The organism is Salirhabdus salicampi (assembly GCF_024259515.1).
GTDB classification, from domain to species: domain Bacteria; phylum Bacillota; class Bacilli; order Bacillales; family Alkalibacillaceae; genus Salirhabdus_A; species Salirhabdus_A salicampi.
In genome coordinates this window covers 977,268-1,034,770 of record NZ_JANBWE010000001.1, presented here as the reverse complement: position 1 = coordinate 1,034,770, position 57,503 = coordinate 977,268, and the positions used below count along the sequence as shown (strand labels likewise).

The 57,503-nt window shown below is 36.2% G+C and carries 66 protein-coding genes, 1 tRNA gene, 3 pseudogenes and 1 riboswitch (2 of these 71 cut by a window edge); of the genes and pseudogenes, 20 read left to right on the top strand and 50 right to left on the bottom strand.

The window, feature by feature from the left end:
- Positions 1-17, bottom strand: the 5' end (the start) of a protein-coding gene (locus NLW78_RS05520; protein WP_254495975.1) for a hypothetical protein. Its footprint begins 775 nt before the window's first position; 17 of the gene's 792 nt are visible here — the first part of the coding sequence; its start codon is at positions 15-17; the stop codon falls past the left edge of the window.
- 152 nt (positions 18-169) lie between these two features.
- On the opposite strand from NLW78_RS05520, the gene NLW78_RS15545 reads away from it, so the two are divergent.
- Positions 170-850, top strand: coding sequence for a lytic transglycosylase domain-containing protein (locus tag NLW78_RS15545; protein ID WP_302328424.1), 681 nt, complete (start codon positions 170-172; stop codon positions 848-850).
- Between the two features lie 3 nt (positions 851-853).
- On the opposite strand, the gene NLW78_RS05510 is transcribed toward NLW78_RS15545, so the two are convergent.
- From NLW78_RS05510 to NLW78_RS05470, 9 genes are all read right to left on the bottom strand, one after another.
- On the bottom strand, positions 854-1,393 hold the full coding sequence (locus NLW78_RS05510) for a hypothetical protein (RefSeq protein WP_254495974.1): 540 nt from the start codon (positions 1,391-1,393) through the stop codon (positions 854-856).
- Entirely contained in the window at positions 1,384-2,013 is a 630-nt protein-coding gene (locus NLW78_RS05505; RefSeq protein WP_254495973.1) for a lysophospholipid acyltransferase family protein, read from the bottom strand. The genes NLW78_RS05510 and NLW78_RS05505 overlap by 10 nt, the downstream gene beginning before the upstream one ends.
- A gap of 12 nt (positions 2,014-2,025) precedes the next feature.
- On the bottom strand, positions 2,026-2,961 hold the full coding sequence (locus NLW78_RS05500; RefSeq protein ID WP_254495972.1) for a phosphatidate cytidylyltransferase: 936 nt from the start codon (positions 2,959-2,961) through the stop codon (positions 2,026-2,028).
- Complete coding sequence (locus NLW78_RS05495; protein ID WP_254495971.1) at positions 2,958-3,569, bottom strand: CDP-alcohol phosphatidyltransferase family protein; 612 nt, start codon at positions 3,567-3,569, stop codon at positions 2,958-2,960. The genes NLW78_RS05500 and NLW78_RS05495 overlap by 4 nt, the downstream gene beginning before the upstream one ends.
- 124 nt (positions 3,570-3,693) lie before the next feature.
- Positions 3,694-5,046, bottom strand: a complete 1,353-nt coding sequence (locus NLW78_RS05490; RefSeq protein ID WP_254495970.1) for a LysM peptidoglycan-binding domain-containing protein — start codon at positions 5,044-5,046, stop codon at positions 3,694-3,696.
- A 297-nt stretch (positions 5,047-5,343) separates the two neighbouring features.
- The gene (locus tag NLW78_RS05485) at positions 5,344-5,574 is read right to left on the bottom strand and encodes a TolB family protein (RefSeq protein ID WP_254495969.1); all 231 of its coding nucleotides are present in this window, start codon (positions 5,572-5,574) and stop codon (positions 5,344-5,346) included.
- Positions 5,571-5,954 carry a TolB family protein gene (locus NLW78_RS05480; protein WP_254495968.1) on the bottom strand — a complete coding sequence of 128 codons (384 nt, stop codon included), beginning with the start codon at positions 5,952-5,954 and terminating at the stop codon, positions 5,571-5,573. The genes NLW78_RS05485 and NLW78_RS05480 overlap by 4 nt, the downstream gene beginning before the upstream one ends.
- Positions 5,951-6,652 (bottom strand): LysM peptidoglycan-binding domain-containing protein, encoded by a 702-nt coding sequence (locus NLW78_RS05475; RefSeq protein ID WP_254495967.1) that lies wholly within the window; start codon positions 6,650-6,652, stop codon positions 5,951-5,953. The genes NLW78_RS05480 and NLW78_RS05475 overlap by 4 nt, the downstream gene beginning before the upstream one ends.
- 80 nt (positions 6,653-6,732) lie before the next feature.
- Complete coding sequence (locus NLW78_RS05470) at positions 6,733-7,101, bottom strand: hypothetical protein (RefSeq protein WP_254495966.1); 369 nt, start codon at positions 7,099-7,101, stop codon at positions 6,733-6,735.
- Between the two features lie 329 nt (positions 7,102-7,430).
- Between NLW78_RS05470 and thpD the strand changes: the two genes are divergently transcribed.
- Positions 7,431-8,360 (top strand): ectoine hydroxylase, encoded by a 930-nt coding sequence (thpD, locus tag NLW78_RS05465; protein WP_254496102.1) that lies wholly within the window; start codon positions 7,431-7,433, stop codon positions 8,358-8,360.
- A 35-nt stretch (positions 8,361-8,395) separates the two neighbouring features.
- On the opposite strand, the gene NLW78_RS05460 is transcribed toward thpD, so the two are convergent.
- The 4 genes from NLW78_RS05460 to NLW78_RS05445 form a co-directional block, all read right to left on the bottom strand.
- Entirely contained in the window at positions 8,396-8,935 is a 540-nt protein-coding gene (locus tag NLW78_RS05460; RefSeq protein ID WP_254495965.1) for a hypothetical protein, read from the bottom strand.
- An 87-nt stretch (positions 8,936-9,022) separates the two neighbouring features.
- Entirely contained in the window at positions 9,023-10,024 is a 1,002-nt protein-coding gene (locus NLW78_RS05455; protein ID WP_254495964.1) for an LLM class flavin-dependent oxidoreductase, read from the bottom strand.
- Positions 10,025-10,119: 95 nt separating this feature from the next.
- Complete coding sequence (locus NLW78_RS05450) at positions 10,120-10,524, bottom strand: HI0074 family nucleotidyltransferase substrate-binding subunit (protein WP_254495963.1); 405 nt, start codon at positions 10,522-10,524, stop codon at positions 10,120-10,122.
- 39 nt (positions 10,525-10,563) lie between these two features.
- Positions 10,564-11,130: a flavin reductase family protein gene (locus NLW78_RS05445; protein ID WP_254495962.1), complete on the bottom strand. Its 567-nt coding sequence runs from the start codon at positions 11,128-11,130 to the stop codon at positions 10,564-10,566.
- Positions 11,131-11,329: 199 nt separating this feature from the next.
- Between NLW78_RS05445 and NLW78_RS05440 the strand changes: the two genes are divergently transcribed.
- Complete coding sequence (locus NLW78_RS05440) at positions 11,330-12,178, top strand: SDR family oxidoreductase (RefSeq protein WP_254495961.1); 849 nt, start codon at positions 11,330-11,332, stop codon at positions 12,176-12,178.
- A gap of 82 nt (positions 12,179-12,260) precedes the next feature.
- Positions 12,261-13,235, top strand: a complete 975-nt coding sequence (locus NLW78_RS05435; RefSeq protein WP_254495960.1) for a YbgA family protein — start codon at positions 12,261-12,263, stop codon at positions 13,233-13,235.
- A gap of 42 nt (positions 13,236-13,277) precedes the next feature.
- Here NLW78_RS05435 and NLW78_RS05430 read toward each other — a convergent pair whose 3' ends face one another.
- The 7 genes from NLW78_RS05430 to NLW78_RS05395 form a co-directional block, all read right to left on the bottom strand.
- Entirely contained in the window at positions 13,278-13,517 is a 240-nt protein-coding gene (locus NLW78_RS05430; RefSeq protein ID WP_254495959.1) for a hypothetical protein, read from the bottom strand.
- A 27-nt stretch (positions 13,518-13,544) separates the two neighbouring features.
- Positions 13,545-13,979, bottom strand: a complete 435-nt coding sequence (locus tag NLW78_RS05425; RefSeq protein ID WP_254495958.1) for a glycine/sarcosine/betaine reductase selenoprotein B family protein — start codon at positions 13,977-13,979, stop codon at positions 13,545-13,547.
- Positions 13,980-14,011: 32 nt separating this feature from the next.
- Positions 14,012-14,512, bottom strand: coding sequence for a redoxin domain-containing protein (locus tag NLW78_RS05420; protein ID WP_302328423.1), 501 nt, complete (start codon positions 14,510-14,512; stop codon positions 14,012-14,014).
- 123 nt (positions 14,513-14,635) lie between these two features.
- Positions 14,636-15,763 (bottom strand): YeeE/YedE family protein, encoded by a 1,128-nt coding sequence (locus NLW78_RS05410; RefSeq protein WP_254495957.1) that lies wholly within the window; start codon positions 15,761-15,763, stop codon positions 14,636-14,638.
- Positions 15,764-15,783: 20 nt separating this feature from the next.
- On the bottom strand, positions 15,784-16,044 hold the full coding sequence (locus NLW78_RS05405) for a sulfurtransferase TusA family protein (RefSeq protein ID WP_254495956.1): 261 nt from the start codon (positions 16,042-16,044) through the stop codon (positions 15,784-15,786).
- A 12-nt stretch (positions 16,045-16,056) separates the two neighbouring features.
- Positions 16,057-16,416, bottom strand: coding sequence for a rhodanese-like domain-containing protein (locus tag NLW78_RS05400; protein WP_254495955.1), 360 nt, complete (start codon positions 16,414-16,416; stop codon positions 16,057-16,059).
- Positions 16,417-16,424: 8 nt separating this feature from the next.
- Positions 16,425-17,351, bottom strand: coding sequence for a sulfurtransferase (locus NLW78_RS05395; protein ID WP_254495954.1), 927 nt, complete (start codon positions 17,349-17,351; stop codon positions 16,425-16,427).
- Between the two features lie 109 nt (positions 17,352-17,460).
- Here NLW78_RS05395 and NLW78_RS05390 point away from each other — a divergent pair, with 109 nt between their 5' ends.
- Complete coding sequence (locus NLW78_RS05390) at positions 17,461-18,477, top strand: YVTN family beta-propeller repeat protein (protein WP_254495953.1); 1,017 nt, start codon at positions 17,461-17,463, stop codon at positions 18,475-18,477.
- 310 nt (positions 18,478-18,787) lie between these two features.
- On the opposite strand, the gene NLW78_RS05385 is transcribed toward NLW78_RS05390, so the two are convergent.
- Complete coding sequence (locus tag NLW78_RS05385) at positions 18,788-18,985, bottom strand: hypothetical protein (protein ID WP_254495952.1); 198 nt, start codon at positions 18,983-18,985, stop codon at positions 18,788-18,790.
- A gap of 79 nt (positions 18,986-19,064) precedes the next feature.
- Here NLW78_RS05385 and NLW78_RS05380 point away from each other — a divergent pair, with 79 nt between their 5' ends.
- Positions 19,065-19,913, top strand: a complete 849-nt coding sequence (locus NLW78_RS05380; RefSeq protein ID WP_254495951.1) for a dimethylarginine dimethylaminohydrolase family protein — start codon at positions 19,065-19,067, stop codon at positions 19,911-19,913.
- Here NLW78_RS05380 and NLW78_RS05375 read toward each other — a convergent pair whose 3' ends face one another.
- The 6 genes and pseudogenes from NLW78_RS05375 to NLW78_RS15705 all read right to left on the bottom strand — a co-directional run.
- On the bottom strand, positions 19,914-20,150 hold the full coding sequence (locus NLW78_RS05375) for a hypothetical protein (RefSeq protein WP_254495950.1): 237 nt from the start codon (positions 20,148-20,150) through the stop codon (positions 19,914-19,916). It lies immediately after the preceding gene.
- Between the two features lie 15 nt (positions 20,151-20,165).
- Positions 20,166-20,675: a glycine/sarcosine/betaine reductase selenoprotein B family protein gene (locus NLW78_RS05370; RefSeq protein ID WP_302328422.1), complete on the bottom strand. Its 510-nt coding sequence runs from the start codon at positions 20,673-20,675 to the stop codon at positions 20,166-20,168.
- Between the two features lie 41 nt (positions 20,676-20,716).
- Positions 20,717-21,481 (bottom strand): NRDE family protein, encoded by a 765-nt coding sequence (locus tag NLW78_RS05365; protein WP_254495948.1) that lies wholly within the window; start codon positions 21,479-21,481, stop codon positions 20,717-20,719.
- Positions 21,482-21,640: 159 nt separating this feature from the next.
- On the bottom strand, positions 21,641-21,907 hold the full coding sequence (locus NLW78_RS05360) for a hypothetical protein (RefSeq protein WP_254496100.1): 267 nt from the start codon (positions 21,905-21,907) through the stop codon (positions 21,641-21,643).
- A 177-nt stretch (positions 21,908-22,084) separates the two neighbouring features.
- Positions 22,085-22,405: pseudogene (locus NLW78_RS05355) on the bottom strand (TlpA disulfide reductase family protein); the annotation flags it as partial.
- Between the two features lie 616 nt (positions 22,406-23,021).
- Positions 23,022-23,468, bottom strand: a pseudogene (locus NLW78_RS15705) (DUF5667 domain-containing protein); the annotation flags it as partial.
- Positions 23,469-23,977: 509 nt separating this feature from the next.
- On the opposite strand from NLW78_RS15705, the gene guaC reads away from it, so the two are divergent.
- Entirely contained in the window at positions 23,978-24,961 is a 984-nt protein-coding gene (gene guaC / locus NLW78_RS05345) for a GMP reductase (protein ID WP_254495946.1), read from the top strand.
- A gap of 104 nt (positions 24,962-25,065) precedes the next feature.
- Here the strand turns inward: guaC and NLW78_RS05340 are convergent, their stop codons facing one another.
- Genes NLW78_RS05340 through tenI form a run of 5 tightly spaced genes read right to left on the bottom strand, consistent with a single transcriptional unit; the run spans position 25,066 to position 28,817 of the window.
- A complete protein-coding gene (locus NLW78_RS05340; RefSeq protein ID WP_254495945.1) occupies positions 25,066-26,085 on the bottom strand; it encodes a thiazole biosynthesis adenylyltransferase ThiF in 1,020 nt (339 codons plus the stop codon).
- A complete protein-coding gene (locus tag NLW78_RS05335; RefSeq protein WP_254495944.1) occupies positions 26,082-26,849 on the bottom strand; it encodes a thiazole synthase in 768 nt (255 codons plus the stop codon). Before NLW78_RS05335 ends, NLW78_RS05340 begins: the two co-directional genes overlap by 4 nt.
- Positions 26,850-26,851: 2 nt before the next feature.
- Positions 26,852-27,058 carry a sulfur carrier protein ThiS gene (gene thiS, locus NLW78_RS05330; RefSeq protein WP_254495943.1) on the bottom strand — a complete coding sequence of 69 codons (207 nt, stop codon included), beginning with the start codon at positions 27,056-27,058 and terminating at the stop codon, positions 26,852-26,854.
- Between the two features lie 15 nt (positions 27,059-27,073).
- Positions 27,074-28,198, bottom strand: a complete 1,125-nt coding sequence (gene thiO / locus NLW78_RS05325; RefSeq protein WP_254495942.1) for a glycine oxidase ThiO — start codon at positions 28,196-28,198, stop codon at positions 27,074-27,076.
- Positions 28,188-28,817, bottom strand: coding sequence for a thiazole tautomerase TenI (tenI, locus tag NLW78_RS05320; protein WP_254495941.1), 630 nt, complete (start codon positions 28,815-28,817; stop codon positions 28,188-28,190). Before tenI ends, thiO begins: the two co-directional genes overlap by 11 nt.
- Before the next feature lie 70 nt (positions 28,818-28,887).
- Positions 28,888-28,991: riboswitch (TPP riboswitch) on the bottom strand.
- A gap of 247 nt (positions 28,992-29,238) precedes the next feature.
- Here tenI and NLW78_RS05315 point away from each other — a divergent pair.
- On the top strand, positions 29,239-29,901 hold the full coding sequence (locus tag NLW78_RS05315; protein ID WP_254495940.1) for a YczE/YyaS/YitT family protein: 663 nt from the start codon (positions 29,239-29,241) through the stop codon (positions 29,899-29,901).
- A gap of 39 nt (positions 29,902-29,940) precedes the next feature.
- Here NLW78_RS05315 and NLW78_RS05310 read toward each other — a convergent pair whose 3' ends face one another.
- From NLW78_RS05310 to NLW78_RS05280, 7 genes and pseudogenes are all read right to left on the bottom strand, one after another.
- Complete coding sequence (locus tag NLW78_RS05310; RefSeq protein ID WP_254495939.1) at positions 29,941-31,062, bottom strand: NAD(P)/FAD-dependent oxidoreductase; 1,122 nt, start codon at positions 31,060-31,062, stop codon at positions 29,941-29,943.
- Between the two features lie 117 nt (positions 31,063-31,179).
- Positions 31,180-32,355, bottom strand: a complete 1,176-nt coding sequence (locus NLW78_RS05305; RefSeq protein ID WP_437181949.1) for a M14 family zinc carboxypeptidase — start codon at positions 32,353-32,355, stop codon at positions 31,180-31,182.
- Positions 32,356-32,559: 204 nt separating this feature from the next.
- The gene (locus NLW78_RS05300; protein WP_254495938.1) at positions 32,560-33,480 is read right to left on the bottom strand and encodes an alpha/beta hydrolase; all 921 of its coding nucleotides are present in this window, start codon (positions 33,478-33,480) and stop codon (positions 32,560-32,562) included.
- A gap of 478 nt (positions 33,481-33,958) precedes the next feature.
- Positions 33,959-34,248, bottom strand: a pseudogene (gene hlpB / locus NLW78_RS05295) (HNH nuclease-like protein HlpB).
- Positions 34,249-34,425: 177 nt separating this feature from the next.
- Positions 34,426-35,772, bottom strand: a complete 1,347-nt coding sequence (locus NLW78_RS05290; protein ID WP_302328419.1) for a S8 family peptidase — start codon at positions 35,770-35,772, stop codon at positions 34,426-34,428.
- A 498-nt stretch (positions 35,773-36,270) separates the two neighbouring features.
- The gene (locus NLW78_RS05285) at positions 36,271-37,377 is read right to left on the bottom strand and encodes an HD-GYP domain-containing protein (protein WP_254495937.1); all 1,107 of its coding nucleotides are present in this window, start codon (positions 37,375-37,377) and stop codon (positions 36,271-36,273) included.
- A 132-nt stretch (positions 37,378-37,509) separates the two neighbouring features.
- Positions 37,510-38,490, bottom strand: a complete 981-nt coding sequence (locus NLW78_RS05280) for a ring-cleaving dioxygenase (RefSeq protein ID WP_254495936.1) — start codon at positions 38,488-38,490, stop codon at positions 37,510-37,512.
- A 199-nt stretch (positions 38,491-38,689) separates the two neighbouring features.
- On the opposite strand from NLW78_RS05280, the gene NLW78_RS05275 reads away from it, so the two are divergent.
- From NLW78_RS05275 to NLW78_RS05265, 3 genes are all read left to right on the top strand, one after another.
- Positions 38,690-39,058, top strand: a complete 369-nt coding sequence (locus NLW78_RS05275) for a YidH family protein (RefSeq protein ID WP_254495935.1) — start codon at positions 38,690-38,692, stop codon at positions 39,056-39,058.
- A 55-nt stretch (positions 39,059-39,113) separates the two neighbouring features.
- Positions 39,114-40,424 carry a DUF2254 domain-containing protein gene (locus tag NLW78_RS05270; protein WP_254495934.1) on the top strand — a complete coding sequence of 437 codons (1,311 nt, stop codon included), beginning with the start codon at positions 39,114-39,116 and terminating at the stop codon, positions 40,422-40,424.
- Between the two features lie 70 nt (positions 40,425-40,494).
- Complete coding sequence (locus tag NLW78_RS05265) at positions 40,495-40,890, top strand: ribonuclease HI family protein (RefSeq protein WP_254495933.1); 396 nt, start codon at positions 40,495-40,497, stop codon at positions 40,888-40,890.
- A gap of 35 nt (positions 40,891-40,925) precedes the next feature.
- On the opposite strand, the gene NLW78_RS05260 is transcribed toward NLW78_RS05265, so the two are convergent.
- The 5 genes from NLW78_RS05260 to NLW78_RS05240 form a co-directional block, all read right to left on the bottom strand.
- Positions 40,926-41,798: a gamma-glutamylcyclotransferase family protein gene (locus tag NLW78_RS05260; protein ID WP_254495932.1), complete on the bottom strand. Its 873-nt coding sequence runs from the start codon at positions 41,796-41,798 to the stop codon at positions 40,926-40,928.
- Between the two features lie 35 nt (positions 41,799-41,833).
- Complete coding sequence (locus NLW78_RS05255) at positions 41,834-43,039, bottom strand: MFS transporter (protein ID WP_254495931.1); 1,206 nt, start codon at positions 43,037-43,039, stop codon at positions 41,834-41,836.
- Positions 43,040-43,210: 171 nt separating this feature from the next.
- Positions 43,211-43,834: a class D sortase, LPxTATN-specific gene (gene srtD, locus NLW78_RS05250; protein WP_254495930.1), complete on the bottom strand. Its 624-nt coding sequence runs from the start codon at positions 43,832-43,834 to the stop codon at positions 43,211-43,213.
- Positions 43,835-43,847: 13 nt separating this feature from the next.
- On the bottom strand, positions 43,848-44,492 hold the full coding sequence (locus NLW78_RS05245) for a hypothetical protein (protein WP_254495929.1): 645 nt from the start codon (positions 44,490-44,492) through the stop codon (positions 43,848-43,850).
- 132 nt (positions 44,493-44,624) lie between these two features.
- Entirely contained in the window at positions 44,625-45,749 is a 1,125-nt protein-coding gene (locus NLW78_RS05240; RefSeq protein ID WP_254495928.1) for an NAD(P)/FAD-dependent oxidoreductase, read from the bottom strand.
- Between the two features lie 134 nt (positions 45,750-45,883).
- Here NLW78_RS05240 and NLW78_RS05235 point away from each other — a divergent pair, with 134 nt between their 5' ends.
- From NLW78_RS05235 to NLW78_RS05225, 3 genes are all read left to right on the top strand, one after another.
- Positions 45,884-46,975, top strand: coding sequence for a TDT family transporter (locus NLW78_RS05235; RefSeq protein WP_254495927.1), 1,092 nt, complete (start codon positions 45,884-45,886; stop codon positions 46,973-46,975).
- A gap of 205 nt (positions 46,976-47,180) precedes the next feature.
- On the top strand, positions 47,181-47,918 hold the full coding sequence (locus NLW78_RS05230; RefSeq protein WP_254495926.1) for a YetF domain-containing protein: 738 nt from the start codon (positions 47,181-47,183) through the stop codon (positions 47,916-47,918).
- Positions 47,919-48,032: 114 nt separating this feature from the next.
- Positions 48,033-48,129: transfer RNA gene (locus NLW78_RS05225), tRNA-Sec, on the top strand.
- A 343-nt stretch (positions 48,130-48,472) separates the two neighbouring features.
- Here the strand turns inward: NLW78_RS05225 and NLW78_RS05220 are convergent.
- From NLW78_RS05220 to NLW78_RS05210, 3 genes are all read right to left on the bottom strand, one after another.
- Positions 48,473-48,931 (bottom strand): ASCH domain-containing protein, encoded by a 459-nt coding sequence (locus NLW78_RS05220; protein WP_254495925.1) that lies wholly within the window; start codon positions 48,929-48,931, stop codon positions 48,473-48,475.
- A gap of 263 nt (positions 48,932-49,194) precedes the next feature.
- Positions 49,195-49,605 carry a 2'-5' RNA ligase family protein gene (locus NLW78_RS05215; RefSeq protein WP_254495924.1) on the bottom strand — a complete coding sequence of 137 codons (411 nt, stop codon included), beginning with the start codon at positions 49,603-49,605 and terminating at the stop codon, positions 49,195-49,197.
- A gap of 503 nt (positions 49,606-50,108) precedes the next feature.
- Positions 50,109-50,864, bottom strand: a complete 756-nt coding sequence (locus NLW78_RS05210; RefSeq protein ID WP_254495923.1) for a thermonuclease family protein — start codon at positions 50,862-50,864, stop codon at positions 50,109-50,111.
- 257 nt (positions 50,865-51,121) lie between these two features.
- Here NLW78_RS05210 and NLW78_RS05205 point away from each other — a divergent pair, with 257 nt between their 5' ends.
- From NLW78_RS05205 to phnC, 5 genes are all read left to right on the top strand, one after another.
- Complete coding sequence (locus NLW78_RS05205) at positions 51,122-52,114, top strand: glycosyltransferase family 4 protein (RefSeq protein ID WP_254495922.1); 993 nt, start codon at positions 51,122-51,124, stop codon at positions 52,112-52,114.
- 54 nt (positions 52,115-52,168) lie between these two features.
- A complete protein-coding gene (gene selD / locus NLW78_RS05200) occupies positions 52,169-53,218 on the top strand; it encodes a selenide, water dikinase SelD (RefSeq protein WP_254495921.1) in 1,050 nt (349 codons plus the stop codon).
- A 66-nt stretch (positions 53,219-53,284) separates the two neighbouring features.
- Complete coding sequence (gene phnD / locus NLW78_RS05195; RefSeq protein WP_254495920.1) at positions 53,285-54,157, top strand: phosphate/phosphite/phosphonate ABC transporter substrate-binding protein; 873 nt, start codon at positions 53,285-53,287, stop codon at positions 54,155-54,157.
- A 12-nt stretch (positions 54,158-54,169) separates the two neighbouring features.
- Positions 54,170-54,925 carry a phosphonate ABC transporter, permease protein PhnE gene (gene phnE, locus NLW78_RS05190; protein WP_302328418.1) on the top strand — a complete coding sequence of 252 codons (756 nt, stop codon included), beginning with the start codon at positions 54,170-54,172 and terminating at the stop codon, positions 54,923-54,925.
- A gap of 18 nt (positions 54,926-54,943) precedes the next feature.
- Positions 54,944-55,681, top strand: coding sequence for a phosphonate ABC transporter ATP-binding protein (gene phnC / locus NLW78_RS05185; RefSeq protein WP_254495918.1), 738 nt, complete (start codon positions 54,944-54,946; stop codon positions 55,679-55,681).
- A 48-nt stretch (positions 55,682-55,729) separates the two neighbouring features.
- Here the strand turns inward: phnC and NLW78_RS05180 are convergent, their stop codons facing one another.
- A complete protein-coding gene (locus tag NLW78_RS05180; protein WP_302328417.1) occupies positions 55,730-55,933 on the bottom strand; it encodes a thioredoxin family protein in 204 nt (67 codons plus the stop codon).
- Between the two features lie 379 nt (positions 55,934-56,312).
- Here NLW78_RS05180 and NLW78_RS05175 point away from each other — a divergent pair, with 379 nt between their 5' ends.
- On the top strand, positions 56,313-56,606 hold the full coding sequence (locus NLW78_RS05175) for a hypothetical protein (RefSeq protein WP_254495917.1): 294 nt from the start codon (positions 56,313-56,315) through the stop codon (positions 56,604-56,606).
- 86 nt (positions 56,607-56,692) lie between these two features.
- On the opposite strand, the gene NLW78_RS05170 is transcribed toward NLW78_RS05175, so the two are convergent.
- Positions 56,693-57,503, bottom strand: partial view of a GNAT family N-acetyltransferase gene (locus NLW78_RS05170; RefSeq protein WP_254495916.1) — the 3' portion only. Its footprint extends 446 nt past the window's final position; the window shows 811 of its 1,257 coding nt (coding positions 447-1,257); the start codon falls outside the window, past its right edge; the stop codon is at positions 56,693-56,695.

Here is a 57,503-nt window from a genome sequence, read left to right as displayed (position 1 = left end):
TGTAACCACGCATACAAAGATAAAAACCTCCAATTTCAAAAGAAATAGTGTACTACATGAATAGTACACTGTAACAGTGGAGAAATCAACTTTACCAATCTTTTCCAATGACTTTATCTACCGTTTTGATATTATATTTATAGATTAATAAAAAGGAGCAGAGTATAAAATGAGAGCAGAGCTTCTCAATCAACTATTCCATATAAACAATTATCGGCCATCGTTAAATCGAAAACATTCGCCAAATGATTCAAAATTTAACTCAATGCTTACAACCATTCTGTTACAAAGTAACAACCATCATTATTCATCATCAATTTATCAATCGCTATACAATGCGATGAACAGCTTCGACAAACCTCTTTCCACTGATAGCTATACTTTGACTAAAAAGTATGTACCAATATCCAAAAAACTGCAGTCTTACAATGCCCCTCAAGAAGGGACAAGTGGATTAACAAAAGAACTAAAAGGTTATATTCAACAAGCCTCGCAAAAGTATGGAGTTGATCCAACCTTAATTACCGCCGTTATGAAACATGAATCTAATTTCAAATCAACAGTCGTTAGTCACGCAGGTGCAATCGGACTAATGCAATTGATGCCAAAAACAGCTAAAGGGTTAGGAGTAAACAATCCTTATAATCCGAAGGAGAATATTGATGGTGGCGTGAAGTATCTTCGTCAAATGCTTGACCGTTATAATGGGAATGTAAAATTAGCGTTGGCTGCCTACAATGCTGGACCGGGTAATGTAGATAAGTATAGTGGTATCCCTCCCTTTCAAGAGACACAAAACTATGTCAGGAAGATTGAAAACACTTTGAATCATTGGAATAAAACAATATAATGACTAAAATCCAAACTTTGCAAAATAAATGGCGTAAATTATAATCCAGGTTAGTGACCATACACTAACCTTTATTTTGTATGGAACCGATTTAAATATGAAGTTAGCGAAAAACGACGCGATAAATGCAGTGATCATAAACCGGCCAATTCTTGCAGGAATACTCACTAGAAAAAATAAATAATAAGGGACCCCTGCATGATATGCCTGTGCTGCAAATAACTTGTAAGGGATTCCTTTCGTCGGACCCAGCAACATATCCAATAAACCGTTATCTTCCGTATCCCTTTGAACATTATGTATCATTTGAACATCTACTGCTGGTACGGTTTCTAATACCTCTAATAATCGACCAGAATGTTCTACTCCGGTTATATACATGATACTACCTCCAATAACAGCACCGATTGTGACGAGGATAGATAGTTTTAGAGACTTAGTAAAACTTTTCAATGCAATGAGAGTGATGAGTACATCAGGGATAATAAAAAATAGCGTTGCTTCTGAAAAGCCCCAAAGAAACCCTGTAATCATCACTCCCATTCAACAATTCTCCCCTCATCTCTTAAAGCTTGAATGTCATCATGTAACCTTTTTAAAAATTGATCTTTGTTACCATTCCAAAAAACTGCCTCTCCAATAAATATATCTAAAAAAAACGGAACTAGTATTGGATCGCCTTTCGGTAATGATTTCCCTAAGCCGTACATGAAAATTGGATAAATTGGTACTGTAGGGTGTTTCGCGCTTAAATGGGCAATACCACTTTTGAATTTTTCAAACCGCTCTGCTTCTCCTCTGGATCCCTCAGGAAAAAAGATAAGAATCTCATTGTTTTGAATCGATTCGTTTAATTCTTTGAATGGGTCCTGTGTTTTTGTTCCTCTTCTTGCAATTGGGATAATACGGATAATTGTTCGTGAAAACCAAGAGATCCATTTATTTTTTAAGAAGTAATCAGCTGCTGCAACTGGTCGAATCATTTTTACATCTCGTAACGGATATAAACTCATTAACACTAGTGTATCTAAGTGACTATTATGATTAGCGACTAATATAGCGGGACCATTTTTAGGCAATCTTTCCTTATGACGAACATTCATGCCTAAAATAATCAGTAGAATTGGGCGTATAATGAATAAGAAAAATAGTTTTTGTAACATCGTTATTCCCCTTTAAAAATAAAAATAGCGAATAAAGTGGAAAAAGACAGGAACAGTAAAAGTTAAACTGTCAATCCGATCTAAAATGCCACCGTGCCCGGGGATCGTATGACCGGTATCTTTTACACGAAGATCCCGTTTAAAAGCTGAAATTGTTAAATCCCCAACAAATCCTCCAATTCCTATGATAATCCCGGCTATGATTGACATAGCTATGTTCATCGGAGTTAACCAAGGTGCTAATAATACGGATAAAATCGTTGTAGTAGCAACTCCTCCGACAAAGCCTTCTACTGTTTTATTTGGGCTGACGCTCGGAATAATTTTACGTTTACCTAACACTTTCCCCCACACATATTGGAACACATCATTTAATTGGGTCAACAATACGATAAATAGTACAAGCCCAATGTTACTAGAAGGTAAACTCGGATTATTCGGCATTACAATAAAATACGCTAAATGACTAAAACCAAATACGGTTATCATAAGTCCCCAATGCAAAGTTCCTGCCGCTTTTAAGAACCCCTTCGTTTCCCCAATGAGTATCATTAAAATATGAATGAATAAAAACACATATACAGGAATAAAAATAATGAACATTCCGTACCATTCGGTACCAATCCAATAGTAATGAACTGGTATTGCTAAATAGGCGAAAAATAGCACTCTACGATCTGCACGTCTTGTTGGAATAAGAGAGAGATATTCTTTTAACGCTAAAAAGCTTAAAAAGGCAAGTGTAATAATGGCTAATGTTTTATTGAGTACGATAAAAATGAAGAAACCTAAAAAAATATACCACCATGATTGAATGCGTAATATTAACTCGTGATAGTCTTTAGAAGGTATCTTCTTTCTTAACAAATAAACAATTATATGACCAGTAATTAATAATGAAAATATAAAAATGAGCACTAGTAAAATTCCACCAGGGATAATTGTCATAGGTTTGTAACCTCCGCAACTGCATGTTTCACACGTATATATGTATTAAGTAGAATAAGAGATGCTACAATTAACAATACATAATTCACAAAAGGGAATATCGGAACTTGCAATCCTAGTAAAAGAGATATGACGGAAAATATAAATGCCCGATCACTTTTCCCCATAGGCCCGTCGTATCGTCTTGATGCGCCGATTGATTTTCCTAAAACTCCAGCCATTTCGCTAATGATAGAAGCGAGAACAACGAGCACGATGACAAAAGGTTGGAAACCCGTTACTACTATAAAAGCTAAGTAAATGGCACTATCAGAAATAACATCCCCAAGTTCGTTTAGCATATTTCCTAATGGTGATTTCATGTTATGTTCTTTTGCTAACATACCATCTATCGCATTCAATGCCATCCGAATGAACAAAAATATTGGGATATAAAAATAAATCCAAATATGTTCGTTGAATAAGTAGAGCAATAACCCCGTTATGATTGACATTATCATTGTAAATAACGTAACTTGATTAGCGGTCATTCCGTTCGTGGCAAGTTTATTCGTTAGAGGGCGTAGTATTTTTTGAAAGGATGGTTTTAATTGGTATATCGAAATCATATTCCTTACTCTCCTTTTAAGGCAATATATTCTGATTCGATATTCGGTCTTTAATATCCTTTAAATGGAAAAAATGTATAAATACAAAAAATCCGCTGAACAAATCGTTCAGCGGATTTTGCATCTAAAAAGCGAACGTATGGTTTCCGATAACAGTAGATACCGTTCGGCTCTTCAACCATTGACTGTTTGTTTTATCAGGATTGTAAAAATATAACGACCCATTTGTTGGATCTTCACCGTTCGCTGCCCTCATAGCAGCCTCCATATTTTGGCCATTAGGATTCGCTGTATTGATAGAACCCGTTTTGGCAGGTGTAAATTGATAAACACCGTTACTTTGTTCAAATAGTACTTCTTTGACGGTGTTTGGAAATAACGGGCTTTCAACTCGATTCATAATAACAGCCCCAACTGCTATTTGCCCCTCTAACGATTCGCCTCTAGCTTCACTATAAATCATTTTCGCCAACCACTCTATATCCTCTTGACTTAAATCTGTTGTTTGTTCGGTTGCCGGAGCAGGTGAGGTAGTAGGTGTTGAGCTTGTCCCAGATGGAATGGTTAGCGTTTGGCCGACCCGCAAAAAATTTGAACTCATATTGTTCACCTTTTTAATCGCGTCCACAGTTGTATTATGCTTTTGTGCTAGACTAAATAATGTATCTCCTTGTACGACTTGATGAGTCGTTGTCGTTTGGGTTGGAGCAGATGTTGTTGCAGAAGGAATCGTTAATGTTTGACCTACTGATAATAAGTTTGAATTCATATTGTTAGCCTCTTTAATCGCGTCCACAGTTGTATTATGTTTTTGAGCTAGACTAAATAATGTATCTCCTTGTACGACTTGATGAGTCGTTGTCGTTTCGGTTGGGGCAGATGTTGTTCCTGATGGAATGGTTAGCGTTTGGCCCACTCGCAAAAAGTCTGAGTTCATATTGTTCGCTTTTTTAATCGCGTCCACAGTTGTATTATGCTTTTGTGCCAGACTAAACAACGTATCTCCCTGTGTAACTTGGTGAGTCGTTGTCGTTTCGGTTGGAGCAGGTGTTGTTCCTGATGGAATGGCTAACGTTTCTCCCGCACGTAGAAAGTCTGAGTTCATATTGTTCGTCTTTTTAATCGCATCAACGGTTGTATCATATTTATTAGCTAAACTATATAGCGTATCACCAGTTGAGACAGTATGTTGTTGAGTCGTTTTCACTTCTGCAGCAGAAGCAGTATTAGGAGCAATTGCACCAAATCCCAGTGATGAAACTAACATCGCTCCAGCCATAATTTTCACTGTGGAAACTTTAATTGAAGGTAACATGTTTCTAATATAACCAATCGCTTGGTTTTCAAGCTTTTGTTTACCTTCTTCTGATTGTGAACCGAGCTCATCTGCAAATTCTGTCATGTTATCATCTAAGTATAAAATAACTTCCACACCATTTTCCGTTTCATTCAATTTATAATGCGTAAATGGATACATGTAAGCCACCTTCCCTTTTTTGTTAACATCCCCAAACTTTTGATTTTTACAATAAAAAAATCCCATCTCTTCAAATTAAGATGGAAAGAAAAAGGGAAAGATGGATATCGTGTAACAGTCTATTCTAGATGTGTGTGACCACATGTGCTTTACAATTTAAAGATGTTCGAGGTGCAGTTTAAATGTGTCTGGGTCTTTTAAGCTTGAGGAGTGGGCGACCATTGTAATGATGTAATACGACCTCCTCTTATTAATTGTTTAGGTGCCGGGTGATCTACATCTATATACCATACTTCACTACCATAGGTAGGGTTGACCTTTACAACCGGATATATAAACAATTTTTTTGCTATCAGTTGACCATGAAACAGGTGTTGCAAAACAATCAGAAATAGACAACGTACGGTCATGCTCTCCGTTTCTTTTTGAAATTCGAATGAGGGAAAAGTACCCACGATCTGGAAATGCTGTCGCACTGTAAGCAATATTTAATGAATCGGGGGACCATTCTGGGTAATAATTTTTCACAAGAGGCCCTCCGGGTATTTCGAATAACTGATTTGTCCAGAGATCAATTGTTTGGATCCTGGCGTTGTATATAAGACATACCGACCATCAGGAGAGAGTCGCACGTGATTTAGTGGTCCTTGTTGATTATTCGTAATTTGTTGTTTTCCTGAACCGTTTATATTGATACGAAATAATTGACTTAATCCCCTTTCATCTGGAGCTTCATACAGTAGTTGTGTACCATTTGGAAACCATTGAACATTTCGAGGCACCCTTTGATGAATTGTTAATACTTTATGTGTTGCCGTATTATATATCACAATTTGATTTTGTTTCGTATAAGCTACATGTTGATTATCAGGAGACCAGTCTAACGTATGCACTTCACCCTTAGTCACTTAGCTACATTTCGTGTTACGTAATCCAAGATATACGATATATAATGTTTCCCAACAAAGGCAATTTTTTGACTGTCGGGAGACCAATAAGGTACTGAGAATGAATCTCCTAATCCTTTTGTAAGTTGTTTATGTCGTCCATTTCGCGGTTTATAACTCCAAATGTCATAATGCCCAGTTCGGTTCGTTGTATATGCAATCACTCCCTCATCATCACCTGGGGGTACATGTGGGATAGTAAGCCTCATGCCAGGAAAAATTGTGTTTGACGGAATTTGATTTATTTGTTGTATCAGTTCAGGTCTTATTTGACCAGTTGTTATAACATTGAATCTTTTTGCTATTTCATACAAAGTGTCGCCTCGTTGAACGACGTAATACGAAACACCAGGTGGTATATATAACAGTTGCTCAGGATAAATTGTAAATGGGTATTGGAGATTGTTTACTTCAATAATGGTTGAGGTGGGGATTCCATAGAAATGCGCGATTCGGAAAATAGAATCACCAGGTTTGACTCGGTATAATGTAACACCAGGGGGAATGGCGAGTTGTTGACCAACGTAGATCGTATACGGTGGAATTAAATTGTTAGAAGCAATAATGGTTTCAATAGGAAGTTCCCATTTTTTGGCGATTTGATAGATAGTGTCTCCTTGTCTAACCGTATAAAAGAGCTGTGATGGAAAATCTAACATAAAAAATCTCCTCCTTTTGCCTATAATATTCAAGATACAAAAGGAGGTTCAGCGGTGAGTGCATTATAGTACTCCAATAATTACGGTGTAAATAATTCCTTCATTTCGTCCGGCACCTTTTTCACGTTAACAATTTGATATTCTTCATTATCCTCTAAGTTGCGGACAAATTCTATTAAAAGCATTTCTCCATTATCGAAAGTTAATAGTTCAAATGTTTGATATCTTGTACCTGTTGTCGTTATGTTCTGTAACTCTTTAAAAGTAATGTTTGAGATACTGACCTCTTGCTCATAAAATAATGCTTTAAAACCATCGTAATGATCAATATTCATTTGGTGTTTCATTAGTGTAGAAGCATTTGTAGGTGTGTCTGGCTCTAGCAATTTTTCATTATTACAACTAAATAAAATGAAAATGAAAGGTATCATAACAATTATATTTCTCATATAAACTCCTCTAATTAAATTCTTTCGTTAATACCAATGACATAATTTCCCTTATTATAAGGTAATATACGATAATTGTATACTAACCACTCATTATCGAAGTTTTCTCCTTTTTCCCGTTTGTATTCCTTTTGACAACCAATTCAGGGTGCTTACACGAGATATGGGCCGCAAAATTAGATAAGTTGAAATTACACTTACGTAATGAACTGTCAGTCAATTACATCGCCATACATTCATTGTTGGCAGAGTTGTTTAACGGTTGCTAAAGCAATATACTGAACTTGCCAAAAAATTTTGGTCAATTCTAACAAAGGGGTGAATGAATGATGGAAGATGTATATCCTTCTCGAGTAAAAGGTAAACCTACAATTTTGGAAAGGAAAGATCCAGTAATTCACAACTCCACAGAAAAAGATGGACCACTAGATCGAAACACACTTCAATCATACGAAGAAAATGGTTATTTATTTTTACCCAACCTCTTTTCAAAAGAAGAAGTAGAAGTATTACAAAGAGAATTGGACCGCAACATGAATGAAAACAAATCTGTTAACGAACCTCATGTCGTGAAAGAAGCGCAAAGTGATGAAATTCGTTCCGTTTTTGATGTACACAATAATGATGAATTTTTCCAAAATCTTTCTACACATGAGCGAATCGTAAACATCGCCCAACAATTATTAGGGAGCCAGGTTTACATAAACCAGTCTCGTATTAATTTTAAACCTGGCTTTAAAGGGAAAGATTTTTATTGGCATTCTGACTTTGAGACATGGCATATGGAAGACGGGATGCCTCGTATGAGAGCTGTTAGTTGTAGCATTATTTTAACAGACAACCACGATTATAACGGGCCGTTATTATTAATCCCAGGATCACATAAATACTATATTCAATGTGTAGGAGAAACACCAGAAAATCATTTCGAACAATCTTTAAAAATGCAAAATATAGGTGTTCCTGACCACGATAGTATTAATTGGTTACTAGAAAAAGGCGGTAAAATTGATAGTGCAACAGGGCCCGCCGGTTCTGTCTTGTTCTTTGAATGTAATACGATGCACGGTTCTAATAGCAATATATCCCCACTACCAAGAAGTAATGTTTTCTTCGTATTCAATAGTATTGAAAATAAACTTGTAGATCCATTTGCAAACATTTCACCTCGACCAGAATTTATCGCAAATCGTAAAAATATAAAGCCAATTTCTCCTCAATCTATTAACTTAACGAAAAAAACATTTGCATTATCATAAATAAAAACATAAGCCCAACATATAAAAATGTTGGGCTATTTAATACTGTTCTTTATTTCTCTTAGTTCGAGTAAGACGTCTTGAAACTGATCTTCATCAAGTTCAAATTTTATATAGTAATTACCATCGTAACCTCTACTCCATTTTATCGATTTCATCATAGTCCCCCTAACCAATAATATTTTTTCTGATAATTTGTTGATTTCATCATTTGTAAGAGGGTTTTGCTTACCGTTTATCGCATTAACTATACCGTAAAATTCCACATCAAAATTGCGTAAATAGTAAAAAAGAGAAGACTTATAAATGGTAGATAATTCTTGTGTAAAATCGGGTTGACGCTTTGTGATTAACTTCTGAATTAACTGTTCATTCCTTTCGTTTACAGACACTGTTTCTAATAACATCGATAAATGTTCGAGTTTGTTTAACCGATCACTGAATTCGTTTGCAAATAAAGTATCTTCTACATTTGAGATTTGTTTTTTATGACTATAGAAGACTATGCTTAGTGAAATTACTAAAGCAATAATGGTTAAACAGAGAAGATAAATTGTATATTTATGATTTTTCATAGCACTATTCCCCCCCCATACAATTCGCCTCTCCACTCTTTCTACAAAAATGAGCACTTTTCCTGTTCAGGAAAAGTGCTCACCATTTTAATGTCCATCAACAATTTCTTTGAATATTTCATATGAACGTTTTTGTTTAGAAGGTTCATACATATACGTTACAGCCATAATCTCGTCAACGTTAAATTGATTTTGGAAATCAATTAGCTGTTGCCTGACTGTCTCTTTACTTCCTTTAAACGTTACACTCGTCATTGAATTGACCATATTTTTTTCCGAATAGTTCCATATTTCATCCATATGTTCAACAGGTGGGCTTAGTGGCGTTCTGGAGCCTCTTACAACATTTAAGAAAAATTGCTGCATCGTTGTTAATTCTCGCTCTGCTTCTTCATCCGTTTCACATGCAATGACATTAGCCCCAATGATTACATAAGGTGTCTCTAAATACTCAGAAGGTTGAAAATGCTTACGATATAAAGCAATTGCATCAGCCATATATGTAGGGGCAAAGTGTGATGCGAATGAATACGGTAGTCCGAGCTTACCAGCAAGGATTGCAGACTCAGTTGAAGAACCAAGAATATAAATTGGCACATGTAAGCCTACACCTGGAAAAGCTTTCACATAGCTTTGTTTTTCTTCAGGTCCAAAATAAGTAAGAAGTGCTTTTACGTCTTCCGGGAATGTATGAACCGAGTCACTCTTCGCTCTTCGTAAAGCACTTGCAGTAACCATATCAGTACCAGGAGCTCGGCCAAGACCGAGATCTAAACGGTCTGGATAAATCGTCGCCATCGTACCGAATTGCTCTGCCACTACCAGCGGGGAGTGGTTTGGTAGCATAATTCCGCCTGAACCTACCCGAATATGTTCTGTATGCTCTAACGTATGCTTGATTAAGATGGCTGTTGCTGAACTTACTAATGTTGGAGTGTTATGGTGTTCTGCAATCCAGTAACGTGTATACCCCATCTTTTCAACTGATTGAGCTAAATCGACCATAGCATCTATCGCATCTTTTGGCTGCTGTCCTTGACGTAGAGGGGCTAAGTTCAAAGCCGAAACAGGTATTTCTATATTTGACATTGTTTAAAGTCCTTTCATAGTTGGAATTTCAATACCATTTTATCAGTTTGATTCTACGAGAAAAACTATACTGCCTGAAGGTAAAATTGATCCCGTTAAAAGTTCGCCCTTAGCTTTTCATACAACTCATTTAACATCGGCACATAATGATCATGTACTTCCTGGGCTAATTCTTTTGATAATTTCTCATGATAAATATACATAGGCAGGTTCCGTCTATTATGAGCTTTAAACCACGGACGCTGTTCTTCTATGACTCCCAACTTTGTCATTTCCTTCACAGCTTCTCTATAGGTATCTACATGAATGTTTTTCGCTTCTAAGTAGGCATGTAAAACTTTTTTACTATGTTCCATTGCCATCTCAAAATAATGTATATATCCTGCTCTTTCAATGTCACGATCTAACGTAGTACGATTATATTTTTTTAAAATCATTAAAACCTTGTCAAAATTATCGAATAATTGTTTCCAGCGAATTTCTTTTGATGCGGTATCCATCTCTCTCCCCCCAATTTGTTACCCGACTTATAAAACATGTTAATCTTTATCTATTATTTGACGTGACACAAAATCACTTTCTCGATTGACACTCGTATACAAAGAATGTCCAATGTATAAAGGTATTGAAAGTTTATCAAAGTTTGGCAATCCACCTTCTGTAAATACTTCATTGTCTCGATAAAATTGTACGATACCCCCTACAAACCAATCGTGGTCACCATATGTATTTCGGTCTATCGTCTCACATTCATAAGCAATATAGGCATCTTTTAATATAGGAGAATTCGTCACTTCGCCCTTGAAATACTCCATCTCTCCCTTTTTAAATTTGTTTACATTTATACCGGAGTAGACTCCAGCCTGTTGGATAAATTTGGCCCTTTCAAACGGAAGGAAATTAATAGCAAATGTACCTGCTTCCTTTATTAATTTATATGTATAGCGTTCTCTTCCAATCGCAACTCCATAAATAGGAGGGTCATACGAGATATATGAATGCCATCCTGCTGCCATAATATTATTTTCTTCTTTACTGGTTACAGTCACGAGAGCTACCATACCTGGATAGCTGTGCATCACTTGTTGATCAATTGCTTCAATCATGGAGTTCCTCCTAACATTACATTAATTTTTCTCGTTGTAGTAGAGTCTGCACGTATTGCTATTTTAACATAATTCCCCATATATATTTCTGTTGAATTGTATATATAAAATTGATTTCCCCGTCTTAAAACAAAAACGAAAAATAAGAAGGATTTCTTTCATGTTAAAATGAACCTATAAAATTCGTTGGAGGATTGCTATGAAATTCAAAATAAAGGAGAAACGTGTTGCCCTAATTACAGGTACTTCTAGTGGATTTGGTTTACTTACAAGTATTGCGCTTGCGAAGGAAGGATATTTTGTATGTGCAACAATGCGTGATATAACCAAACAGAAATCATTATTACAAGCAGCATTTAAGGAGGATGTTCGTGAATCAATTAAGGTTATCCCATTAGACGTTACTGATTCCAATAATATTCGTACCGTTGTTGGTGACATTTTGAAACAATATGGAACGATTGATGTGTTAGTTAATAACGCCGGATTTGCACAAGGTGGTTTTACTGAAGAAATCACAATGGAAAAATGGCGTAAACAATTTGATGTAAATGTATTCGGATTAATTGAAGTAACGAAAGCTGTCTTACCATCTATGAGAGATCGGAAACAAGGGAAAATCATTAATATCAGCAGTATAAGTGGCCAAATTGGTTTCCCAGCTATGGCACCATATGCGGCATCAAAGTTTGCGGTTGAAGGGTTTAGTGAATCCCTCCGGTTGGAACTCCGTTCAAAAGGTATTCATGTCGTCTTAATCGAGCCTGGATCCTACAAAACGAACATTTGGTCAAAGGGATTAGAGTCGGTCAAAATACAAAAAGACTCACATTATGAAAAAGAGATAAAGTCAATATTTAATCGAGTCAAAAATACTGCCGATAATGCTTCTCCCCCTGATGAAGTGATAAACAAAATTGTACAAGTAGCAAACCATCCCGCTCCGAGTTTTCGGTATCCCATAGGAAGAGGAGTTTCATTTGCAATTAAACTGAAACAATCATTACCTTGGAGAGTATGGGAACGAATGATTACGAAAAAGTTATAGTCTTCCGCCACCCCGAGTTCATGATTTCTCCTCCTTTGGGGAAAATATGGGGAAACATAGAACATCCTTTTGGAGGAATACGATGGGAGACTTCACAAAGCCAGTTGTAGTAGTTAGTAAATGTCTTGAATTCGGCGCTTGTCGATATAACGGAGATATGTTAAGTGACTCGACAATTTCGAAATTAAAAGACCATGTGACATTCCGGCCCGTTTGTCCAGAAGTAGAAATTGGACTTGGTGTACCACGGGAGACAATTCGTCTGGTGAAAGAAGATTTTTATAAACCTCGTTTAATGCAGCCATCAACGAGAGAAGATTTAACTGAGAAGATGAACAAATTTTCAATGGAATATGTTTCGTCCTTAAAGAATGATATAGATGGGTTTATTTTAAAAGGTCGTTCCCCTACTTGCGGGATTCGCGATGCGAAAGTGTATGCCAAATTTGAAAAATCACCTGTTGTTGAAAAAACGAGTGGATTGTTTGCTTCCCATATACTAAATGCATACCCGTCCATTGTTGTTGAAGAAGAAGGCCGGTTAAAAAATTTCATCATACGAGAACATTTTTTTACAAAGTTGTTTACATTGAGCGAGTTTCGACGCATAAGAACAGCAAATTCTGTAGAACGTTTAAAACATTTTCATCATAAACATCATTATTTATTTATCGCATATAACCAAACCCAATACAAAAAATTAAAACAACTTATTGCCCGACAAACAGAACAGACAGAACAACTTTTTCATCAGTATGAACAAGGTTTATTACAACTCTTTCAAAAAGCACCCCGTTACACATCTAATGTAAAGGTGTGTAAAATGATTTTTCATAAATTTAAGCATCTGTTAATAGATAAGGAACAGCATTTTTTTGCCGATCATCTCACACAATATAGTGAAAAGAGGATACCATTAAGTACAATAACATCACTGCTAAAGTCCTGGTTAATTCGATTTGGTGAAACAAAGCTCTTGGAACAAAGTTATTTTAACCCGTATCCTAATCAATTAATTGAAATTAGTGATTCAGGAAAAGGACGGGACTATAATTAAATACTTACATAACAAAAAGGACAAGCAATTGCTTGTCCTTTTTTAATACGTTGGAAAATGTGCTTCATGAATATTACCAGGTTCTTGTCTTTCTGGTAATTCGAAAAGTGCAGCCTCTAACACTTTTCGTTGTGTTTCTTTGTCGTTTGGCTTTCCTAAGGAATGGCCAAACTCAAACCCTTTCGGATGTATGGCACGGGGAGGTCTCATCAACCCTGACTGTTCAACATCTAATGTAATGAGGGTTGTCGGGATCCCTTGTGCCTCAATTCCACGTTGCACTGTAACTACAGTGCGGTGACAAAGAGGTCAGCCAGCTGTTAACAAAACAGCATCCGCCTTTGAGCGAACGACCTCTTTTACAAGGGCCGGAATCGTTTCCTTATTAATTTTATTTAACCGCATGGAATAGCCCATCATCGTTAAATGTTTTTCTGCGACTCCGCCAATATCTCCATCATCAACCATTTCCCTTAACCGATCAATTGGGAATACGCAATTAATATCTTCTTTAGGTGCATCAGTATTATAATGCTCCTTCGGTGCCGCATGTGTTACGGTTAAATCATTTGCATCTACATCTCCTGGAATGACGCGAAATGTTGAATCACCTTCAGATGGTTCTGTATTGTAAGGTTCTTGATTTTTCAAGTGAACACCAGAAGTGGAAACAATCATTATTGTTGATTCATGCAAAGGCTTACCCATTGGTGTATAAGGAATTGCTTTTCTTGAAAGTTCCATACCAAACCTCCTTCCACAAATGAGGCATTGAATTACAGTTTACGTAAAACATCAAACAATTCTTCATTGTCTGGTTGTCTATCAATTGGATGTACGTCAATAAACTGTACAATACCTTCTTTGTCAATAATAAAGAGGGCACGTTCAGACGCTCCATATGCTGGTTCGTCTTTATTTTTCCGTAGGACACCATATTTTTCTGACACTTCTCCATGAGGATAAAAGTCAGCGCACAACGGGTATGAAATTCCACCAAGTGATTTTTGCCATGCTTCGTGACTATGTACACTGTCAACACTTATACCCAGAACCTGGGTATCAAAGTCTTCAAAACGAGGTAAATCATCCTCGTATGAAGGCATTTGCGCTCCTCAGACAGGTGTCCAATCCAGAGGATAAAAACATAAAAATACATTTTTAGAGCCTCTGTATTCACTTAACGTAACCATTCGGTCACCATGGGCTTTCAACGTAAAATCTGGTGCTTGATCGCCCACTTTGAGTGTACTTGTTTCTGTAGCTCCTTGAGGCATACTTACTCCCCTTTCTAAGTTTTAAATTGTGTCAATTACAGTATCGTCCACTTCCATCATTTTTAACCGTCGATAACAAAAAAACCTGAATTCTGTATACACAGAATCAGGTTTAAATAATTTTTACATATTCTCATCAAAGTCAAAATCCATTTTTTGGAATAATAACAAAGGCATTTTAAAAATGTAGGCTGTTGCAATAAAGACTCCAATAACCATTCCAAAGATGACAATAATACTACTTAGTGACATCCCTCCAACTCCGGGGATGATATTCGCAATGTTACATCCTGGTGCGATTCTGGATGCAACGCCCATAAGTAATCCGCCTCCAATAGCATATGGTAATCTAGAAGCTTTAGGTTTACGGATTTTGAAACTTTTACTTAATAGTGCTGAAACAAAGGCACCAAAAATCATGAAGATAATAAGTGTTTCTTCTGGTCCAATTCCAATCACCGGAAAATCAGCAAACATTCCATTTAAATACGTATTTTGTAAGATAAAGTCTTCGCCAAAAACGAAGGATAACAGCACACTTGCTATACGTGTTTCTGGACCTGTAATACTTAAAGAAGACATGACTACGAATTGAACTGTTGCAATGATACCTATGAGAACAGCAACGAATCTAATATCCCAATGACTCTTTGTAAAAGGATTTCCTTTTACATCTTGTATGGAGTCTTTTATTCCACTGGCAATGCCTTTCCAACCGAATTGTCGTACAGCAAGCAAAAGCATTATACCAACAATTAATAAAGGAAGTAGCAAAAATGGCAAGTTTAATTGATATAAGCTATATCCTTGATCTGTTACTAAAAGTGGCTCTATTGCACTTTGTGCCCATGGGTTATAAATAAACGCAAATAATATATTTCCTATCATCATACAAGCAATGACAATCCAAAACTGGATATATCCCATACCAGCACGATATAAGGCACCGGAAGCACAGCTACCTGCAATTGTCATGCCAATTCCGAATAAAACTCCACCAATTAAATTAGAAAATCCAACGGGAACGGTCCATAGTTTTTCAACAGTAGCAAGCCCTAACGTGAGTACGAGTCCCCAACCGACTAAAGCCGTAGCAATAAGAACGAGAACCCCTTTCCCGATTCGACTATCTCGAACGCTAATCCAGTCTCTTATTGAGGCTGTAAAACAGAAATCTGCTTTTTGAAGTAGAAAGCCATACAAAAAACCAAAAATACTAGCAAGAATAAACATATCTATTATAAAGAACATGTTGATCTAATCCTCCGCTGTTACAGCTTTTTCAAGTATATTTTATACTCGCCGTTTTCAGAAACAATTCCGAGCACTTCTGCAATTTTATTCATTTTCACAGCAGCTGGAATTGTTTTTGTAGCTATAGAATGATCTGTGACTTCTACGACTACCTCACCAGGTTTTGCTTTCTTCAAAGCCTTTAAAGCAATATTTAAAGTATGTGGACAAACTTCTCCAATTCCGTCCACTAAATGGTCTGGTTCAATAACTGATAATTCTTCTTTTGTTAAAGCCATTATGATTCCTCCTCAATAAATCTCTTTTACTTCCTTCACAATATTTTCTTCGCCTACTGCAATCTCTCCGTCCCATACGAGCATTCCACCAGCGTAATTTTTCACATTTTTAATACCATTCATTTGGAAGAATTTCGACGTCTCATGGCTTCTTCGTCCGCTTCTGCACACTAATACATAGGAACGGTCCTTTTCGAACTCATCAACTACGTCTACAATTTCACTCATTGGAATGAGAGGTAGACCAGGAATGTGCCCAGCCACATATTCTTCATGTTCACGAATATCAATGACGATCGTTTCATCGTCACGTAAAGCTTCTTTTAATTCATCTACATCAATTTGTATGACACCTTCGTTTTCGTAAGCCATTTCATCACCTACTTTTCAATTTTTGCTTCTGGAGTATTCCCATACTCAGCCCAAGAACCTTCATACGGCATAATAGAATCATAACCTAAAAGCCTTAATGTGAAGTACGTGTGAGCACCTCGCACGTTAGTTTGGCAATAAGGGATAACGGTTTTATCCTTAGTTACACCTTTACTTTCATATAACTCCGTTAAATCTTCGAAAGATTTGAAGGTAGGTACACCATCCACTTCCGTAATGGCTTCACTCCATTCTATATGAACAGCATTCGGAACGTGCCCTCCACGCTCAGCACGAACATCTTCACCATTGTACTCTCCCTCAGATCTCGTATCAAGAATAACTATGTTTTCATCTTCAATTGCTTCTTTTATACCACCAATATCACAAGCTAAATCTTCGTTTGCCGTTGGTTCGAAATCCCCTACTACAATTTCCGGAGTTTCTGTGGAGACATCATTTCCTGAATGTAACCATGCTGTGAATCCACCATTATAAATTTTAACATCTTGATGTCCGTAATACTCTAGTGCATAAAACAAGCGTGCTGCACTTAAACTTGAACCGTCATCATAAATGACAATCGTATCATTCACATTAATTCCGATTTCCTGCATTTTTGTTGCGAAACCTTCAGGTGGTAACAAGACGCCATCAAATTCATTGTCTGGATCAGCAATTTCTGGCCAAGTAATGTTTGCTGCACCTGGAATATGTCCACCTTCATAACCTTCTGCGCGCATATCTACAAAATGTACATTTTCATCATTTAAATTCTCAACTACCCACTCTGTATCTACTAACAACTCAGCATTGGGATAAGTTGTTTCTTCTTTATTATTGTTTGAATCGCCCTCTTTACTTGTTTCTTGTTGAGAACATGCAATTAATGAGATTGATAAAATAATAGAAAGCAAAACTCCTAGTTTATTCAACTTTACTTCCTCCCTAAGATGTATTATAGTTTTTGTTACAAAAACATACTACTCTTATTCCGATAAGATTACAAGGAATTAATACTAAAAATTATGGAGGAATTGTGAAATGCTTAAATATAAAAGTATCCTACTAGGATTTATCGCCTTTATTTTAACAGGTTGTGCAATGATTTCAAAGGACGAAGCCGCTTTAAGAGAAGAAGCTGGAAAGTTAACGAAGGTTCAATTTTACGTACCAAGTGAAACTGATAATCAAATTACGATTATTGATATACAAGAAAGTCAACCAGTAGGTACAATTAAGACTAGTGAAAAGCCAACAAACATTGTATTTGATAGTACAATGCGAACAGCATATGTAGCCAATCAAAATAGCAGTACTATTGGGATTATTAATACTCAAACGTTGGAACAGGAAAAAGAAATCGAAGTAGGGCCTCTACCACATGGATTAGCACTTAGCAAAAATAACCAGACATTATATGTGACTACTGTTGGGGACCAATATGTAGAAGTGATTGATATAAAAACAGAAGAGGTAGTGAGTAAAATTGATTTAGGTGATGGCGCCAAATCAAATTATATAGCGCTTGGTAATAAAAATCTTTTTGTTACTGACCATGAGAATGGGAAAGTGTTTGTCATTGATATAGAAAACGAGACAGTTACTCATACAATGAAAACCGGGAAAGTACCAAGAGTGCTTAGACTTAATGAAGATGGTTCAAGATTGTATGTTGCAGCTAGCGGATCTAATCAGTTAGAAATTTATGACACAGTAACTTTTGAGGAAATATCTACTGTACCTTTAAATGGAAACGCAACAGACTTCGTCATTTCTGAAAACGAAACGGTAGCCGTCATTACAGAACAAGAAAGTAACCAAGTGGAAATTGTAAACTTAGAAACGAATGAAGTTGTTCAAACTATTGAGGAATTGCCAGGTGCAAAGCATATATCCTTTAATCGTAAAGAGACGAAGGCTTATGTAACATTAGGAGCTACAAATAAAGTGAGTGTAATAGACATGGAAACATTAAATATTACAGAAGACATTAAAGTAGGTCACTCACCACACGGAATTGAAATAAAGGCTCTTCCTGGTATAGGAGGAAGCTGTTAACGATAACATATAAAATGAAACGCCCCTTTACTCTAGGGGCGTTTCATTTTATATGTCATTACTTGAGATGAATTATGTGTTAATCAAACACTATCTTTTAACTGCCAATAGAAATACGAGGGAGACCATAATACAGCCAGTATTCTTTCATTATAGAAACACCCACAAAGGAAACTAACTGTATATCAATACCCTTTAAAAAGAGAATCCCCTCCCCTAACTGTGATACATAATTATATGTTTATATAAGATTGTCTCATACATGTAACAGTAGTTAGGGATAAACAAACAGGACAAGATGTTCTCATTCTCAAATTAATATCACAGTCTTTAGCGACTGTTCTCTCTTTACACGACCAATAAAATCCTTTATTAACTGCATCATTATTGGATCGTTTTCCTTTACGTCTGTATAATTTCTCATTAAATGTTTCCCTATATCATTAGCTAATTTACCGTGGTTTGCCATAAAATGTATGAAACCTTCAAACTTATGTATGTATATCATACAGTTCTTCTCACCTTTTTATACTAATTTGTACATCATAGTAAATACTAAATGAAGTGTAGTATAGGAGGAGATATAAATGGAAAGCCAATACAAGTCAAAAACTGTAGTTTATAGTGAGTATGGCGTATTAAAACGAGTAATCCTTTGTCAACCGCAATACATGACGATTCGTGAGGTTATCAATGACACGCAAAAAAAATTTAAGGATGAAGGGATTCATATTGAAAAAGCTTTAGATCAACATCGAGCTTTTGTAAAGGAATTGAATAACCGTAATGTAGAAACCATTCTGTTACCATATCATAAGAAGTTCCCTGAACAGGTATTTACACGGGATATCGGTTTCACATTAGGACAAACAACTTTTGTAGCTGAGATGGGTCATAAGGTACGTAAAGGTGAAGAGGATGTATTGAGGCAATGGTTAGAAGATGAAGAGTTACCTTATTATAATTTAATTGGGGATAAGATTGAGGGCGGCGATGTAATTATTGACCAAGATACGATATATGTTGGGTTAAGTAATCGTACAAACCAAGCTGCGGTAGACCACCTACAAACCTTATTGCCAAAATTTAAAGTTAAAGCTATACCATTTAAGGAAAAATATTTACATTTAGATTGTGTCTTTAATGTTGTCTCTCCTGAGGTGGCTATTATATACCCAGAAGCGCTTACGCAAGAAGATATTGATTTATTTAGTTCCCGTTATGAATTAATCAAGGTAACAAAAGAAGAACAGTTTACATTGGGAACTAATGTGCTTTGTATTGGAAATAATCAAATATTTAGTTTACCTGTTAATAAAAATGTAAATCAACAATTACGTGAAAAAGGATTCGATGTGATTGAAGTAGATATAACTGAAATTATTAAGTCAGGTGGTTCTTTCCGTTGTTGCACTCTTCCCCTCTTAAGACAATGATCATTCAATCCTATATTTCGAAACATTTTTAGATGGATGCTTTAAAAGGTTCAGTAATTGTAGAAGAACTGATCTTCTTGTACTGCTATCAAACGGCTCACCACAAGGTTTTCCTAGTTGAAAGGGAACGTGTAATGATCTAGGTACACCAACCTTGTCGGTAACCTCTGGAAGTAAAGTAATCATAGCAGTAGAAATTCCTTCTTGCTCTAAAGCTCGGGCATACAGCCCGAGCACATGATGACATGCACCTCAGCCAGGAAGCAAAAGGGTCGCGTCCACTTGATCCTCTTTTAATATTTGAGTAACTTTAGGTATTGACTCCTTTTCAACAAGATGAGTATCTAAAATACCTCCATTTAAACCGATGTTTCGTTCTGCTAATGATCCAATAATTCCATCTTTTCTTAACTGTTGAAGTTGTTTAATTGGGAATACAATGGAAGAGTCAATTTTTGCATACTTCGTATCGTAATAAATGTGTGTCACAGATAATTCGTTCTCTGTAGCGTCACTAGGTATTGTCCTAATTGAATGGTCCCCTTTCGGATTATCAATATCAAATGGTTTGTCGTCTTTTTTATGAACACCAGCTGTAGAAATAAGTGCTATTTTGCACTCTTCTAAAGGTTTCATTAAAGGTGATACTCTTATTGATTCATGCTTTTTTACGCTGGTAACTGTTACATTTTTATAAAAATTAGGAAAATATTTAGAAAGGGTTATAATGAATTTGGACTTTATCTTCGTCTTTAACTTCATAGAATTTTGCACTCCCTCATAAAACAATTTCAAACTAAACATCAAGTCTCATTTATGTAAAAAGTAAAGTTTCGGTCTTTGTACTTCTCACCTTCAAACGTTCTTTCGGTAAACTGAATTTGTTTATCCGTTATAAATAATAATGTTGAAGCTCTTGTTCCATAGGTATCGGTTTTAATAAATATAGGTGATAGTTTACGCTCCCACTCTAACGGTATACCGGTTTGTGGTAATTGTTCATCAGGAGGGGATTCGGCACGTTGAAGACTAGAAAATAAACAATCTTCCATGACACTGTTTGAACATTTTAAGCATCTTTCCAGTCCTTTTTTCCCTTTTATAACTTTTGGCCAAGGACTGTTAATAAAATGATTGCTCAGACCATAAATTCCTGGTTCTAAAGTATAAATGGTATCATTAATATTGGAGTAATAATAAAGACCGTTATGATCTCCAACGAGTAAGTTAAAACCCGGATATTGTCCCTTTCGCATTTGGACTTTTTCTAAATATGAAACAGGAGTCTCATCATCCATTAAAAAGTCCTTCACCAATTCTCCTCTCGACCGTTTGGTTGCTTGTTTCTCCTCCCCGTTCCGATAATTTGTAAGCGCTGCAAATTTACCTTGTTTCGTTACGCCCATCCACGTTCCCATTCTGTGCAAATCTCTCCCTGCAAGTATATGTGGTGCGTCATCCCAATACTGCGCTGGAGCAGTCGGTCTTTCATAAAATTCATCTCTGTTCGCCGCAACTATTAAGTTGTATTTTTTATGTGCTTTATACGCAAATGTTATTAAACACATGTTAACTATCTCCTTATATTAAATTGACTTTAATATTATATTCAAAGACCTATCTATAATTGTAGTATCTGTTCATAAAGAAAATATAAGAGAAAATATTTCGGATTGACTCTATCTAATAAGATAAAGAACCTTCACATAATATGTGAAGGCTCTCGGTTATTTAGGTATAGTGTTTTTTGTCGTTCCAGGTATTACACATCCATCAGGTCCGCAGACAAGGTCTCCTTTTAGGGCCTCCTCCTCCGCTCTTTCCTTTTGTAGTTGTTTTTGCTGCCATTCCGTATCGATAGTCGGGGAAAACTTTTCCGGATATCGGATGTACCAACGCTGTTTTCTAATTAAAAAGTTGTTAGTATCTAACAGGAGAGCCTCGTCTAATTCTTTTAATGCTTTTTCTTTTTGTCCATTTTTGGCATATTCCATGCCTAGTTTAAACTTCGTTTCAGAAAGCTGTTTTTCGATTTCACTTACATCTGTTTTCGGTTCATAATATTGGTCATCGAATGTAACTTTTTCTACATCACCACGAATTAATTGTTTAACAGCCTGAACATGTTCTTCGTTCGTAACGTGGAAGCCTTGTTTAATTAACCTTATTGTCCCTTCTTTATCAATAAAAATAGCATTCGGTACAATTTTAAAGCCAAATAAATTTGCGAATACGTTTTCAGAATCTATAACCGTTGTAAATGACTGGTTTTCAGCATAAGGTTTTGCTACTTCAGCTCCTTGTATATCAACTGAAACAGATAAAATTTCAAATTCTTCGTCTTTATATTTGTCATAAATTTTCTGCCATCCTGGCAGTTGTTCACGACAACGTCACCAAGAAGCCCACATAAAAATTAGTGTGTTTTTTCCTTTATAATCATTAATAGATACTTGTTCCCCTTCAAGATTAGGTAAAGTAATATCCTTCATTTTTGTTAATAGCATCGAATCCCTCCCTATTTTTTTATTTTACTAGCAATTTTTATGTTACTCAAATTAAATGTATTATGAAAAAGCGTATCCATAAGATACACTTTTCCCATTAACCATCGTCCTCTTCGTGCTCTTCTTCCTCTTCATGTTGTTCTTCTTTTTCATATTCTCGTTCTTTCTCTTCTTCCTTTTTACGCTCGTTTTTCTTCTCGCCCTTTTCCTTTCCTTTTTTCTCACCTGAAGCTCTCTCTTCCTTCCCTTCTTTTTTGGCATTACTTTTGTTTTTCTTTTCATTCTTTACATGTTCGTTTTCTTTTTCTTTTACTTCATTCATTTCTTCCTCGAACTCTTCTTGATCTTCATCAATTTCTTCTTCTAATTCCTGTAAGTCATCCTCTAGGTCCTCAATGTCCTCATCGTTACCATTTGCTTTTTTCTTATCAATTTTCTCTTGTAATTCATTAATTTTATTTAATTTTTTTGACATACGTTCAAACGACTTTTCTACGTTTTTAGCTAAAGCCTCTCTCGCTTTTGGATTTTCAACTTTCTCCATGGCTAGTAAAAGTGCTGACGTATTTTTCGTGATTTTATCTTCTAAAGATCTTTTTACATCTGAAGTTGGACTGTCTGCTACTTTTTCATCTGTAGCCCGGTCACTATAATCCAAAGCTAACTCTTGACTTTCTAATGCTTTCGCTAAACTTTCTGCTGCAAGTTCAGTATTCCCTTTCTCAATTAGCGCATTTGCTTCTGCAACTCTTTTCTCGGCGAATTCAGCCAATAATTGCGCTTGTTTTACGTCATCAAAAGTGAGAGCAAGCTGAATCTTTTCAGTAGCCACTTTAACAAAATAAAAGAAGTTATCTGGGAGAAGTCCTGGAGATTCAGTAACTTCATCTTCTGTCTCCTCAACTATCGTTTCATCAGTAACATCTTCCTCTGCAGGATCGGTTGTAGTTTCATCTGGAGTACTCTCTGGTGAAGTGGCTTCATCCTCAGAGACTGTCTCTGTCGGGGGTTGTTCTGTAGCATCCTCTTCAGCAAAAATTGGACCCATTCCTCCTCCGATAAGTACTGAAGAAATTAAAACTCCACCCATCATAATTTTTATCCCTCTAACTCGTAAATTAGAAAACCTTTGTTTCACATATCCTATTGCTATTTTGTCAATGTCTTTCCCTGTAGACTCAGATATTTTCCCTAATTCTTCGGAAAATTCCTCTAAGCCTTCGTTCGGCTTTATGTAAAGAATAATATCATATACATCCCCGTCTTTTTTCAATTCATGCTTTTGTATAAACACCGAAATACCTCCTCATTTCTATTGTCACCGTTAACTTTCCCATTTTATATGTGTGTATGTAAGGTGAACGATCATAACACGAAGTAAACATCTTATGAATAAAGAGGCCGGGTCCATGCGTTAGTCCATTTTTAGTTTTTTTATAATAAATAGTTAGCAATATCGTAAATCCTTTGACATCTGATGATATATCATGTAAATTACATATGTACGAACAATAATTACAATTGATTAATAAATATTCGTGTTTAGGGGTGCTAACCATGGAAAATGTGTTTGATTATGAGGATATTCAATTAATTCCGGCTAAGTGTGTTGTCAATAGTCGCTCAGAATGTGATACAACTGTAGAACTCGGTGGTTATACATTTAAATTGCCGGTTGTACCTGCCAATATGCAAACCATTATTGATGAAAATATAGCTATGTTTTTAGCCGAAAACGGTTACTTTTATGTAATGCACCGTTTTCAACCAGAGACCCGTATAAACTTTATTAAGGATATGAGGGCACGAAATCTAATTTCTTCAATAAGTGTAGGGGTAAAGGAAGAGGAGTATGCATTTGTAGAACAATTAGCTTCCGAAAAACTTGTGCCTGAATTTATTACGATCGATATAGCTCATGGACATTCAAATGCAGTAATTCAAATGATTCAGCATATTAAGAAGCATCTACCTGAAAGCTTTGTTATTGCAGGGAATGTAGGAACTCCAGAAGCAGTTCGAGAACTAGAAAATGCAGGTGCAGATGCCACAAAAGTTGGTATTGGACCAGGAAAAGTATGTATAACAAAAATTAAAACAGGATTTGGTACCGGAGGGTGGCAACTAGCTGCTTTACGTTGGTGTGCAAAGGCTGCAAGCAAACCGATTATAGCAGATGGGGGTATTCGTACACACGGCGACATCGCAAAGTCCATACGCTTTGGAGCTACAATGGTGATGATTGGTTCACTATTTGCAGGTCATGAAGAGTCTCCCGGGGAAACGATCGAAAAGGATGGGAAACTGTATAAGGAGTACTTCGGTTCGGCATCCGAGTTCCAAAAAGGTGAAAAGAAAAATGTTGAGGGCAAAAAAATGTACGTTGAACACAAAGGTTCTTTAAAGGATACTTTGACAGAAATGGAGCAAGATCTTCAATCTTCTATTTCATATGCTGGTGGCAAAAGATTGGATGCAATCCGCAACGTTGATTATGTCGTTGTGAAAAACTCAATTTTTAATGGAGATAAAGTATATTAATCTAATAAAAGGTGAGCTGGATTTCCAGCCCACCTTTTAAGTCTTTTTACCAATAACAGTCGTGATATGTAGTACCCCACAATTATAATAATGAACATTTATGATTATCCAATATAACGATGATATATCGATTTTGCTTCACTGATGTTATTTGTTCCATGTACTAATGTACGTCCATCTTGAAACACGACGATTCGGTAATCTTCTATTGTACATGACAGTAGATGTGAATTATATTGTGTTTCTTCGTCTAACTTTGTTAACGTTTTTGCTAATTCAGATAAAGTGCGCGTTCTCTTTTTTGCTGGACGTATTTGCACGGTATCTCTTCCACATAAAACTGCAGTCTTCATTTGATTCTCATATGTTAGGAAGGGATACGTTCGATTCGAACCACACGAAGAACAACTATCTTTTTTTAGTTTATCTACTTGTACACCCGATTGTTGATTTTTCCATAAATCAAACGAAATAAGCTTTCGACGTAAAGCCTTCGTATCCCCTATTAGAATTTTTAACGCTTCCGTAACTTGGTAGGATACAACCATTTGTACAGCAGGGCTAATTATTCCAACCGTATCACACGTAGCCCCCTCAAACGGCATTGAATCTAGTAAACACTGTAAACAAGGAGTTTCACCTGGTAGTATTGTATAGCTAATTCCATAACTACCTACACAAGCTCCATAAATCCATGGAATTCGGTATTTTTGTGAAATGTCATTGATAATCATACGAATATCAAAATTATCAGTCGCATCAATAATGATATCAACTTCCGAAACCAGTTGTTCCATTTCTTCGACTGTAATATCCATCACAAGTGATTCAATATGAACGTCAGAATTAACTTGTTCCAGGCGTTGTTGGGCTGCTATAGCCTTCGGCATTTTTTGCTTCGCGTCCTCCTCGCAATACAATTGCTGTCGCTGTAGATTACTCCACTCTACGTAATCCCTATCAGCAATTATTACCTTACCAGTACCTGCACGAACTAATGCTTCTGCACTTCCTGTTCCTAGCGCTCCTGCACCGACAATGAGCACTGTTTTATTTTGAATCTCCTGTTGTCCATCTTCACCAATAGGAGTAAATCGCTCTTGACGAGAATATCGATTGGTCAAATCGTGCTCATTCCTTCCATTGGGCTACTAGCCGTTCCATAATGTTTTTTTGGTATTCGACCTGCTTCGTATCCAAGTCTGCCTGCTGTAATGGCTAACTTCATAGCTTCTGCCATTTTAACAGGATCGGACGCATTCGAAACGGCTGTATTTAATAACACTCCATCAGCTCCTAATTCCATAGCCTTTGTTGCATCAGAAGGTGCACCAATACCAGCATCTACAATGACGGGGACATTGGCCTGTTCGATAATAAAACGTAAATTTAATGGGTTAATTATTCCTTGCCCTGAGCCTATTGGCGATGCACCTGGCATGATAGCGTGGCAGCCGAGATCTTCTAATCTCTTTGCTAATAACACATCATCTGAGGTATAAGGCAATACAATAAAACCTTCTTTCAATAACTCTTCGGATGCTTTCAATGTTTCTACTGGATCAGGAAGGAGTGTTTTTTCACATCCAATGACTTCAACTTTTACCATATCGCACAGTCCTGATGCCTTCGCCAATTTCGCTGTACGAACGGCTTCTTCGGCAGTCTTTGCTCCAGCTGTATTCGGTAATAACGTATACTTTTCGATATCTAGTTGTTCTAAAAAGTTTGGTTGATGAGATGCAAAAATATTCATACGTCTTACAGAAAACGTTAAAATTTCCGCTTCCGAAACATCTACTGCTTCCTTTTGAACACGAAAATTCGGATATTTACCTGTTCCTAATAAAAGTCTAGATTGAAATTCATATGGTCCAATTTTCAGCATGATTATCCTCCTCCGACAAAATGTAATATTTCAATTTGGTCATGATCCTTAAGTTGTTGTTCCTCATAATTCGCCTTTTCTATAATTCTTCCATTCACTTCAATGATGGTAACCTTTCCCTCAACATCAAAATGCTCTAACAAACGATAAACATTATTCACGTCTGCAGGTATTTCGAGTTGGTCGCCATTTACCTGTATAATCAACATCATCACCTCCTTTATTTAGTGTGTCTCTACCATTGTGCGTGAAGGTGAAACACCTTGAACATCAACTTTTGGGATTCTTCCTGTTATCAAATCAGTTATGATTACTCCTGTTATCGGAGATAGTAAAATGCCGTTTCGATAATGACCTGTTGCAACTAGTAAATTTTGAATAGTTGGATGAGTGCCAATGTAAGGTAGTCCATCATTTGTTTTGGGACGAATACCAGCCCATGCCTTTTCCCATTCAGCATTTATAATACAAGGAATTAACTTCCTCGCTTTATCCATTAATTGTTCAACACCAGCATAAGAAACAGATTCACTAAACGTGTTTGGTTTTACAGTTGCACCAACAATTGTACGCCCACCCTTTTTCGGAACGATGTAGCAGCCACTCGTAAATACAGTGGAAGATAATAAAGGTTGATGAGTTATAACTGAAAAACATTCACCTTTTACTGGAGACGTTTTCATTTCCAACCCTGTTCCCATAAGTAATTGTTGAGTCCAAGGCCCTCCAGCAGCAATAACGTAATCACTATAATAATCCCCTTCACTCGTCTGAACACCAGTGACAGTGTTATCCGTTACATGAAAGGAATAAACACTACAATGCTCTTTAATCTCAGCACCAAGATAGGCTGCAGATTTTGCTAAACCATATGCTAATGCCGGGGCAGAAACTTGGTTGTCTTTTTCGATAAATATAGCTCCCTTTATATCTGTCGAGAGGTTTGGCTCTTTAGCTATCGTTTCTCGTTTGTCTAACCAATGAATTTGTTCTCCATTTTGTTGTTGGATAAGGACCTGCCGTTTAAATTCAACCTTTTCTTCATCTGATAATGCAACTTTCAACATACCTTTTTCAATTAACTCAATATCGATGCCACTACATTCCTTAATCTCTTTCGCTAAACTCGAGAACATTTGTCTACTTTCCTTAGCTAACGGGAAAATCGGATCATTATGCTTTAACTCTGAATGTGCAGCTAACATACCCGCAGCAGCACTAGATGCTTTAGTTGCTAATCGATTTTGTTCTACTAATAATACACGCTTCCTTTCCTTTGATAGATAGTAGGCTACCGCAGCACCAATCACTCCCCCACCTACTACAATGGCATCATACTTATTTCCCACTCTCCCATCCCTCCCAATTAACAATTTCTCTTTTATAATGCTGTACTGCATCCAGTGGATCATTAGCCAAAAATACCTTTGACATTACAGCGATACCAGCAGCTCCACAATCTAATACCGCTTTCACATCATCTGGCTTAATCCCCCCAATAGCCATAACAGGTTTCGAAACAGTGCTAGTCATATACTGCAAATTTTTCACTCCTTTTGGAGGAAGGTTTCGCTTACAGTTCGTGGGAAAAATGTGGCCATACAAGAGAAAATCAGCTCCTTCCTCCTCAGCTATCCTTGCTTCATCAGTTGAGTGAACAGAAGCTCCGATACGTAATTCAGGAAATGATTCTTTTACTTTACGAACTGGAAGAGCATGATTGGGCAGCTGCACCCCCTTCACTCCCAACACTTGTGCAAGATCTACACGGTCATTAATCATTAGTTTTGATAATGGAATTCGTTGATTTAAAAGTTGGTTTATTAAGTCATATATTTCTTTAGCCGACCTATGCTTCTCTCTTAAATGAATGTAATCAACATACGGGTGTATTTTCTTTATAATATCTATCAGTTGTTGATCATCTTGTGTTCCTGTCGTTACAACATGTAGTTCCCTTTTTTTCACCTTAGACCTCCTAAACAAAAAAACCACCCATGCGTATGGGTGGTTTGTAATTAGGGTTATGTTATAACATTTCCTAAACATTCCACTTCCCTACGCTGGCACTAACCAGATCAGGTTCGAAGGGTCCGAATAATTCGTCTCAGTCTTTATTGAAAGACTCCCCTAGTGTTTTATATATATATATTTGTAACTTTAGTATAATATAACATCTTCTATGAAATCTGCCAATCTTTCATAAAAAAAGACATTGAAAACGATTAATTATCTATCGTTTTCTAGCAAAATTCATCATTATCACTCAAAATTACGATATAATTTAAAATATATCACTATATCTCATTTTTCCTTTATATTCCCTCTTTTTTCGTTCTTTTTTTACGTGTTATATTTTACGGACGGAATTTTTTGGAGGTATTCACCATTGTTTTTATACCGTATTTTCTTGTATCTTATTGGGATGTTTATAAATTTTTTAGGTGTAACGTTAATCGTAAAGTCAGCTTTAGGTGCAGGCGTTTGGTCCGCGTTTTTTGTGAGTATATCCGATGTCATGGGAATGACTGTCGGATTTTGGTATGGAGCATTCCAAGTATTCTTTATTTTCGTAAATGCTCAATTACTAGGAATTCGACCCGATTGGGGTGCAGTTATCCCCTTAATATTAGAAGCAGTCATTTTTGATTTCTGGTTAGAAGTTGTATTTCATTCATTGTATTTGCACAATGCTACACTATTAACAAAGCTATCTGTTTTTCTACTAGGAATAACGTTATTAGGTTTAGGGGTAGCGGTTTACATTTTACCAGGCTTCTCAAAAGCCCCAATAGATCAACTGTTTTTATCAATAAGCGAGAAATTTCAATGGAGTGTGCGGAAATCACAAACCGCGTTGGCAGTTGTAGTATTCGGTATAGCTACCTTGTTAAAGGGACCAGTTGGTTTAGGAACTGTAATTGCCACATTATTAATGGGGCCGATGATTCAGTTTTGGCAAGGGAAAGTTCAAAACTGGTATAATCCTTCTACTTCTATTCGAGAAGTTTTTCTCGGCCCTGAGCATGCACACCATATAATAGAAGAATAACAAAGGGAGAGCACCGAATGAACGCTCTCCCAGCTTACTTTATTCAAGTCTAATAGCATTTCTTACATCGTAATCTTTAAAATCAATATGTGTTTCCTCACCTAGTGCTAATTTAGCAAGTTGATCTCCAATATATGGGCCACTCGTTAAACCAGAAGCACCAAGACCATTTGCTACGATAAGTCCTTCGAATCGAGGTATGGAACCTAAAACAGGTAATGAGTTCGGTGTATAAGGACGAAAGCCGACTTTTGTTTCCAAATAAGTGGTATTAGCTATCCCGGGAGCTACACGTAGCGCTTTATCCAAAATCGTGTGAATCCCATGGGCTGTCACTTCATCATCAAAATGAACATTATCTTCATATGTAGTTCCTACGACAACGCGTCCATTTTTGAACGTCAGCATGTATTGATTATATGGAGGCATAACAACCGGCCACTTACTCGTATCAGTGTTCGGGACTTGCAGGTGAACGATTTGAGCTTTTTGAGAAGTAACGTTAAATTTTACGCCAAGTGGCTCAACCAACTCTTTAGCCCATGCTCCACCAGTCACGATCACGCGGTCAGCAAAATACTTCTGATTATTGACGTAAACACCAGTAATGGTGTCTTTTTCCTTCATTAATGAAGCATTTCCGTATACTATGGAAGCTCCATACTTTTTCGCACTACGAATAAGGGCATAGCATATCTCACTTCCGTTCACACGGGCCCCCCCACTAATATGTACGGACGCATAGTCATCCGATAGCAATGGGAAAAGTTCCTTCGTTTCCTTTACAGAAAGCTTTGTCACTTCCCCCATTTCTGGAGTGCTTTTCTGTCGCTCCTTTGCAAGTTCCACCTTTTTATGTAAACGGTCTTCTCCTGAAAATATATTAATAGCACCTACTTGAGAATACCCTGTTTCTGTTTCTCCAACAGCCTCAAGTTCCTCGACTAGTTTCGGATAAAATTTAGCACCCTCAGTTACAAGGCGATACCACGGCTTGTTGCTCCGGTTCGTTAACCAAGGGCAAATAATTCCTGCACCGGCTTTTGTAGCTTGTCCGGAGTCATTTCGGTCTATTAATGTAACACGCGCTCCTCGTTTTGCTAGATGATACGCAGTTGATGCCCCAAGAATTCCCGCTCCTACAACGATGTATGTATTCATGTAAACACCTTTCGTGTATGTATTTCTTCTTTAGCCATTTTAACAGGAATATATGTAACGACACAATTTTCACTTACAAAATAAAAGGAGTGCACAATCGCACTCCTTTTTAGCATGTTACAATTCCCATGGATATTTTGTTAATGGGATATCTTCATAGTCCTCTGGGTTTAGGTCGTAGACAGCTCCACTTGCAACACCTTTAATGATTCCCATCAAACCGGTTTCTACCCCTTTTACAAGCATTCCTTTCTTCTTTTGACCCATGCTATGTGTTTGACCGGTAACTTCAAATAACACGGTACCACTACCATTTAAAGCAAATGAGCCTAATGCCGTTCCTGGTAAATCTAGTCCTTGTCTATATAATGTTATATTGTCAAACGGAGAGTTGCCCATTTGTTGTAATTCATTGTAAGCGGCGACATTTAATTGACGTGAAAAGTCATAGTCATATTTGTCAGCATATTCATTATATTTTTCTCCTTCTTCACTCTCCGGATGTGGAACAAACTGTCCAGAAAGCGATAAAGTGACAGGGTCATCAGAACCGTCATCAACGTAGTACAATCCTTGATGATGCAAATCGATAAATACATCAACGTTGCCAAACTCATCTAATAATGATTTATAAACATCTCTTACTGTTTGCGCTTCAGGTGTTATGTACCAACCTGGTTCAGACGACTGGCCCGGAAAATCTTCCGCCATAGGCGTGTAGTCAAGGTTAGGATTGAAATCTCGATTTACATCAAAACCTGGTCGATTAGTATAATCGTCACCTTGAAGTTTTGCTCTACCATCTGCATGATAGTGGTTCCACGATGGTACAGCATCCTCTAATTGTGGAAACTTCTTAGTTACATCATCCCATGACATATCATTTCCTCTACGGTCTAATTCAGACGCGTCTGGATTCATTTTTGGTAACATGACCAATGTTACTTCTTCTAAAATCTCTTCAACTTCAGCGTTTTGACTTGATGATAACTGTTGAAGAATATTTAATAATGCTTCTGTACCCGTTTTTTCGTTACCATGAATTTCACTTTGTACAAGGATTACTTTATCACCATTCCCAATTCTTGCTTGATAAATGTCTCGACCTTGATTTGACTCCCCGACAACTTCTACCTCAACAAGACCTTTACTGTTTTTTTCAATCTTTTCTAATTTCTTCCCCAGTTGCTCATAATCAGTAAAACCATTGCTTTTGTATGTTTGTTCTTCTGGTGTTCCTGGGTGTTTTCCAGCTGCAAATACTGGCACTACAAGACTGAGAGCAAGAGCCATTACGACAATCGTAAATAAAACTTTTCTCAAAATAAAATCCCTCCTATCATTTTTCATATAGAAGGTTGTCACACATTATTTTCATGAATTGTCAAAAAAAGGTATTTATAACAGAAAAGTTTCGTCGTATTTATTTCTATTTTTGTCAAAAACTTGTCCTTTACGTTACCATATGCTGTATTGTACATATTTAGCAATTAAAGCTCATTTCTTAATGGCTTTGTTTATGAAAGACAATGTTGTCTTACAATATTCTCGGTTTGATAGATGATTTTTGACGTGGTCACCTTTTCTAGTAATCCATAATTTTTTGATCCCATTATATTTATCGAACATTTTCATTGTACAGTTATGGGGAATTGTTGAATCTTTCTCACTATGTATAAAAAAGATAGGACAATCTATATGTTTTAACGCATGGATCGGTTTACTCATCCGCGGGTGCAAGCCGTTGCAAACTAGAGGAAATGTTAACATGATAAAAGGATTGATAAAGCTCGGAAGTTTTGTCCATTTTGTTAAGTTCTCTATTAAATAATCCTCTAAGTTATGAAATGCACTATCCGTAATAATTACATCAACATTTCTTTCCTTTGCTGCCATGATGGCAGATGACCCACCAGTAGACCAACCGATTAATACAATGTTCGTATGCGGATTATGTTCTTTCACAAAGTCGATTGCCCCGATTAAATCATCTTGTTCGTGTATGCCTACAGTTGACTTGTTTCCCTCCGATGCACCACAATTTCGATAATCAAACATAAGGATATCAAATCCGTTATTCCTATAAAATTTCGCTAGATCAAGGGAACGATTCGGATATTTTGTCCGATTACCCAAATACCCATGCGAAAAGATGATGGTAGCTTTTGGTGCGTCTGATTTAATATACCATCCCTTTAAGGTGGTACTTTGGTCATTGCTCATAAAAGACACATCATGATAATTCATGTTATATTTTTTGGGTGTTCCCTTCACTTGGTAGCGCCTTGGGTGACATAGTCTCCATCCTACAATGATACCTATTGCAATCCATAACGGAGCCAATAGAATTTGAACCGTTAATATCATGATATGTTTGATGCTTTGGATAATTGCATTATTCACTTGTGTAACTTGCATTAGTTGAAACTCCCCCCTCCTAAAAAAGTCCTAATTCACTACACAATTTTACATTAATTACCTGTAATTATCTAGTGAATATGGTGCTTTTTTACAACTAAATACCTATGTTTACATATCTATAGAACTGATTTCATTCTTATGAATGAAACTTAGGATATGGGATATTTCTTTGTGGAAACATATTTAATACAGAATACAAACACGAGGTGGAAACAATGCCTTCATTTATATTTCGGATCATAATTGGTTTGATATTTGTTGTCATCTATATACTCATTGCTAATTATCTTCTCTCAACTGGGCGAGAAAGCCTGGATAAGTATTTATTCTTTATTATCTTTGGATTCCTTCTATTTCACACTCCACCAATGAAATTTGCTAATCCGATTAGAGCATATCGGGTTTACAGTAAATTTCGTAGGGATCCAAGTAATAAAGAACACATATTGAATGAATGGGACAAGTGATACATATATTAACGCCCTTTTCGTTTCCTGGCATTTGATTTTTTGATTTTCATAACCTTGCTTGCAGGCTGTTTTCGTGTCCATTTTATAAATCGGGCAATGTTTTCATCATTTCTTAAGTCATTTACAGTAGTTAAGCGTGTAGCAATTTCCCGATTGGTGTAAAGAGCGTGAATTTGTTTATGGCATGGTATACTAAATTGGTAGTAGGACCAAAGGTACCTCCCATTTCTTTAGGAACCAGGTGATGAACAGTTGTCTCAACACCAGATCGAGTACAAAGTTCACAAACATCCATTTTTATAACCTCCGGTAAAAAGATAAGGATCAAGTTACAACACGAATGTCATCGTCAAAAACAATTATATATCAATCCCCTTTTGTATATGATTGACAAACTTCACTGTATTGACACAAAGAAGGACCCGTCATAAGACGAGCCCTTCCTAAACTGGCAATTAAGTAATATTATCTCTTAAAAATTACCCCAGCCAAGGTTTTCCCAATTTGAATCAGGATCATTAAAGTATGTTAGACCGTAGGTACTATCATCTTGTGTTTTACCTAAGTTTATTAATGATTGTCTAGCTGTATAGACGTCGTTTTCATCTCTTACTCCATCTCCATTAAGGTCCCTAGTTCCTTCTGATACATAATGTAAAGCTGCTAATCCAGCTGCATGAGGTGATGCCATACTTGTTCCACTATAATGATCATAGCCACCTGGTACAGTCGAATAAATATCTACTCCTGGTAATAATAAGTCAATGGCAGCACCGGAAGATGATACAGGGTTATCTTTTACTACATTTCTAGCATAGTTACTAAACCAAGCAAAGGAATCGTCTTCTCCATCCCGTATACCATCACCATTTCTATCATCTGTTCCCCAACTTGAAAGAGAACCATCTCCTCCAGGCTGACCGTCCGTATCACTTAAAGCGGAAATAGTTGCTACTTCTGGATAAGAAGCAGGTAAGTAATCATCTGATGTTCCAAAAACACCATCAGCGCCATATACATCATCTGAATCGTTGCCGGCAGCAACCGCATAAAAGACACCTGCAGCTACAGAGTTTTGAATCGCTGTCCGGAGGGTACTATTCAAGCCTTGCCCGCCTAAACTCATATTCGCCACTTCGATTTCATCTGCATTTTCCGTTACCCAATCGACACCAGCAATGATATCTGAAAACCAACCAGAACCGTTGTTATCTAAAACACGTACTGCCCATAAACGAGCACCAGGTGCAACACCTACCACACCAATGCCATTGTCGAGGGCTGCAGCAGTACCGGCAACATGTGTACCATGACCATTCCCGTCATCATATCGGTGACTCGGCCCTGTTGAAAAGTTACGCCCATCATAAACATTTAAGTCGGGATGATCTACGTCGATTCCTGTATCAAGTATGGCAATATCAACATCAACACGATCATCGATGTTATCAATGTTGGCAAGGTTATTCTTTTCTACGTTAATTCGGTCTACACCTGTTGGTAATGTTTGGTTTAATGTATGTGCTTGGAGGTCTTTTTCAACTAATTTTACGGTTGGAAGGTTTTGCAGCAGACTGGCGACTTCTGGAGATAATTGCGCCGAAAAACCTTTTACTGCATGTTCATATACATGGTTTGTTTTGATGTCATACTGGTTGGATAATAGTTGCACTTCTTTTTGTGTATCGACAAATCCATAAAACTGTACAATGTACCTTTCTGTACGTTCTCCTTCCGCATTGGCCGTAATAAAAAACATTGAACCAATTAGAAACAGAGAAAGCACAAAACTATAAACTACCTTTTGTTGCAATTTCATAACCATAGTTCTCCTCCTTTGATATCATATCGTTGAAATTGTATGTGACACATTGACCTGAAAGTCAGGTTCACTCAAAAATGAGGAGAACTAACTACTAAACGATAACGTGTAATGTGACTTAAGGAAAAATCATTAAAAACAACTCACGCCCTTAGCACTACAAAAATGTTTATCTTATCCAACAATTCCAAAAAGGAATGGATTACATTCATCTTGTCATTAATTACAATTTTCCCATGCTTTTCAAATCATGTCTTAAGTCCTGCGATGGTTTCATGGCTGCATGTAGTCCTATCATTGGGAGGTATTGTTTATGTTGCTAGGTAAGGGGGATCAGTCCTACTTTCAATTCTAAAGAATTTAAGGTTTTCAAATCACATGGGGATATGATGAAATGGTAAGCCAGTTTCAAAAAAGACTGAGTACTCTTATACTCAGTCTTTTGCTATTTGAATATAACATGTTTGTGGTTAACTCCTGTGATCAATTAATTCTTTATAACAAGGCAGCTGCTTCTACAATTTCTAAAGATAAGTTCTCGTTTGTTGCTAAATCAATCTCATAGGGAATGACTTCTTTATCTTCTTCATTTTTAATGATACGTATTTGCGGCCTTCCTACTGCATGAAAATTATATTTAGAAACAATACCTGTCCTTCCATCATCCAGTTTAACAGTAAGGCCTTCAGGGTAAATGGCGATACACCCTTTGAATAGTTGGACTTGTTTACTTTCAAACTGGGTTCCTGAACCACTATATAACAACTCTAATGCCTTATGTGGTAAAACTGCTGGTCGGTATACACGATGACTTGTTACGGCATCGAACACATCAGCAACGCTTAAAATCTTTGAATAATTATGAATTTCTTCCCCAATAATTCCCCGTGGATATCCTTTACCATCAATTCTTTCATGGTGTTGTAGTGCACAGTGGGCTACTGGGAGAGGAATTTCATGAATTTTTCGTAATGTTTGATAGCCGAGCTCACTATGTTTTTTTACTTCCTCATATTCTTCCATTGTTAACTTACCCGGTTTATTTAATATATTAGGGTCAATGTACATCTTACCAACATCATGTAACATCGCTCCTAAACCAATTTCTTCAATATTTTTTAACAACAATCCATTTTCCAATGCTAATTGGCACGAGTAAATGGCAACATTTACACTATGGGAGTAGACGTAGTTATCATGAATTTTCGTTGATGCTAATAAATTAATAGCCGTACGATTTTCCCTTAAACAACTTAATATATCTTTAAATACTTTGTTTATACTACGTACAACTCGACCTGACTTCATCATATTTTGTAAATTATTTTTATTAGAAGTAGTGGAAGTAATGGTATTTAATCCTTCTGTAATCACTTGAACGGCTTCATTACGAAGTTCAATTGGGATTGAATCAATCACTTCAATTCCTTCTGATAAATCATCTTCAATATAAATCGTATGTATACCATGTTGTGTTAATTTTTTCAATAATCCTTTATGGAGTTCTGTGCCTTGCGCTAACAGTACAGATCCTCTTTCGTTATATATTGTTTTTCCAAGTGTCATACCAGTGTCACAATGGTCAACTCGTATTAATCTCATATTCTTTACTCCTATTAGTAAAATATCTAACAACATGAACATTTATTCTATGGGAATTATATCATAATATCATTTCCCTACCCGACTTTTATAAAAAAAAGATACGTTTAAAAAAACGCATCTTTTGATTATTTATTCATATTCTTTTTCAATAGGTTTTGTACTACGAATTGTATCAATCGGTCGCACATAGCTTTCAATTTGTTCACGCTTTGATTCTAAAAACGGTGGTAACGATAACTTTTCACCAAGTGTTTCATAGGGCTCATCCCCCATAAAGCCTGGACCATCAGTTGCAAATTCAAACAAAATTTGTGGAGCTACACGTGAGTACAATGAGCCAAAAAAGAAACGATCTACAAACCCGGACGTTTGAAAGCCAAAACTCCTCATACGCTTATCCCATTCGTTTAAGACCGAGCGATCTTCAACACGGAAAGCTGCATGATGAACTGTTCCGTACCCTTGGCGTGCGTCCGGTAACATAACGTTATGTTCGACTACAACTTGTGCACCATTCCCACCTTCTCCCACTTCAAATAAGTGAAATGACCCATCCTTATCAATTTCTTTAAACTGGAGTACCTTCTCCATCATTTCTTTAAAATACTCAAAGTTTGCTACACGTACATAAAGTGGGCCTAATCCTGTTATAGCATATTCCAACGGAATCGGACCCTTTTGCCATGGTGTTCCCGACGAAACTCCTTCATTATTTTCATCAGATACCAGTTGGTATTGTTGATCATCAAAATCTACAAATGATAGTGTTTTTTTACCAAACTGCTCTTTAATACCAGAATGTTTAACCTGTAACCGATTAAAACGTTTCACCCAGTACTCTAAAGCAGCATCATCTGGTACACGAAGAGAGGTTTTGAATATCTCATTTGTGCCATGAGAGCCCTTCGGTATACCCGGAAAATCAAAAAATGTCATATCCGTACCTGGACTCCCTTTATCATCTGCAAAAAATAAGTGGTAAGTTCCTATATCATCTTGGTTAACGGTCTTCTTGACGAGGCGCATCCCTAAAACGTAAGTAAAAAATTCATAATTTTTCTCGGCGCTACTTGTAATAGCCGTAACATGATGTATGCCCTTTAAACTCATTAGTTTCCCTCCAATGATTTATTTTATATGGTTTAAACTTGCGTCCTTCTACCTATACACTGCAACACTATTCATTTTCGTTTAAATTATCTCGGATTCGAAACAAATGTATCATACATAGAATTTGTGGTCAATATGATTGCTATAGACATTTTTGGGTATGATATTTATTCGTCTAATGAAGAAGGAGGCATTTTCTTTGAATAAAGATGTAGACGAGGCGAGATATAGTCGCGAACATCTAGCTAATGAAAGAACCTTTTTGGCATGGCTCCGTACAGCGATAGCTACAATGGGTGTAGGTTTTATCGCTTCTGTTTATCATTTTCAAATGAATATTTATCCTTCACGTTTAGGAGACATCATCGCTTTATTAATAGGACTATCATCTTTGCTTTTAAGTATTTTAACTGTTTGTTTTGCTTTATATAGCTACTTCACAAAACGAAAACAGATAAATAAACAAATGTTTCGTTCATCCAATAAATTACTGGTTATCATTACTTTATTTATTCTCATCTTGTCATGTTTATATGTCATTTATCTTATCGTTGTTTATTCTTCTTAATTTCATGGAAAAATGTGAATACCTTTCAACTTGATCAACGTTAGGGGAATTTTTCATGTTCAACAAACAAATGTATTGGTTACGTTCAAGGTTTTGGTTTATTCCATTGATGTACGGTGGCTTTGCAGTACTTCTAGCTATCTTCAGTTTATGGTTTGAATCTCGAGTGCAAAACACTGCATTAATACATAGTTTATTTTTATCAGACTTAGATTTATCCCAAACCATTCTTAGCTCTATATCAGCTTCATTATTAACAATGACAACGATTACGTTTTCAACAATCTTGGTAGTATTAACCACATATTTATCTGAGTTTTCACCTCGAGCATTGCAAAATTTTATCATCGATAAACATACTCAACGTGTATTAGGGATTTTTGTCGGTGGTTTTATATACTCAATTTTACTTCTGCTTTTTCTACGTGAATCAACGGAGAAGAAAGAATTTGTGGTACCATCCTTTGCTGTTTTGTTGGCTATTATTTGTTTAATTGTATTTGTATTCTTTATCCATCATGTTAGCAGTTGGATTCAAGTTAGTAATTTAATACATACTATTACATTGGAAACAGTAGATAAAATAGAAAAAGATTTACAAGACCGTAAAGATGTTAATGAGGATGCTCCTTGGGAGGATTGGGAAAGTGAGGAAATATCCCATATGAAACCTATACAAATACTAGGGAAAAAAGCGGGATATATCCAACATTTCGATGTAGATGGGTTGATGAAGCAAGCAACAAAAGATGATTGTATTGTGAAGGTCGAGAAGGAAATAGGAGAATATGTGGATGAGGATACCTCCCTTCTTTCCATTTGGACAATGTACCCTCATAACATATCGAATGACTATGACAAATATATTTCTGTAGGTGCTAGAAAAGTCGCTTATGACGATATTGAATTTGGGCTAATTAAACTAGTTGAAATAGGTTTACGTGCTTTATCTTCTGGCATCAACGACCCAAACACTGCGATAAACTGTATTGAAAATTTAGGGAAGTTATTGGCGAAGTTAGGGAAAAAACATTTACCCCGTAATTTTCTTAATGATGAAGAGAAAAACCTGCGGGTCATTTTACAGCGACCATCCTTCGCAGATTACTTATATAAAAGTTTTTATCAAATTCGTCAAAACGGCTCCGATGATATATCGGTTTTATCATCGCTAATTTCAACATTAGCCTTTATAGCGGAATCTAACTCAGAACTTATTAAACAAGATGTATGGGAATTTTCACAATATATTGTTGAAGGCATTGATCGAGAAGCGTTATTATCCCTTGATCGAAAACATTTAAACAAGCAATTAACATTATTATATAAAGCTACTGGTCACAAAAATAAATTTGAGCCGATATAACTTTCTTCGTCTCACCTATGCTAAGATAATATAAAATATTTTATCCAAATATTTAAGGAGACTTGAAAAATTGATTGAAGTATATACGGACGGAGCGGCAAAAGGAAATCCCGGATTAAGTGGAGTAGGGATTTTTATAAAAGACAATGAAACTGTATATCAATATTCCTTTCATTTAGGGACTTACTCCAGTCACGAAGCAGAATTTATGGCGGTTATAAAAGCATTAGAAATTTGTCAAACATTATTTCCTAATGAAATTTTATCGTTTCGTACGGATTCACGTGTTGTTGTAGACGTTATCGAAAAAGATTTTACGAAGAATAAAAACTTTCTACCCTACCTAGAAAAAATACGTAACGAAGCGAGTCGTTTTCCATATTTTTTTATCAAGTGGATTCCGAAGACGAAAAATAAGCAAGCCGATAAACTAGCAAAAGAGGCTATACACACAACAAAAACGTGAACCTAATCATGAGGTTCACGTTCATTCAAATAGTATTATACATGAATGATTAAATTAAATTTATCATATAGTTCCTGCTGGACTTTATTATAATATTCGTCACTAACGATCCCTTTAGCACCGCGTAATATTTCAGTAGCATAATTTATAGGTGGTGCAATTTCAGGTTGTTTTTCAATAACAAGAAACGTTAAGACATCGTGATATTTCTTTTCATTAATGATTACATCAATAAAGGCTGGGCGATACGCACCTGCGTAGACCCCTTCTCTTTTAAACAAATATGATAAAGCCTCTTTCCCGATTTCATAAACTTTTCCTTCTACCTTGTGACCATTTGTTTCAACGATATCAGCTCGGGCGCCATCATGTGAATGTTTGGTGAAAGATAGTAGATAACCATCTACAACCCCACACCCCAACATACTGGAAAAATGATGATCTACATTTGCTAATTGAAATCGCTCATCATCCATGCACGAACCGTAAGCAAAATATAAAAAAGAATCTTTATTTAAATGTTGATGACATTTCCAATCACCAAATTGAACTTCCTCTAAATTACGTATTTTTGTAACATCATATGTATAAACATATGCATTCACTGCCCCGTTGTCCGTATATATTGTGACGAATTCCCTTTCATAGTGGTTCTGTGACGCCCCTTCTCTAAATCCTTCTAACTCATCCACTTTCTGCAACTGCTCATCATTAACATCATAAAGTTCACCATATGTTAATTTGCTTGCATCGATTACCATTGCGGGATAGCCATTTCCTGTATCATATAACCTTCCATATGTCCATGCCTGGTGGGCAATACATGTTGCATTATCTAACAATCTTTCATTCTTTTCATGTTTTCGTAAAGTTCCATAAACAAAAACTTTGTGATTTTTGTTGTTCATGATATCACCCTTGTGAAAATGTTTTTCTTATTCTATCATAAATTTTCCACTTTATTGTGTACGATTTCAAATCTCCTTAACTTCATCATCGAGACAATGCTTAATATTGGACCAATACTTAAAATCGTAAAAACCCATTCCCATCCAATCATAGGTTGTAATATAGAAATTAAGTAAATCGGTATCGTTGTGACGAAAAACCCGACAGACATCTGGAATGTAAGAGCTGTTCCAATGTATTCAGGTTGAGCAAATTCTGCCACTGACGCAGAAAACTGACCTGAATCACCAATAACGGACATTCCCCATAACGTCGATATGATGACTGTAACCCAAATAGACTTGCCATATGTAAAACCTATAGTACAAGAACACATTGCACTAATGGACAATGCCAGGATTGTAAACTTTGATTTTCCTATTTTATCTGCCCAAATGCCGCCTATTACGCAGCCAACTCCTCCACCTATACCGATTGCGACAAATGCGACAAATGCAGGAAATAAAGAACTTACGTTACCAGATTCCACGTTAAAACTGACCATTAAAAAAGCTGGTAACCATGTCCACATCCCATATAGCTCCCACATATGCCCAAAATAACCGAAATTAGCTAACATAACAGGCCTATTTTGTAATACTTTCTTTAATATCTTCATAGAGAATTTGTGATGTTGGGCAAGAGGTTCTTTATCTATTAATATGAAACGAACGATAATAGCCGCTACTAGCGCTAAACAGGAACTCGCTAAAATAACATATTGCCAGTTCATAAAGGAAAAGATCGTAACGATAACGTGAGGAAGAGCTGAACCTAAGGAGAGAGCACCTATCAAGACCCCCATTGCCGTTCCTCTTTTTCGGGGAAACCATTGCGTTAATAATTTAACAGCAGGAGGATAAACTCCTGCGAGAGCTAGACCGGTTAACAATCGCAGTATAATACCTATAAAAGCATTGTTTACAAATATAAGTAATCCATTAAAAATCGCTCCGAATAAAGCTAAAACGGAGAAAATGCTGCGATTATTATATCGATCCGTTATTCCGAGACACGCACTTATGAGTGTTCCCGAAATAAACCCTATGTGAACAGAGGCAGTTACCCATGATTTTAGCAGAGGACTTAAGTCCCACACTTTATGAAGCTCACTAATGATAGCCGTTGCACTAAACCATAAACTAAGGACAAATAATAATGAAATGGAAATCCAACATAATGCCACCCATTTCCCCATCATGATATGTTCCTCTTCCTAAATTTGACATCCCTCTCTATAACATACTAATAGTTCGGAATGGATATATATGACAAATAAATTAAATACGTAAAATTTGCAAAGATGTAAGGTGTACAAAATGGATAAAAGTATTCATAATTTAAAAACACCTGCTAATGCAGGTGTTTCTCATTACGTTTCATCTATTAAAACTCCTTGCAAAATAAACCGTTCAGGTGCAGGTCCAATAAAGTCAAACGGATAACACGTAATAATTGTGATGGTTGCAGACTCCGTTGGAACAATAATTGTGCGGTCATGTTTATCGACTACTAATTGTTCTTGAATTTCGTAAACGAACGTACCTTTAGCAGTTGTAATTCTCACTATATCTCCTATTTCCACGTTTTTTAACGATTTAAATACCGTATCGCGATGCCCTGCCAACACAGTGTTATCAGTTTCACCTGGAAGTACGCTTCCTTCATAATGCCCAACACCTTTATCTAATTGCTCTACTCCTGTTCCTTCAATTATTGCAGCTTCTAATTTTATGGACGGAATCTCGATTTTTGCAAATACTTCTCCCACTTTAGGGCGTTCCTCATAATGTGTTTGACTAAAACGGGTTGCTTTAATAACAGGTTTTTGTTCATCTAAATATTCAGGAGAGCTAAGTTCCTCGCTAAACTGAAGAAGTGCTTTATCTGCTTTCACTTCTGTTACATAAATTTGTGCCAAGGAGTAGATTGCTGATAGTGTTGACATGAAGAATATGGCAAACATTAACCAATTTAACAAACCCCATTGTCTCATCTGTCATCACCAATTAAGAATTTATATGAAACTTTTTCAAAGCTAGTATCATGATTCCAGAGATCCCTGCGGTAAGAACACTTAAAAGTAAGAAATTAAACCACGGTGTGGAAGTGTTTGGTAACTCTCCTCCATCTACAGTTTTTGGATACTCATTTTGACTAGATTGATTGTTTTGGTCATTTCCTTCCTTATTTTTGTCATCTACTTTCCGATTGTCACTTAAATGATCCTCATTTTGTTCTGATGAGGTAGTTTCAGAATCATCATTTCTTTCAGAGATTGAATGATTTGAGCTGGATATTTCTATCCAATAGTTGATGGAACCTTTTCCCTCTACTCCAGCATACTGTTCAGCAGGAGTGAACGTTTCTACAGTCCCATCTGTTTTCGTCACAATAATTTCTGATATATCAGGTTTTACAATTTCATCTGGCTTTTTAACTGTATACAATTTAGGATTTTTTTGTTCAAGTGGGAGTTCATCACCTTTATATAGAACGGAAACATTAGATATAAGGTCCTCACCAGATTGTATATGAATGTGAATACTTGTATTTTTTGCTAACACAGTAGTTGGATTCAACATCCAACTTAGTGAAAAAGAGATAGTCAATAATATTATTGGGATAAATCTTTTCGTGAATAGGTTGAACAAGCTGATTACCTCCAAATTCAAAGTTTTAAACAACAAGCAATATTCAACCTATGTATTTTTTTATGTCTCGTTACAACTTTTTGTCGATTTGTGTAATATATCATACAAAAAGACAGCTAACACCCAAAGGTATTAGCTATCTTGTCTGATCGCGTCCATTATATTGTAATCATCTATATTTAAATCTGTAAGTTTTCCTAACACTAATTTAGCTAGTTCTGCACCTAGATAAGGCCCGCTCGTAAGACCAGATGCACCTAGTCCATTAGCAAGCCATAATCCTTTATAATATGGCATCGGTCCCACTACCGGGAGAAAATCTGGCGTAAAAGGACGAAAACCTACACGAACTTCCAATAAACTACCCTTTCTTAAACCTGGAGCTATCGATAACGTTTTGTCGAAAATGTCATGAATACCACCAGCGGTCACGCGGGAATCAAAACCTACTTCATCCTCGTGAGTTGCTCCCATTACAATTTTGCCATTTTGAAAAGCTAAAATATATTTGTTATTCGGCGGCATCACAACAGGCCAATCATTAGTATCATGTCCTCGTAACTGTAAATGGATAATTTGTGCTTTTTGAGGAGAAACGGAAAAGGTAACATCTAACGGTTTCATTAGATCACGAGCCCAAGCTCCAGCCGTGACAATAACTTGTTCTCCCTCTAATACTTCATCATCTACGATAATACCTGTTATCTCATCTCGTTCAATATGTAATTTAGCATCCCCGGTACGGACTTTTGCTCCATATTTCCTGGCAGCTCGAATTAAAGAGTCCCTAAGTGCCCTGCCGTTTACCCGGGCACCTCCACTAATATACACTGAACCGTATTGTTCAGAGAGTGGTGGAAACAGTGCTTGTGTTTCTTTTGGTGTAAGTCTTTTAATTTCACCAATTTCTGGGGCATCTTCCCTTCTGGCGTATGCCCTTTCCTCCATTTTGTTCAGTTTCGTTTTATCCGAATGGAGACTAAGTGCACCTACTTGTCGATAACCAGTCTCTTTTTCACCCAATTCATGGAGTTCTTCAATTAGTGAGGGGTAATATTTTGCTCCCCCTTTTACTAAACGATACCACGGTTTGTTACGTCTCTGCGTTAGCCATGGACAAACAATTCCGGCTGCTGCTTCTGTCGCTTGTCCTTCGTCATATCGATCCACAATAGTAACATCTACAGCGGCCTTCGCTAAGTGGTAAGCGGTTGATGCTCCTAAAATACCTGCTCCAACGACTATGTATGACATCATTAAACACCTTTCAAAGTTTGTCTTATTTCTCACATTTTACTAAAAAACGAATACGTGCTCAATTACAGAAATATAAGCTCTTTACTTATGATACAATTATCCAGATTTGTAATATTTATTTGAGGATGATCGTCATGTTTTCCAGTTTAATAGCAGTATGGTTGATTTTCATTGTAACAATTGTTTTCATTAACAAAACATTAATACGCACCTCCACCATGGCTGCAGTGATGGCTTTTGGCATTGTAATATACGGTATCGCCGGCTTCGGTTTGAATGTTGAACTATCTACCAATGTGTTTTGGAAATATATAACATTCTTCATATTTACTTTATGGACTTTATTGATTTCGTCCTATGCGTACTCCCTTTTATCCCGTAATTTTCATATCATCCATTTTTCAAACCCTATCAATCGCTTTGGGATAGGTACATGGATTGCCGGAACATCTATATGCACTCTTTTGTTTCATGAACAATACGCACAATACCTAACTGTCTCAATCGCAATGGTTGGTTTTGAACTTGTATTATGGATGGTATATGTTTTGTTTTGTATAAAAAGTTTTTTAGAAATAAAACGTAATGGAAAACAACATGTTCACGGTATTATTTTACTTTCAACTGTTAGTACACAATCTGTAGTTATAACGTTAAACACCGTTGTTGATGATGTGCCCTTTACGTTAAATTTGGCCATGATTATTGTTGGCCTTTGCTTCTACTTCATTTCCGTATGGTATATGGTCCAACGATACATGCTCTATTCATGGAAAATTGAAAAAGACTGGATAGTGACAAACTGCATTTTACATGGTGCACTTTCGATTACAGGTGTGGCATGTTTCTTGACCGGCGACGTAAGTCACTCCGTCCTCCTTACAATTTGGATAGGGACTACAATTGTTTTTCTGTTAGTAGAAACAGTAGAGGTTACCCGACTAATCAAACGTATAAAGATATATGGAATAAAACAGGGGCTATTTCTGTATGACCAGACCCACTGGAGTAGAATATTTACATTTGGTATGTATTACACATTCACAGCTTATGTAATACAAATTTCACCATTTGCACATGTTCAAATGAACATTCTAAAAATAGGTTTGCCGATTCTATTATTATTGTTAGGCATTGAATTTGTTATATTTATATCTCATCTTGTAAATAAACTTCAACAGAAATATAAACAAGCAGATCAAATAAACAAGAAAAAAACCATGTAATGGAGAACGGTTCTATGAAATATAACGGATACTATGCTCCCCAAAATTCACAATAACTCAAACGTCTCAAATGACATCGATGTTTCAATCGATAAACACACCCAAATCATCAAAAAAATGGTGGAACATAAATGTATAGCTAATGAAGAAAAGGATAGACATAATGTCTATCCTTTTGTTATATTTTTCTGTTTTCCAGGGGAAAATGAGCGTATCTAATATGAAGAGGAATGATTTAAAAATGGATGTATACGAACTTTTCTTACGTGTTTTTTTATCCTATGTTGTACTTTTTATCCTAACCCGGATTATGGGAAGAAAAGAAATCAGCCAAATGACGTTCTTTAATTTTGTTTCAGCTATATCCATTGGTTCCATTGCTGCGGCACTTGTTGTCAATAATAATGTTTCCATCCGGAACGGTATATTAGCATTAGTCGGTTGGACGATTATCACTTTAATTTTAGAGTTTCTTGATATCAAGTCATTCACAGCTAGAAAACTCATTGTAGGAGAACCAGTGGTAGTCATTCATAAGGGGAAAATTATGGATAACGGAATGCAAAAAACCCGTCTCGTTATAGGAGAATTAATCGCAATGTTACGACAAAAAAATATCTTTTCGATTCAGGATGTAGATTATGCCATTATAGAACCGAGTGGCCGTTTATCTGTAAAATTAAAATATGACAATTTACCCGTAACGAAACGTGACTTAAATGTTTCGAATGCACCTAGTCACAACTATTCACCAGATACTACTGGTGTTATATTCGACGGAAAGGTAAATAAAACAAATTTGGAAAACTTAAATCTGAATGAAAGATGGCTAAAAACCCAACTACAACAACAAGGTGTTCAATCTGCTAAAGAAGTATTTTATGCTGAAGTTCAGAATGATGGAACCTTATATATTGATAAAAAAGATGACCAAATTCATTAAGCGAAAATAATCCACCCCCATTTTTTCACGGAAAATAAACTTTTTCCTTGCGAAATGCAAAATTTCCTTATAAACTATTAAAAGTCAGTTCATAATGGAAACTGTGATTAAAATGGGGTTGGATGGGTGACTGGTGTCCTCCTGGGTCTTCAAAACCCTGAGGGGCCTGCGTGCCAGGCTCGGTGGGTTCGATTCCCACACAATCCCGCCAAATCTATTCACGAAAACATTTATACTATAAACAGAAACCTGTTACTAAAATGCAAACCGTTCTGTTTTAGAGTAAAATTTTACAAACAGTAGGTTAAAACGCAATATATTTAACAACCGAAACAAACAATGAAAATCACGTTATAATTGGCACTAAAAAACGCTCAGTGATTTTTTAATCTCTGAGCGTTTCCTTTTATTATCTTCTTTAACTAAAGTACTCACTAGTTGAAAATAGGTACTTCAAAGAAAATTCACCGTATCACATTCTTCCTACTTACTCTTTGCTTATTTCAGGAACTTTCCCGATCGTTAAAGAAAGTATTTTATAGGGATAACGTACTTTATTTCTTATAAATTAGCTTAAACCTTTCACAAACAACTGGGATTTTGTAATTAAACTCTTGATATATAATTTCAAACTCTTTTTTGAAGAAGGTTTCGTGAACATCACGCCAATATGTTAGCGTACGGTCACCTTCACCTTCTAAATAGGCATGTTCTGCAGTAACTTCATCAAAAGGAACAACCTCTACTGATGTAGTTTCTACTATTCCAACAGCTTTTCCATCCCCGTCGAGAATAATATTATGAAGACCAACAAACGGTAATACCTCATTTTCCAATTCATATAACGTATAGTTCGATGATGTTGCTGTTTTCTTTCCTTCTAACACTAAATTTGCAAGTTCATCAGCCATTTCTTTTGAATCTCCAAAAGCCCATGCCTCATAATCTTTTGGTGCATTCGGATTAATTTTTCGATAGTTTTCCCACATTTGAATAGTTGAATTATTACTCATATATATCAACCTACTTTCTAATTAACTGATTATAATACTTTGGATTTGTTTTTCTTCTCACCTCTACTGCCTCGTTCCTAGAATAATAAAGCCATATCTCTTATTGAAGCCCCCCTTTAGCTTACTAAAGAGACGCTAATATTTTAATTCTTTTGAATAAATAATAGGGGCTTTATGCTTTTCAGATACATCAATTAAACCCACTTTAACTATCTTTCCAAGTATAATACTATGTCTCTTTGAACAAAAATTAAATGCTTCTTTTAGTTTTTCTGGGGATACCTATTTGCAATTGTACAATGTGGTATCCAATTATCAGGTAAGTACAATGAATCTGGATTTTCATGAAAACGTTCAAAATTTTTGTGGTGGTTTGAATGAAACTCAATTAAATTTTTCGTAACAGTAGGAGAATAGAACAATGTACCAGAATTAAGAAAGGAGCCAATTGTATTAAACTTAAAATCAATAACCGACTGCTTTTCATATATTACATCCATTTGTTTGATGAAATCTGTTTTGTTTAAGCTGTCATAACTCGCTAATGTAATATGTGGTTTTCTATCTTTCACTTCATAAGCATAAGACGAAATAGACTTTTCCTTTAATTCCTCCCATAGATTCTTTATCAATTCCTCTGTTCTTTCATCAAATAAAGCAACTAGCCCATACATAAAAAGCCCACCTTTAAATCATGATATTCTTGTTTAACTGGATGCCTCTTTAGTACAATAACTTCAACTAAAAAGAAGCTTATCCTTCTTGGGATAAGTACCTTTAGCTTAAGAACAAGGAAATAATTATATATCCAACTATAATTATAAATGAGTATGGTGCCTCTACACATTGACAACAGCTATTGTCATTATTCTATTGCGTTTTGAGTTTTATGATAATTCAAGTGTTAAAACTGCTAAATCGTTACATACAATAAAAGACCAAACTTTTGTGCAATTTGGTCTGCTGCGGCAACTCTACTTTTATCCAATTGTGAAATTCAAAATAGGCCTGGCATTTAATACAGGCTATAACACTCAAATGCTTGCTTCCTAACAGTTTTCATTCGCAATGTGTAACTTAATCTTACTCAAATTTTTCGTTTTTAATATTATAAAGGGGTTGTTCTTTTTGTGACGAAACATATTTTGTAATCTCTCTTCCTTCTATCATCTTGGTGTCAACCATCCGCTCTTCGATATCCTGCTTGTGTAGCATCTTCTTCATTGAAAAAGCATTCTTCTGCTTTTGTTTGAGTATAATGGGAACTTGTTGTTGTATGATATATCCGTCCATTTGAACCGATGTTCCCTTTAATCTGACCGTTACATTCTCCCTCATCATCAGGGCTAAATGAACGATAAGAATTGTTCCCGTCATGAAAGACATCGGGATGAAAACCATGTTGATGTCCAATATGAGCATATCCCTCTACTTCCCAGATCCCAATCGTTTTGGATTTTGCTTGTAATTCAAGCTCTCGATAACGGTCAACATATTTTGTGTTTGGAGGGTATATATACGCTACTCTAGCCAATCCATTTTTCAAAAGTTCTTCTTGAACAGATATACCGTCAGTCGTATAAACGTACATTAATAAACGACCGTATTTATCACGTTCTGATACATCCTTTTCTAACAGGACGTTGCCGTTTTTTAATAATGATTCCGTAAAAGCTTTTGCTTCTTGGCTTAAAGGTTGCTCCCCGTACCGTGAGTCAGAAATTTCGGGTGTATCAATTAATAGAAATCGAACACTTTCATCGTTCCCGTTCAGTTGCACCTTTATTGTATCACCATCTATAACAGAAATTAGTTTCGCTTCCATATAACCATTTGACTGTTCCTTTACTTGTTCACCGTGATCAACCACTGAACAACCTGATATAAGAAGTATAAATATAATTACGTTTCGTAAATTGTTTTGGCCAATCATTATACCACCATCTTCTACTTATTTCTGTTTCCTTTTTATCAAAAATTCGTTTATATGAATATAATCTTATACGATTTACTTATAAATCATGAATTTTTCCATTATTCTATTAGATATTATTTGCTTATCTTAAGTAAGTTGGTTAATATGTTTTATGTTGTCAATGACAAAGGATGTCCATTGTCATAAATACAATTGCCTAAGGGAATTTTAATACATATTCACTACCTTTACATTTTACAAGAAAAGGATGTTCCATGTTGAAAGTATTATTAATAACACCTAATTTTCATCAAACAAGGGGAAATACGATTACAGTACGTCGAATATCTGAAGGTTTACAATCGTTAGGAATTGAAACAGAAATTATTTCATCGACTGATGAAAATTTAAAACATCGACCTTCTGCTGATATCGTTCATGGCTTCCATGCTTTTCATTTTCGGGAATTTATGAATAAACATAATCTTCATTATGACAAGTACGTCGTAACCTTAACGGGCACCGATTTAAATCAATATTTGTATAACGAAGATACAAAAATGATTGTCCTATCAACTCTTGAAAAGTCAAAAGCGATCCATGTATTTAATGAAGAGGCAAAACAAACATTAATAGATAATGCCCCTACTCTCGGTGAAAAAATTTATGTAATTTCACAAGGTGTTGAACAGAGTACTCCTAGTACATCTCACTTTAAGAAAGATGAAAATTCATTCTTATTCGTTCTCCCGGCTGGAATACGAAAAATTAAAAATGTACCTAGTGCCATTCACATGCTTAAAAAATTACGTAATAGATATCCGATGGTTCGTTTATGGATTATTGGTCCTGTACTAGAAGAAACAGAGGGAAGAAAAGTTAAACAGCTTGTAAACGAAAACTCAGACTGGGTAGAGTATAAAGGAGAAGTGCCCCACGAAGAGATGAGTGAAATATATATACATGCTGACGTCCTGTTAAACACATCAATATCAGAAGGACAGTCTTCCGCTATATTAGAAGGAATGGGACATGGCCTCCCTGTACTTGTCGCCAATAACGATGGGAATCGCAGCATCGTAAAACATCAACAAACAGGACTGGTATATAGTACAGAAAGCGAATTTCTTGATTATGCTCAACAAATCATGAATAATAACAAATTAAGGAATACAATTCGTCAGACAGCTAAAGATTACATAGCTAATCATCATTCCCATACGAATGAGGCTAACATGCTGTTGAAAATGTATAGGGACGCATTGTAGATAAAAAGTGTCTCCTCTCATTTAATTATCGCAAACATAAAAGGAGTGTTATCAATGTCAAAAGAGGAAATTGTAAAATTAACGTCCCTCTCCTCAAAAGGTGGTTGAGGATGCAAAATTGGTCCTGAAGACCTGGCGCAAGTTTTGCGTCATTTACCGAAAATAGCACACGACCCTAATTTACTTGTCGGTTTAGATACATCTGATGATGCTGGGGTCTATAAAATTACAGACGACGTAGCATTGGTTCAAACGTTAGATTTCTTCACTCCTATTGTCGATGATCCATATATGTTTGGACAAATAGCAGCAGCCAATGCACTAAGCGATGTGTATGCAATGGGAGGAAAACCCATTACAGTTATGAATATTGTAGGATTCCCAATTAACACATTAGACAAAAAGATTTTGTCTGATATCTTAGCTGGCGCATCAGACAAAGTGAAAGAATCAGGTGCTGCATTAGTTGGTGGTCACTCAATTGATGATACCGAACCTAAATTCGGCCTTTCTGTAACAGGTACTGTTCACCCAGACAAAGTACGTGCCAATGTTGGGGCAAAGCCCGGAGATAAACTAATCCTAACAAAACCAATTGGGAGTGGAGTACTGACCACCGCAATTAAACGTGATTTATTAGATGAAGAAACATTGAATGAAGTGATGAACGTAATGGCAACATTGAATAAAGATGCAGCCGAAACAATGGAAAATTACAGTATACATGCTTGTACCGATGTAACGGGCTTTGGATTACTAGGTCACACAAGAGAAATTGCTGAAGGAAGTCATGTAGGTGTCACAATTTATAACAACGATGTACCTGTGTTACCTAAGACAAGGTCATTAGCAGAGCAAGATGTAATGCCAGGTGGATCTAAGAAAAATCGTCTTTGGTTATCTGACTGTATAGACTTTAGTGAAAACATTGATGAAATTGATCAACATATTTTATGTGATGCAGTAACGTCTGGCGGATTGCTCATAGCTGTATCAGGAGATGAAGCACAATCTTTACATGAAACACTACAAAACAAAGGTGTTTCGTCAGCCATTATTGGTGAAGTTACGAGTGAAAATCCGGGACGGATTACAGTAAAGTAAAAGGACTCGGTTCGAGTCCTTTTTTAACGGGTATTTTATACTAATCAAAAGTGAGAGGTGAACGATATGAAGAAATTCCTATTCGGCATCGTATTAGCAATGACGCTTGTATTTACTTCTGCATGTGGAAATAATGCTGAAGATGATGCCTTTACAATAGGTGTTATCCCTGCACAAACAAAAGGTTCAATGGAAGATGCGATGAATAAACTTCAAGAAGAACTGTCAGAAGGATTAGAACGTACTGTGAAAGTTGAAATTTATCCTGATTATAATGGTGTTGTCGAGGCTATGAATTATGACAAAATCGATATGGCTTATTTCGGACCTCTTACATATGTAGTCGCTAACCATGAGAGTGGTGCAAAAGCAATCATAACACAACTAGTCGATGGAGAACCTTATTACTATTCATACATGATTACCCATATTGATCAACCTTGGGACTCGTTAGACGAAATGATAAAAGATTCCGGACAAATTGAATTTGCATTTGGTGATATTAATTCTACGTCTGGATCCCTTATACCTGGAATAGAACTAGAAAATCGAGGGGTCTTTCAATCAGAAGAAGAACATGAATTTAAATCCGTTCGTTATACTGGTTCCCATGATGCCACTGCTATTGCTGTACAAAACCAAGGAGTAGATGTAGGTGCAATCGATAGTGCCATTTTTGATGAATTGGTGGCAGATGGTGATATTGACGGGGAGCAGATCAAAGTGATTTGGAAATCCGATAAACTATTCCAATATCCTTGGGCTGTACATAGCGAAACACCTAAAGAAACAATAGAACAGCTCCAAGAAATTTTCTTAAATATTGAGGATGAAGACATTCTAGGGGCGTTTGGAGCCAGTGGATTTACAACTGCAACTGACAACGATTATGAAGCAATTAAACAAGCAGCTGTGAAACAAGGAATTATTAAAGAATAGAGCTGATTTTGAATGTGGTTTAAAAAACGTACCATACTTACTTTTATTCTAATAACGATTTCGGTCTTGATAAGTATGAGGTTAACAGAATTTAACTTAGCAAAATTTCGCGATTTTCAAAATATGGTGGATTTTATAGCTCGTTGGTTTCCAATGGATTTTTCCAAGCTTCACCTTATGGTACGAGATAGTTTAGATACGTTAGCAATGGCATTTTTAGGGAGCTTCCTCGGATTAATCATTGCTGTTCCGGTTAGCTTTTTTGCAGCTAAAAATACATCACATTCCTTTACCTTATTTCATTTTTCTAGATTTTCCTTAAGTTTCGTTCGATCAGTTCCCGAAATTGTAATTGGCCTTATTCTTTTAACAACTTTAGGTCTTGGCCCTTTTCCGGCTGTAATAGCTATTATGATTCACAACATTGGCGTTTTAGGTAAACTAATTTCGGAGCTAATTGAAGCAGCTGACCCTGGACCACAAGAAGCGGTCAAAGCAGTCGGCACTAAAAAATGGTTTGCATACCTTTTTAGTATCTTGCCACAAATTTGGCCAAACGTATTATCTCATTACTTTTATCGATTTGAGGTCGCCATTCGAACTTCTCTTATTTTAGGGTTTATAGGTGGCGGAGGGATTGGTCAACGGTTATTTAATGATTTCAAAACCTTTGACTATCCTTCAGTATCTCTCGATGTATTACTAATTATGATACTCGTCATAGCTGTTGATTTGTTTGGTAGTTATGTGCGAAACAAGATCATTTAATGGGGGCACATAGTAGCAATGTTAAAAGTATCAAATTTAACTGTACGATACCCGGATAGTCGACAAAATGCACTTTCAAATATTAACTTAACCTTCGAAAAAGGGGAATTCGTATGTATTCTTGGTAAAAGCGGCGCCGGTAAGTCTACGTTTATTCGTACTTTAAATGGACTACAAAAACCGAGTAAAGGCGAAGTATACTGGAATCATACCCCCCTTTCTCATTTGACCGAAGAACAGTTACGTGCCGTTCGACGGGAAATGGGGATGATTTTTCAACATTTTAACTTAGTCCCCCGTTTATCAGTTTTACAAAATGTATTAACCGGCTTGTTTGGATATCGTAACTCTTTGAAGAACTTGATCGGTTGGTTTTCTGATGAAGAAATCATAAAGGCAAAGACAGTCATTGCAGATGTAGGGCTATCTGAAGAAATGGACCGGAGAGTAGAATATTTGAGTGGTGGGCAAAAACAAAGAGTCGGAATCGCTCGGGCCATCCTACAACAGCCAAAAGTGTTATTAGGTGATGAGCCGGTTTCAAGTCTTGATCCAGGAACCTCGAATCACATCTTTCAACTACTTCTAAACATGCATGAACAACTCAACTTATGTACGATTATAAATGTGCACGACGTTGGGTTAGCTAAAAAATATGCAACCCGTATTGTTGCGTTTAAAGACGGGAATGTCATTTTTGATGGAAAACCAAAATTGTTTAGCGATGATGCATTTTTTGAAACATACACGACTTAATCAAATTTAAAAAAGGTTGTCATCTAGAGTAGATGACAACCTTCTTTATTAAGAAGTTGCAAATTCTTTTACTTTTTCTTCAGGTGCAAATCCAACTGAACGATTAGCTTCCTCACCGTCTTTTATTAATACCATTGTTGGAATGCTTTGAACTCCAAACTTTTGCGCAAGCTCAGGTGCTTCATCAACATCAACATGGAAAAAATCAACAGATTCCAGCTGCTCGGATACGCTTGAGACCACCGGTCCCAACATTTTACACCCTGGTCACCAATCTGCGCCAAACTCTAGAACAGCTGGTTTCGTCATTGTTTTTGTCAATTCTTCAAATTCTTTACCTGTAATTGATTTTGCCACTGTTACCCCTCCTTGTACCAAGTAAAAATGATTATTGATATGTATCAATAACAAATTATATTTTACTATCTACCATCTAAAAAAACCAATAACTTGCTTAACTTTTCTATATTCTATTCTTTAATTTTCATAGAATGTAATGATATAATTTCTCTAATACTTCTTCCCCATTACATTGCAACCTTTTAGTAACTTCACAGTAATACTTCCCTACATAGATCTAAATCACAAACATAAACATGATTAATAATACTTTTTATGAAGGAGGGATGAGATGGAAAACGTGTTGTTTAGAGAATTTGAAGAGGAATGTAAGCACTGTCATGGAAAAGGGTACACAGAGGTCTATTCGGAAAAGTTTTGGGAAGAAGTTGAACATTTAGACTTGCTATATCCAACTTATGAACAAGCGTTTATTATTGCACTAGATAAGTATCCTGAGGAAGTCGATCAAGAAATATGTACTCAATGTAACGGAAATACGGTAATGCCGAATCAATATGGGCAAGCTATTATTCAAAACAAAGATTTTATCATTGAATTCCTACAAAAATATAAACTCATATAAGCTCGCACCCTTCATACTCTATTCCAACATCATTTATAACCTCAACGAAGAAGGAACACCGCAAAAATCGGTGTTCCCTTACTTTATTAGAACGCTGTCATGCAAATCGGTTTTTGTGTTCCACTAAATAGTGAGGATAATTGCTCTATATAATCTTCGTTAGATAACTTTACTAATCCATATTCATAAAGTTTGTCAAAAGGTACCGCACCAACCGCCATCGAAGAAAAATCACTAACATCCATTGTCATTTCCACTTCCCAATCCGACTGATTTTCTATTACGTATGGGTAACCATTACGAAAATCTACAAAAACAGGGCCATTATTCTTTGATAAGAATGAATCTGTGATTGAAAACTTTATTTTACAGTCTATCGGACCGAAACAAACACCTGATAATTGTTGAAAAAACTTTGACGTATTAATCATTCGATACATGATTCCAACACCAGATGTATTCGTTTCATGGTATATGGGTGGAATAATCTCATTTGTCCCATTTCTAGCGTCAAAGAAGTTATAATGAAAATATTCATCTTGTGTATTGAGATAGATACGGTTTATTTGATCTGCCTGGCTATGGAAAAAAGTAAGAAGTTCTTTGAGTGCTTCTGTATGTAAATATACCATTTCTTTAATATGAATATTATTTATGAGGAAGTTCCCTTCCTTTTCCTTTTGAAACGAAAAGATTGCATAGCCTTCTATTTCGCCATCTTTTTCATAACCGATTACCCTATTTTCACCTTGTTTAAACAATGTGTCAATTTCAAATGGTGTTCTTTCAATCATTCCGTGTTGGTTTTCCATATATTTTTGGTAGCATGATGCGTATTTCTCTTTATCTTTACTTGATAAGTATACTAAGTGATCTTTCACTCTAAAATTTGGAAAT

Excerpts from the sequence above, each read along its gene's own strand:
- NLW78_RS05270 (WP_254495934.1), top strand. The coding sequence starts at position 39,114 with ATGTTCAACAAACAAATGTATTGGTTACGTTCAAGGTTTTGGTTTATT.
- NLW78_RS05280 (WP_254495936.1), bottom strand. The coding sequence starts at position 38,490 with ATGAGTTTAAAGGGCATACATCATGTTACGGCTATTACAAGTAGCGCC.
- NLW78_RS05440 (WP_254495961.1), top strand. The coding sequence starts at position 11,330 with ATGAAATTCAAAATAAAGGAGAAACGTGTTGCCCTAATTACAGGTACT.
- NLW78_RS05460 (WP_254495965.1), bottom strand. The coding sequence starts at position 8,935 with ATGAAAAATCATAAATATACAATTTATCTTCTCTGTTTAACCATTATT.
- NLW78_RS05380 (WP_254495951.1), top strand. The coding sequence starts at position 19,065 with ATGGAAAGCCAATACAAGTCAAAAACTGTAGTTTATAGTGAGTATGGC.
- NLW78_RS05405 (WP_254495956.1), bottom strand. The coding sequence starts at position 16,044 with ATGGCTTTAACAAAAGAAGAATTATCAGTTATTGAACCAGACCATTTA.
- NLW78_RS05390 (WP_254495953.1), top strand. The coding sequence starts at position 17,461 with ATGCTTAAATATAAAAGTATCCTACTAGGATTTATCGCCTTTATTTTA.
- phnC (WP_254495918.1), top strand. The coding sequence starts at position 54,944 with ATGTTAAAAGTATCAAATTTAACTGTACGATACCCGGATAGTCGACAA.
- NLW78_RS05365 (WP_254495948.1), bottom strand. The coding sequence starts at position 21,481 with ATGTGTTTAATAACATTTGCGTATAAAGCACATAAAAAATACAACTTA.
- thpD (WP_254496102.1), top strand. The coding sequence starts at position 7,431 with ATGGAAGATGTATATCCTTCTCGAGTAAAAGGTAAACCTACAATTTTG.
- NLW78_RS05410 (WP_254495957.1), bottom strand. The coding sequence starts at position 15,763 with ATGTTCTTTATAATAGATATGTTTATTCTTGCTAGTATTTTTGGTTTT.
- NLW78_RS05210 (WP_254495923.1), bottom strand. The coding sequence starts at position 50,864 with ATGATTGGCCAAAACAATTTACGAAACGTAATTATATTTATACTTCTT.
- NLW78_RS05450 (WP_254495963.1), bottom strand. The coding sequence starts at position 10,524 with ATGGATACCGCATCAAAAGAAATTCGCTGGAAACAATTATTCGATAAT.
- NLW78_RS05235 (WP_254495927.1), top strand. The coding sequence starts at position 45,884 with ATGTTTTCCAGTTTAATAGCAGTATGGTTGATTTTCATTGTAACAATT.
- NLW78_RS05425 (WP_254495958.1), bottom strand. The coding sequence starts at position 13,979 with ATGGAACTTTCAAGAAAAGCAATTCCTTATACACCAATGGGTAAGCCT.
- NLW78_RS05445 (WP_254495962.1), bottom strand. The coding sequence starts at position 11,130 with ATGATTGAAGCAATTGATCAACAAGTGATGCACAGCTATCCAGGTATG.
- NLW78_RS05230 (WP_254495926.1), top strand. The coding sequence starts at position 47,181 with ATGAGCGTATCTAATATGAAGAGGAATGATTTAAAAATGGATGTATAC.
- NLW78_RS05255 (WP_254495931.1), bottom strand. The coding sequence starts at position 43,039 with ATGATGGGGAAATGGGTGGCATTATGTTGGATTTCCATTTCATTATTA.
- NLW78_RS05455 (WP_254495964.1), bottom strand. The coding sequence starts at position 10,024 with ATGTCAAATATAGAAATACCTGTTTCGGCTTTGAACTTAGCCCCTCTA.
- guaC (WP_254495946.1), top strand. The coding sequence starts at position 23,978 with ATGGAAAATGTGTTTGATTATGAGGATATTCAATTAATTCCGGCTAAG.
- phnD (WP_254495920.1), top strand. The coding sequence starts at position 53,285 with ATGAAGAAATTCCTATTCGGCATCGTATTAGCAATGACGCTTGTATTT.
- NLW78_RS05300 (WP_254495938.1), bottom strand. The coding sequence starts at position 33,480 with ATGCAAGTTACACAAGTGAATAATGCAATTATCCAAAGCATCAAACAT.
- NLW78_RS05205 (WP_254495922.1), top strand. The coding sequence starts at position 51,122 with ATGTTGAAAGTATTATTAATAACACCTAATTTTCATCAAACAAGGGGA.
- NLW78_RS05475 (WP_254495967.1), bottom strand. The coding sequence starts at position 6,652 with ATGTTAGATTTTCCATCACAGCTCTTTTATACGGTTAGACAAGGAGAC.
- NLW78_RS05290 (WP_302328419.1), bottom strand. The coding sequence starts at position 35,772 with ATGAAATTGCAACAAAAGGTAGTTTATAGTTTTGTGCTTTCTCTGTTT.
- NLW78_RS05360 (WP_254496100.1), bottom strand. The coding sequence starts at position 21,907 with ATGGAATATGCCAAAAATGGACAAAAAGAAAAAGCATTAAAAGAATTA.
- NLW78_RS05335 (WP_254495944.1), bottom strand. The coding sequence starts at position 26,849 with ATGCTGAAAATTGGACCATATGAATTTCAATCTAGACTTTTATTAGGA.
- NLW78_RS05370 (WP_302328422.1), bottom strand. The coding sequence starts at position 20,675 with ATGAAGTTAAAGACGAAGATAAAGTCCAAATTCATTATAACCCTTTCT.
- thiS (WP_254495943.1), bottom strand. The coding sequence starts at position 27,058 with ATGTTGATTATACAGGTAAATGGCGACCAACTCGAAATACCTGCAGAC.
- NLW78_RS15545 (WP_302328424.1), top strand. The coding sequence starts at position 170 with ATGAGAGCAGAGCTTCTCAATCAACTATTCCATATAAACAATTATCGG.
- NLW78_RS05215 (WP_254495924.1), bottom strand. The coding sequence starts at position 49,605 with ATGTATGGGCTAGTTGCTTTATTTGATGAAAGAACAGAGGAATTGATA.
- NLW78_RS05385 (WP_254495952.1), bottom strand. The coding sequence starts at position 18,985 with ATGATATACATACATAAGTTTGAAGGTTTCATACATTTTATGGCAAAC.
- NLW78_RS05400 (WP_254495955.1), bottom strand. The coding sequence starts at position 16,416 with ATGGCTTACGAAAACGAAGGTGTCATACAAATTGATGTAGATGAATTA.
- NLW78_RS05260 (WP_254495932.1), bottom strand. The coding sequence starts at position 41,798 with ATGAACAACAAAAATCACAAAGTTTTTGTTTATGGAACTTTACGAAAA.
- NLW78_RS05240 (WP_254495928.1), bottom strand. The coding sequence starts at position 45,749 with ATGATGTCATACATAGTCGTTGGAGCAGGTATTTTAGGAGCATCAACC.
- NLW78_RS05490 (WP_254495970.1), bottom strand. The coding sequence starts at position 5,046 with ATGTATCCATTTACGCATTATAAATTGAATGAAACGGAAAATGGTGTG.
- NLW78_RS05505 (WP_254495973.1), bottom strand. The coding sequence starts at position 2,013 with ATGTTACAAAAACTATTTTTCTTATTCATTATACGCCCAATTCTACTG.
- srtD (WP_254495930.1), bottom strand. The coding sequence starts at position 43,834 with ATGAGACAATGGGGTTTGTTAAATTGGTTAATGTTTGCCATATTCTTC.
- phnE (WP_302328418.1), top strand. The coding sequence starts at position 54,170 with ATGTGGTTTAAAAAACGTACCATACTTACTTTTATTCTAATAACGATT.
- NLW78_RS05175 (WP_254495917.1), top strand. The coding sequence starts at position 56,313 with ATGGAAAACGTGTTGTTTAGAGAATTTGAAGAGGAATGTAAGCACTGT.
- NLW78_RS05510 (WP_254495974.1), bottom strand. The coding sequence starts at position 1,393 with ATGGGAGTGATGATTACAGGGTTTCTTTGGGGCTTTTCAGAAGCAACG.
- NLW78_RS05495 (WP_254495971.1), bottom strand. The coding sequence starts at position 3,569 with ATGATTTCGATATACCAATTAAAACCATCCTTTCAAAAAATACTACGC.
- NLW78_RS05435 (WP_254495960.1), top strand. The coding sequence starts at position 12,261 with ATGGGAGACTTCACAAAGCCAGTTGTAGTAGTTAGTAAATGTCTTGAA.
- NLW78_RS05305 (WP_437181949.1), bottom strand. The coding sequence starts at position 32,355 with ATGGCTCTTGCTCTCAGTCTTGTAGTGCCAGTATTTGCAGCTGGAAAA.
- NLW78_RS05285 (WP_254495937.1), bottom strand. The coding sequence starts at position 37,377 with ATGAGATTAATACGAGTTGACCATTGTGACACTGGTATGACACTTGGA.
- NLW78_RS05310 (WP_254495939.1), bottom strand. The coding sequence starts at position 31,062 with ATGAATACATACATCGTTGTAGGAGCGGGAATTCTTGGGGCATCAACT.
- NLW78_RS05220 (WP_254495925.1), bottom strand. The coding sequence starts at position 48,931 with ATGAGTAATAATTCAACTATTCAAATGTGGGAAAACTATCGAAAAATT.
- NLW78_RS05470 (WP_254495966.1), bottom strand. The coding sequence starts at position 7,101 with ATGAGAAATATAATTGTTATGATACCTTTCATTTTCATTTTATTTAGT.
- NLW78_RS05500 (WP_254495972.1), bottom strand. The coding sequence starts at position 2,961 with ATGACAATTATCCCTGGTGGAATTTTACTAGTGCTCATTTTTATATTT.